Genomic DNA, 56,279 nt, shown 5'->3' on the forward strand with positions numbered 1-56,279 from the left:
GTCATATTGCGTGTGCCGGGTCTGGGGGGGGGGGGGGGGCGAGAAACATCCGAGACGGTCGATCGAAAGCGATGATGGACAATCAGTGGGAGCGACCTAACTGAGTCAAGTGTGAAGTGAATATTAGAACTGTCCAGGTCCAGGTTCCGGCTTGCTACCTTATTGGATAAGAATCTTAAAAATTAAGTTTTCAGCATTTTCGTGATTGTCGCAACTTATAGAATTCTGTAGTTACGCCGCATGTGTGACTTAAATCAGCTTTTAGTTCTATAGGCATTGGCGACAGTTTTAGTAGTGGTTGAAAATGATGAGGTTCTACTTTTTAAAGTTGATATAATATAAGGTTTTATCTATGGGTGTTGTTTGTGATGTGAATGAATTCGAGGCCCGCAAGCCCGGCAATACAAATAAATTTGCGGCCATAGAATATGGATTGATGATTTGTTCAGTTGTTGGCGCAGTCGGGGTTCTTGTATGGCTGGTGATATATAGTCGGTACGGTTTTGACTTTACCGACGAAGGCTATTATCTGGTTTGGATTGCAACGCCTAAACTCTATGATTGGTCACTTTCACAATTTGGTTATCTTTATCATCCATTCTATACGCTACTGAAAGGGAATGTCGTTCTGTTAAGAGTTTTTAACGTATGTTTGACTTTTTTATTGAGTTGGTTGTTAGTTGATTTGGTAGTAAGAGAGTCATTTTCGGACCGTGCGCGTGATAAAATAAAGCGATTTTTTGTATCGTTTTGTTTTGCAATCGGAGGTTTGGTTTTCTTTAATGTCTGGGTTCCGTCTCCAAGCTATAATAGCTTGAATTTACAAGCGCTCTTAATCATCGGTGCTGGATTATTTATTGCTCAGAAGCGTATAAGTAAAGAGTGTGTAATAGGCTGGTTATTAATTGGTGTCGGTGGATGGCTAGCTTTTATGGCCAAGCCTAGCAGCGCTGCTGCGGTCGGGTTCATTGCTTTAATTTATTTGTTTATTTCAAATAAAATTAATATTTTGATGATGGCGCTGTGCGCTATTGTAGTGGTCGTTTTATTTGCGGGCAGTGCGTTACTTATTGATGGGAGTTTGATCGGTTTTGAAAGGAGAATGCATACTGCGCTTGATTTTTTGAATTATCTCGGAGGAGGGCACACGTTTCGAGAGATTCTGAGGTTTGATTCATTTTTAGTCTCGAAAAGTGATTTTGTTATTTTTGTTTGTTTGCTTGTTGTCTGCACCCTATCTGTATGTTTTTTGCGTTCAAATAGGAACTTAACTAGATTCGCTGGGTTTTTTTTAGTAGGTGTGGCGACGATATGTGTTTTTGCGTTGCTATTTGGCCAGATAGTTTTTAAAGTAGAGTATAATAGTTTTAGCGGCTTGCTTTTATGTGTCGTCCCCGCAACAGCCTTGCTGTTGAGCGCAAGTTTTTATTGGCGAGAAACCATTTCCAGTTTGTCACGGCAGCGCTTGTCAGCCGCATTTTTATTTATGCTTCTGCCGCATGTCTATGCTTTTGGTACTAACAACAACTACTGGCAAATAGGCAGTTCCGCTGGTTTTTTTTGGCTGCTTGCGGGGTTGGTATTTATTGCCCCTGCACTGCGTGGACGTGAAGCGACCTATACTTTCCTGCCTTTGGCGATATTGACTCAGTTGGTGGTTGTGATTTTGCTGCAGCGTGGAATGGAATTGCCTTACAGGCAACCAAAGCCACTACGTCTTAATTCGCACAGCGTAGAGATCGGCGCCAATGGCTCGACTTTAGTGTTGTCCGAAGCGTATGCCAAGTATTTAGAGGATGTGATTGCCGGTACTCGATTGGCGGGGTTTAAGATGGGTACGCCGATGATCGATTTGACTGGCCAATCGCCAGGTGTTTTATATTCTATCGGAGCTGCAAGTATTGGACAGGCTTGGATGATTGGTGGGTATTCAGGTAGTTATAAACTTGCAGTTGAAGCACTGAAAAAAGTGCCATGTGAGCAGCTTGCCAATGCCTGGATCTTGATTGAGGAAAATGGCCCTCGGAGTATATCCGATGAAATTGTTGTCACTTTCGGGGCGTCTCCGTCAGACTATGAAAATATGGCGTCTTGGGACACAGCAAAGGGGGCTGGAGGGTATGAGGGGCGTCCAAGGCAGGCGTTATTAAAACCTATGAATTCTATTGCTGTTAATCAGTCCTGTATTAATATTAGACCCTAAGTCAAGGGCCACACTACAGGTGCCTTTTCAGTTGATCATTTTTCTATTTCGATTGAAAGGCACCGATGAGCATTAAGCGCTATATTATTTTAACTCTTCAATAATTTTCGTCAGCGCATTGACTATTCTTTTCTGCTGTTCATTGGTTAATCCGACCCATAGAGGTAGTCGTAACAAGCGTTCTGATTGACGCTCCGTAACCTCCATTGAACCATGTACTTTTGCATACCGTTTGCCAGCTGGTGAAGAGTGCAGTGGAACATAATGAAATACAGAGTAGATGTTTTTTTCTTTTAATCTCGTCAATACCGCCTGCCGATCAATTTGTGGGCTAAGGAGGATGTAGTACATGTGCGCGTTGTGTTTGCATTCGACAGGAATAATTGGCCGTCGAAGTAGTCCTTTGGATTCAAGGGGTGACAGCATCGAATGATAGTTGTTCCAAATTTTTAGTCTCGCTTCCGTTATCGCACTAGCTTCTTCGAGTTGGGCCCAAAGGAAAGCCGCGATTAACTCACCTGGAAGAAACGATGAACCCACTTCTTGCCAAGTATACTTGTCGATTTCTCCACGGAAAAAACGGCTACGATCGGTACCCTTTTCTCTAATCATTTCTGCACGTAAAGACATATTTGAATCGTTGACTAGCAAGGCGCCGCCTTCACCAGATATGACATTCTTTGTCTCGTGGAAGCTAAACGCACCGAAATCACCGATACTGCCAAGCGCGCGTCCTTTATAGCTAGACATCACCCCCTGGGCTGCATCCTCAACGACCTTGAGATTGTGCTTTTCAGCAATTCTCATGATGCTGTCCATTTCGCACGCAACGCCGGCATAGTGAACAGGAACGATCGCTGTGGTTCGGGGTGTGATCGCGGCCTCAATGAGGTTTTCATCTAAATTAAGCGTATCAGCACGAATGTCTACAAATACTGGAACTCCGCCTCGAAGCACAAATGCGTTTGCTGTCGATACAAAAGTATACGAAGGCATAATGATTTCGTCACCGGGGCGGATGTCGAGCAGCAATGCCGCTATTTCCAACGAAGCAGTGCATGAGTGAGTGAGCAACGCTTTATTACAGCCGGTGCTTTGCTCTATCCATTGGTGACAACGTTTAGTGAAAGGTCCATCTCCGGCCAGCATATTTCCTGTTTTGGCTTCGGTAATATAGCTGAGTTCTTTCCCTGTCATATAGGGGCGGTTGAATAGAATCCTGTCAGTGGTCACGTTAGCGCTCCTCAATAGCGACATTGCCTGGTTATTGAAAAAGTAATTATTTTCTGTTATTTTTTTTCGCAATCATAAGTAAAGAGCCTCCGAGTGGAATGCGTACTCCTAGCTTTAACAAGAAAAGTTCTAATTTCATTACTTGCTCGAGCGAATAGTTTAGCCAACTTTTTATTTGGAATTCCGCCATTGGATCGTATTTGTTCGTCCGAGCCCTTAATCGTGAAACCCACATCAGCGGTACGAGAAAGCTTACGAACGATGTTGAATATGTTACAGAGAGTCCAGCATCACGAATTTTTTTTGCCAGTTCAGAGCGTGTGTAGCGACGTACATGGCAAGCATACTCATCAACTTCCGACCATAACCAGCGGTGTTGTGGGACGGAAATTATAAGCGATCCGTTAGGCGTAAGCGCATTGCATAAATTTTTGAGTACCAATTGATCATGTTCTATATGCTCAATGACATCGAAGGCGCCGATAACATCATACCTTTCTTTCTCCGTCATTTTCGTAGCGTCAAGTTGTGAAAATGTCGCTGATGGAAGCCGTTGTCGCGCATAGCTTAAGCCTTCTTCATAGTACTCTGAACCGTGCATCTCGACATCTGGATAGGCTTTGCTGACGCCTTCGAGAACAAATCCGGTCCCGCAACCAATCTCGAGGAAGTTTTTAAAACGGCCGATACGCGTAGCCAGTGCCCATAAAAGTATTCGATTGCGAGCACGGAACCACCAGTGGCTTGCTTCCGCATTTGCAAGAATTGCGAATGTTTTCTCGGGAAAGGGCGTGCGTGCCGATGTCATTTCTGTGGGCTCCTAAATACGACCGTTTTGAACATGATGAATAGAAAAGCTGCAACAGTGAGGATGGCTATTGCTTGAATAAGCTGATGGGGGTAGCCGAGTTTATCAACGAATATTACCAAAATCCCAAGATTTAAAGTGTAACCAGCTAGATGTGTCAGCAAATATCGGCTACCAGACCCAAGCAAACTTCCAGTGTACTTAAATGTCAATTTGCGATTGCCAATGAAACCCATGGTAGCACCAAGAATATACAATAGTGTCATCGCTAAAATAGGAGAGATTCCCAGGTGGACCGTCCACAGATATAAAAGGTAACCCGCAGTGTTTGTGGTTAGACCGACTAGTCCATATTTTATTAGTTGTAAGAATGTGTGATTCATATACCTTGGCTTAAATTTTACTTATTCTTCCGCCAATACTGGTGCCACTCGAGAGGTTTTCTGAGTAGTAAGGTGAGAAACCAGCAAGCGCCATTTCTTTTTGAATTTTCTCGATGTCATAATCGACTCGGTGTAATTCGAACGAACTACCATCCCATGTTGCAAACGCCGCCTTCGAGTTCCCGTCACGAGGCTGCCCGACGGACCCCGGATTACAGTAGTGTTTATCACCGCTGCTCCACACGCATTGAACGTGAGTATGGCCTGAAGCAAAGTGATTGCCAGGTAAGCCCGAAAAGTATTCTTGGCTGGGTCTCACATATTCGTCGATAGGATCATTCCAACCGCCATGAACAATATCGAGTCCATGGATAATTGCTCGTTCTGGTAATGATGCTAGCCATACCAAATTGTCGGGAGTAATTACTGTACGCTGATAGTCTAAGCAGACATTGGCACTGTTAGAGCGAGGGCAGGGCTCACCTTTGGCGAGATACCAGTCGTGGTTTCCCATAACAGCAAATATATTTCGTTGGCGAAGCGTTTCACAGCATTGGTTAATTTGGCAGTAGTAGCCGCCTATGTCGCCTAAACAGATGATGTCAGTTGCGCCTAGGTCGTCAAGCGTTCTGAGGACTGCTGAAAGCGCGACGTGGTTACCATGGATATCAGAAATGATCCCGATCATAAATAACATGGTCCTCTATGTAACGAATTGCAAAGCCATTGCGGATTATCGGTTGTACTGGCATTTTGTTCTGTAAATAGAACTCAACGCACATCGCGGCTTCATTATACCCAAATGCTGTGCGCATAGAGCTCGTGGACGATATCCTAGGGTTTATTTCCAGTAGCTTCCATACGTCATTCTTATCAAGTCGAAATTGAAGATTGGTAGGGCCGACAGGCTTAAAATGTTTGCAAAGGCGTGAAACGGCCAGGTTCAAACTTTCCACGTGTCGGACGCGTGCTTTAGACGTTGAACCATCTGCCGCAAGATTTCGCTGGAATGTTATAGATGCGCAAATGCCCCCCTTGCCATCGCCAAAGACGGCAACCGTATATTCTTGGTCATTTGTACCAATTATAGGCTGAGCCATGAGTGGCTGGCCTAGGTTTTCCGAGCTTCTTTCGAAATCGACGTTTTTTTCCACCCAAATCAGTCCCTTGGATGCATAACTGCTCCGGGGCTTTAGGAGGAAGGGCAGTCCATATAACTTCGATAGAGAGTCGAACGTTCCTGTCAAGCTACTCGGTATTCTGCTGGTGTCGTCAATGGCTTCCAGTTCCTGATGCATAGCCCATTTGTCTCGGGACAGATCAATCAGTTTTTTATTGTTAATAACTGTTTTGCAATTGAGTGCCTCTAATTGTGATCTATGATCTGATAGCCAGTGAACATCCTGTTCGATCCCAGGTATTAGAAGATTTACTTGGTGTCTTTCAATTGTCGTTAGCAGCCATTCCTCATATTGCGGACTTGATGTGAGCGGTGCTTGTTCGAACGCGTCACACCATGCACGCCCTACGGCGTCCTCATAAATGTCCGTGCCAATCAATGTGAGGTCAGGTATAGAGGCGCGCAGTGACTTGAGTAGTCCATAACCCATTATTGCGCCGACGCCGGTTACCATTACTGTTTTCATCACGTGCTCGCTCTAAACGTTCGAATGCGTTCAAATCCCTGTTTCATATCGACTAGCGGGTAAAACCCCAGCTCTCTATAAAGAAAATGGGTGGGTAATGATGGAAGATCGAATAGGTTTGATTTTTCGTGATCAAATTGTACGGATCCTCCATTGTTAAACGCGGAAAACGCGGCTTGGGCGACTTCACTCAATCGTAGGCTTTTGGGGTGTGCACAATCAAATGTTCCCGTAGTTCTGGTATTAATTACCAAGCTACAGATGGTTGAAAGGTCGTCCAAATAGAGATAGTTTCGCAGGGGGTCACGGTTTCCGTAAAGGTTAATGTCGTGCCCTGCTTGTGCGCTGTCGGCCATGCTGTAAAGAAGAGGCTGGTGTTTACGACACTTACCCTCTGCATCATACACCTGGCTGGGACGTAGTATTGTCAATGCCAGTTCGCGCTCCGAGCAAAAAAAACGCGCCGTCTCTTCGGCATGCTTTTTGGAGAGTGCATAAATACTGTAGTAAGGATCGCCCAATTGGTAAGCCGCGGATAACGATGACAGCACGACTAAGTGTTTGGCTTGACATGCTTCGGCTAGACGGCACACTGACAACGTTCCCACGGCATTGACCATTTCACTTCGAATGTAATCATCTGTTGTCGCTCCGCCAAAATCCGCAGCAACGTGCACAATTACGTCGAAATTTTCGATAACATGTGGTTTCGCTTCCCAATCGCTCAAATCAAAAAAAAGGTCAGCTTGTTTTCGACCTGCGTATTTGACGGTTCCCGAGCTTTTAAGCTTGTCACCGATTGCGCGCCCTATGGAGGATGAACCGCCAATAATTAAAAAATTCACGGGGTATTGATCTTAGCTTCAAACAGTAGCGCACAGCTTAGCTCTGGATAATCTATGCCTATCGTGCACATTGCATCAATGATCGCGTCGTCCAAGTTTAGTGACTTTAGCTGGGGTGTTGTAAATGGTTTAAGAAATAGTCCTTCTTTACGTACAATATGATAACCGGCTTGATTCAGTTCGGTCGTGAGACTCTCCGACGAATAAAGACGATTATGTCCAAGCTCCAAGTCACCCTGCCCCAGCGCCATCATGTCATTTAGTAAGCCCGCGGAATGGCCGAGCCGCCTGTGCAAGGATTCACCGTTGGGTACCATTATGAAACAACTACCCCCCGGGCTTAAGAACTTTTTAAATCTCTTCAATACAACTTGAGGGTCCTCGACATGTTCTAATACGAAGCCCATGATAATCAGATCAAACGTTGAGTCGCATTCGAAGTGCTCGAAGTAGCTTTCCACTATTGTGGCGCGGTTATTGGGGTGCTTTCGGCGAAACTGTTCGATTACAGATGCAGAGCCGTCAACTACGACATGGTCAGAGAAGTATCTTGAGAAGCGATCAGTCGAAAATCCATGACCAATACCAAGCTCAAGTAATTTTTGATTGTTTGAGCAGATTTTCATTATCCGCTGCGGGTACCAATTCAATATTATATTGTTGTCAAATGCGTAGCTAAACTCTTCTCCATACGCTTCGATGAAGTTGTCCAGTTTATTTTTCATTTTTTTTTCCGTATGTCTCACGCACGATATATAAAGGGCGGCGCTTGGTTTCTTGAAAAATCTTTGCAATGTAAAGCCCTGTTACACCTACACCTAGTATTATCGTGCCACCGAGAAACCAAATTGAAATCATTATTGAAGTAAAGCCAGACAGTATCGTTTGCGGGAACAGTATTTTTTCAATCAGTATGCCGATCGCAAAAAGTATTGAGCCTAACCAGATTGATAAGCCGGTGAAGAATAGCAATATCAGAGGCGCTACGCTGAACGAGGCGAATGAGTCCGCAACTTGCATTAGTTTTCGTGATAAATTATAACTTGATTTTTGAATGCTGGTCCGCGGTGTTTTCGTTAAGGGGACTGCAATCTGTGTAAAACCGGCCCAAGCAAATGTTCCTGCTAGATATAAAACTCGGTCTTGAACAGTGAGCAGAGAGTCAACGTATTTACGTGTCATCAACCGACATGTCATGGGGTTGTGAGGTATGCGGACACTGGACATGAAGTTTAAGGCCGACCAGAACAATTCTCCAAAAAAATTTGAAGTGCGAGAGGCTGTTCGTTGTTGCTGTACACCGTAGATAACATCTGCCCCACTGCTATCCATTCTTTCCGAAAATAGTGAGAGCCATTCGGGGTGCTCCTCGAGGTCGCAGTCCATCAAAAAAACACGTTCGCCAATACTAAGCTCTAGCCCGGCGACTATCGCGGCATGGTGGCCGAAATTTCTCGATAGATCCACGATTTTTATGTGCTCATGGTGCTTCTGTAATTCGAGTGCTCGCTGAATCGAATCATCGGGAGAGCCATCATTGATGAGTATGAGTTCATAGTCGTCGCCAACCAGTTTTTGTGCTGCAGAAATCGCCCGTTGGCAAAATTCTTCCAAAAACATGCTGGATTTATAGAGCGTGGTGATAACTGAGAGTTTCAAGGCTTTATATGCTTCATGTGAGTTTTTGACAGCTTTCCGCAGTTGAATAGCAGGTCAAGAATGCTAGCTTCGTGCGTAAAGTCTCCCCAAAGTTGGGGGTGCTGTGAGTAGTTAGAGTAGTCAAACCAAGTTATTTTTATGCCTGTTTCGGCAAAAATTGATTCCTCTAAATAACCTTTGGCTGCGGGGCCGGATATGTATTCTTGTGCGTTTGTTTGAATGCATAAGTCGACAAGGCGTTGTGACTTTCCTGGTGTCAGTGAGTATTCCCAGGAGTATGAGATTTTTGTTCTTATATCTAGATAATTACAGATTGCGTCGATAAATTGACGATTGAGTTGGCTGAGATTGGTGTGATGCATATTTAAATACAAAGGTTTTAACCATTCAGAAATTTCATCAAAGTGCGCAGACTTGCTGTAGTTGGCGACAATCGTCTTCCAGTGTTTCAATTGCCATCTGTCGTCGCGTAATTCAACATCTCTTATACGGCGGCTGATATCTGAGCCTGCAGGGATAGTTAGCCATTCAAGCCCTTTTGGCGTTTTAATTCTGTTGCGGTTTCGCCAATCATTTTTTGTATATTGCATGTCATCGTAGAGGATGAACTCATCCACGGCGGCGATTATGTCAAAATATCCCTTCCAAGGAATATAGTTGGATTGAAGAATTGCTATTTTCTTCATTTTGCGCATGTCATCGCGTTCTTCCTGAATGTGCTCAACGTGAGCTGCAGCTGCAGCTGTCCGTGCTGGCCTATAGCCTATTTGACGATAGTTTGCGCGAAAATACTGTTGAGTGGCAAAGGAATATCGCACGCATTATCGCGCACCTCGTATTTTTTGACCTTTTTGTGCACAAAGTCCTGCTACGACGGTCCACTGAGATCCTGTTTTAGGGCTCACATCACCACTGCGTTAAGCTTTGAAAGCGAGGTTCTGAAAATCAGAAAGGCAGGTGTGGTGTGGCAGGTTTTTCACCTCACGTGGATTGATAGGTTCTCTAGAGCTGATCGGCTGCTCTTGGCCGCCGAAGGTGCCTCGCGCTCGGCGGAACTAACGAACGGCTTTCCTAGCATGATGGCAAGCGAAACCCCTTGAGCGACGCTTGAGGTAAGGTCTTTCGTATTAATTGAAGTGCAATCTATCTACCACTGATAGCGCGCGAGTTGCGGCGGCTCTCCTCCGTGCTCGATCTAGCTTCATGCAGATAGCACTTACGCCTGGCCTTGGAAGCGTTGTTTTTCTAAGGTGCGCTAGACGTGGCGAGGCTGATGCTTCATAGCAAAATGCGTAATGACGCTGCCGCATCTGCGTAACAGTGGGTGTGAGTTTCGTGCTTTTTTGTCTCAAGATGCTGTCGCCGTGCTGACGGTATAGATAGTCGGCAATCGTCTCTTCCCTTATCGGTATAACGTCATTCAAATACATTGCGGCAGGGGCCTACGATACGGAGAAACGTTCAAAGTCCCTCCGTTATTTGTGCCTTGATTGAATGTCGCTTCCTATAAATTCGCCTTCAACGCACGTTGTTTTTGCGCGCTCATAGCCCCGTCAACATCACATCCGCCGGCGCATCCGCACGGTCTTGCGCAGTCATCTGGAAGTACGCAAACCCTACCGCCATAAAGCCCAGGAAGATCAACCCGATCAGCGCGTTGAACCACGCCATTGCCACCAGGCACACCACCGCCAGTACCAGCGCAATACCCGGCACGATCGGGTAGCCCGGTGCACGAAAGGTCCGCTCCAGCAGGGGTTCGGTCTTACGCAGTTTAAACAGGCTGAGCATGCTCATGATGTACATCACGATGGCGCCGAATACTGCCATGGTGATCATCGCTGCGGTCAGTGTCATGCCGCCCAGGTTGATCAAGCCATCGCTGTAGATGGCGGCGATGCCGACCACGCCGCCTGCAATGATTGCTCGATGGGGTGTCTGGAAGCGCGACAGTTTGGCGAGGAAGGAGGGCAGGTAACCGGCGCGGGCGAGGGCGAAGAACTGGCGCGAGTAGCCGAGGATGATGCCGTGGAAACTGGCTACCAGGCCGAACAGGCCGATCCACACCAGCATGTGTAACCAGCCGGAGCTGTCGCCTACGACGGTTTTCATGGCTTGTGGCAGTGGGTCGTTGATGTTGGACAGGCTGCGCCAGTCGCCCACGCCGCCGGCGAAGAACATTACGCCCATGGCCAGGACCACCAACGTGAGGATGCCGCTGATGTAGGCTTTTGGAATGGTGCGCTTGGGATCTTTCGCTTCTTCGGCGGCCATGGCTGCGCCTTCGATGGCGAGGAAGAACCAGATGGCGAAGGGAATCGCGGCAAACATGCCGGCAATCGCTGGGGCGCCGAAGGTGTCGGAGCCGGCCCAGCCATTGAGGGCGAAATTGCTGAAGCTGAACGCCGGGGCAACCACGCCCATGAACACCAGCAGTTCGGCGACGGCCAATACGCACACCACCAGCTCAAAAGTGGCGGCAAGTTTCACACCGAGGATGTTCAGGCCCATGAACACGATGTAGGCGCCGACGGCCGCATGTTTCGGGTCCAGAGCCGGGAATTGCACATTCAGGTAAGCGCCGATGGCCAAGGCAATGGCTGGCGGTGCGAAGACGAATTCGATCAGGGTCGCAAGGCCGGCAATCAAGCCACCTTTCTCGCCAAACGCTCGACGGCTGTAGGCAAATGGCCCGCCGGCATGGGGAATGGCGGTAGTCAGCTCGGTGAAACTAAAGATAAAGCAGGTGTACATCGCGGCGACCATCAGCGAGGTCACCAGAAAGCCCAGGGTTCCGGCGACGCCCCAGCCGTAGCTCCAGCCGAAGTATTCCCCGGAGATCACCAGGCCTACGGCAATGCCCCATAGATGCAGGGTGCCTAGGGTGGGTTTGAGTTGTGTGTTCATGTGTTGCTCTCCCTGAACCGGTTGGAATGATTCAAGGTGTTGCAGTGGACATGCCATGCCAGGCATCTGTGTCGTAAAGCGGCGTAATTGTCGCCAAAGAGACGGTTTGGCGTTTGAAAGTTTCCGTCATTGCACCAGATAAGTGCGGTGCTGCTTGGGCTGCCGTCATCGCGGGCAAGCCCGCTCCCACATTGGACCGTGTATTTCCTGTTGAAACGCCGTCGAGTGTGGGCCCCTCCCAGCCACCACAAAACCCCCTGTAAACCCCGCATAAACCCACTCTTTACGCCGTCTTTACGCCCCACCCACTCCCTCGCTCTCGTTCCTTTACGCCACTCCTGCGGACAATTGCCCCACACGCGGCAATACGCCGCTAAACGGAGAGACTTCCATGAGCGTTCTGGACGGGGTGTCACTGCTATTGGCCGTGGCGCTGTTCATTTATCTGCTGGTTGCGCTGTTACGCGCGGATCGGAACTAGGAGCGGGCCATGCACAGTTATGACTATTGGCTGATCATTGCCTTCTTTGCCGTGGTGTTGGTGCCAGCACCGTTTCTGGGGCGATTCTATTACAAGGTGATGGAAGGCCAGCGCACGTGGCTGAGCCCGGTTCTGGGGCCCGTCGAAAATGCCTGTTATCGCCTGTCCGGTGTCGACGCGCATGAAGAGCAGAGCTGGCAGAAGTACACCTTGGCGCTGTTGGCATTCAACCTCGCCGGTTTCGTTTTGCTGTTCGCGATCCTGCTGTTCCAGGACTATCTCCCACTGAACCCGCAGAAATTGCCGGGGCAGGAGTGGACACTGGCCTTCAACACCGCGGTCAGTTTCATGACCAACACCAACTGGCAGTCCTACAGCGGTGAGGCATCCCTCAGCTACCTCAGCCAGATGGCGGGACTGACCGTGCAGAACTTCGTCAGTGCTGCCACTGGCCTCGCAGTCCTGGTCGCGTTGTGCCGTGGGATTGGTCGCAAATCCACCAAGACTTTGGGCAACTTCTGGGTCGATATGACCCGCGCCACGCTCTATGGCTTGCTGCCGTTGTGCCTGGTGCTGGCGTTGTTTCTGGTCTGGCAGGGCGTGCCACAGACCTTCGCGCATTACGTCGATGCAGTGACGATGCAAGGTGTGGATCAGGTGATCCCCTTGGGCCCGGCAGCCAGCCAGATTGCGATCAAGCAATTGGGCACCAACGGTGGCGGCTTCTTTGGCGTCAACTCGGCGCACCCGTTTGAAGACCCGACAGCCTGGGCCAACCTGTTTGAGTTGGCGGCGATCATCCTGATCCCGGTGGCACTGGTGTTCACCTTTGGCCACTACGTTAAAGACCTGCGTCAGAGTCGCGCGATCCTCGGCTGCATGCTGGCGCTGTTCCTGATCGGCGGTGCGACCTCGCTGTGGGCCGAGTATCAGCCCAACCCGACGCTGAATAACCCGGCCGTCGAGCAAACCGCACCGTTGGAAGGTAAGGAAGCACGCTTCGGTACCACCGGCACGGTGCTCTGGTCGGTGACCACGACGGCGGCGTCCAACGGTTCGGTCAACGGCATGCAGGACAGCCTCAACCCCCTCAGTGGCATGGTGGCGCTGGTCAACATGATGGTCGGCGAAGTGATCTTCGGCGGTGTGGGCGCCGGTATGTACGGCATGCTGCTGAACGTGTTGATCGCGGTGTTCCTCGCCGGGTTGATGATTGGCCGTACGCCGGAATACCTGGGCAAGAAACTCCAGGCCAAGGAAGTGCAATTACTGGTGGTGACCTTGCTAGTGATGCCGGTGGGCACCTTGGTGCTGGGCGCCATCGCCGCCAGCTTGCCGGGTCCGGCGGGTGCTATCAGCAACCCCGGCCCCCATGGTTTCAGCCAGTTGCTCTATGCCTACACCTCAGCCAGTGCCAACAACGGCTCTGCGTTTGGTGGTTTCAGTGCCAACACTGCGTTCCACAACCTGATGTTGGGCCTGGGCATGTTGATCGGCCGCTTCGGCTACATCCTTCCGGTACTCGCCCTGGCGGGCAGCCTGGCAATGAAGAAGACCGCGCCGATTGGCCAGAACAGCTTTCCCACCCATGGCCCACTGTTCGTGACCCTATTGACCGTGACCATTTTGCTGGTAGGCGGCCTGACTTTCCTGCCGACCCTGGCGCTGGGCCCGATTGCTGAACACCTGAGCATGGGCTTCTGAGGGATATGAAAATGAATATGCCTGCAAAAAACGCCGCTCCTGTGCAAACCCAGGAGCCTGCCAAAACCGCCATCTCTGCGCTGTGGCGCCCTGCGCTGGTCCAGGCGTTCGTCAAGCTGGACCCGCGTCAACTGCAGCGTTCCCCGGTCATGCTGGTGGTCGAATTGACCGCCATCCTCACCACCGTGCTGTGCTTTGTGCCGGAAACCACTGTACCGACCTACGTCGCCGTACAGATCGCCGTGTGGCTGTGGTTCACCGTGCTGTTCGCCAACTTCGCCGAAGCCTTGGCCGAAGGGCGTGGCAAGGCCCGCGCCGACAGCCTCAAGGCTGGCAGCGAAGGCTTGAGTGCAAGGCGTAAAGAGGCCGATGGCAGCTTCAAGGTCGTGCCGGCTACCAGCTTGCGCAAAGGTGATGTGGTGCGCGTCGCCGCCGGGGAAATGATCCCCGGTGACGGCGAGGTCATCGAAGGTATCGCGGCGGTCAACGAAGCGGCGATCACCGGTGAATCCGCGCCGGTCATCCGTGAGTCCGGTGGCGATCGTTCGGCTGTCACCGGCAACACCCGCCTGGTGTCGGACTGGTTGTTGGTGCGTATTACCGTCAACCCCGGTGAGTCCACGCTCGACCGCATGATCGCCCTGGTAGAAGGCGCCAAACGCCAGAAAACCCCCAACGAAGTGGCGCTGGATATCCTGCTGATCGGCCTGACGCTGATCTTCCTGCTGGTGGTGGTGACCCTGCAGCCGTTCGCCCACTTTGCCAATGGCAGCTTGCCGCTGGTGTTCTTGGTTGCGCTGTTGGTGACGCTGATTCCTACCACCATCGGCGGCTTGTTGTCGGCCATCGGTATCGCCGGCATGGACCGCCTGGTGCGTCTCAACGTGATCGCCAAATCCGGGCGTGCCGTGGAAGCAGCAGGTGACGTACATGTGTTGCTGTTGGATAAAACCGGCACCATCACCTTTGGAAATCGTCGCTGTGCAGCAGTCATCGCAGCGCCTGGCGTCAGTGGCCGTGACTTGGCCGAAGGCGCCCTGTTGGCTTCGCTGGCAGACGACACCGCAGAAGGCAAATCCATTGTTGAATACCTGCGTGCCTTGCACCCGCAAGCCGAGCCGTCGCTGGACCAACTGACCTCGGTGCCCTTCAGTGCCGAAACCCGTTTGTCCGGTGTCGATTACCAAGGCCGTGTATTCCGTAAAGGCGCGGTGGACTCGCTGCTCGCTTTCATCGGCCAACAACGTCGTGACTTGCAACCTGCGTTGTCGCGGGAGATCGACAAGATCGCACAAAGCGGCGGCACCCCGTTGCTGGTGTGCGCCGACGGTAAGTTGCTCGGTGCAATCCACCTCAAGGACGTGGTCAAACCCGGTATCCGTGAACGTTTCGCCGAACTGCGCAAGCTGGGCATCCGTACCGTGATGGTCACCGGCGACAATCCACTCACCGCTGCCGCAATTGCTGCTGAAGCGGGCGTGGACGACGTATTGGCCGAAGCCACCCCGGAGAAAAAACTCGCGCGCATTCGTCACGAGCAGAACGACGGTCGCCTGGTTGCCATGTGCGGCGACGGCGCCAACGATGCACCGGCCTTGGCCCAAGCTGACGTTGGCATGGCGATGAATGACGGCACCCAAGCCGCTCGCGAAGCCGCCAACATGGTCGACCTCGACAGCGACCCGACCAAGCTGCTGGACGTGGTGCAGATCGGCAAGGAATTGCTGGTGACCCGTGGCGCACTTACCACCTTCTCCATCGCCAACGACGTGGCCAAGTACTTCGCGATCCTGCCGGCGCTGTTCGCCTCGATCTACCCGCAACTGGGCGTGCTCAACGTGATGCACCTGCAGAGCCCGCAAAGCGCGATTCTCTCGGCCATCGTGTTCAACGCCCTGATCATCGTGGTGCTGATTCCCCTGGCGCTGCGCGGTGTACGGGTGCAGGCGGCGAGTGCGGCGGCGTTGCTGCGTCGCAACCTGCTGATCTACGGGCTGGGTGGGATTCTGGTGCCGTTCGTAGGCATTAAGGCCATCGACATGCTGCTGACCGCGCTCCACCTGGTGTAACCCTGTAGTGAGCGGGCTTGTCCCGCGCTGGGTGGCGAAGCCGCCCCAATCAGGACGCCGCGGTGTTTCAGGAAGACCGAGGTGTCTGGTTTTAGGGCGGCTCCGCCCCCCAGCGCGGGACAAGCCCGCTCACTACAAGTACGTATTCCACGCAATTGAGGAATTTGAAATGTCCAACATAATCCGTCCAGCGCTGAGCCTGCTGGTCCTCATGACCCTGGTCACCGGCGTCGCCTACCCCTTGGTGGTGACCGGCGTCGCTCAAGTTGCCTTTCCCGACCAGGCCAATGGCAGCCTGGTGCGCGATGACAGCGGCAAGGTGCGCGGGTCCAGCCTGATCGCCCAGGATTTTACCGGTGACAACTGGTTTCATCCGCGTCCTTCGGCGGGCGCATTTGCTACGGTTTCCAGCAGCGCCAGTAACTTTGGCCCCAGCAATCCGGCACTGGCCACGCGCATTTTCGACGACGCGAACAAACAACTTGTACCTCGCCAGGGGCCGGTGCCTTTGGTGTCGCTGACTACCTCTGGCAGCGGTCTTGATCCACACTTGCCACCACAGGCGATTGCCTATCAACTGGCGCGGGTGGCAGCAGCGCGGAATGTACCGGTGTCGACCTTGCAACGGTTGCTGGATGAGCACATAGAAAGCCCGTTGGTGGGCCCGCCGGTAGTGAACGTGCTGGCGCTGAACATGGCCCTGGAAAAACTCTGAACCCCTGTGGGAGCGGGCTTGCTCGCGAAGGCGGCATATCTGCCAGTACCTCCGTCACTGACAGACCGCTTTCGCGAGCAAGCCCGCTCCCACATTGGATCTTCAGTGAACTTTAATACCTGAAGGAACCCCCCAGCATGAGCGACTCCGGCCGCGCCGACGCCCTCCTAGCCGACCTGCCCCGGGACGGCCGCGGCCGGCTCAAGGTCTTCCTCGGCGCTGCACCCGGCGTGGGCAAGACCTACGCCATGCTGCAGGCCGCCCACACGCAGTTGCGCCAGGGCGTGCGCCTGATCGCCGGTGTGGTCGAAACCCACGGCCGCGCCGAGACCGAAGCCTTGCTCAGCGGCCTGCCGCAACAGCCGTTGCTGCGCAGTGAATACCGTGGCGTCATGCTTGAAGAAATGGACCTCGACGGCCTGCTCGCCGCCAAACCCAAGCTGGTGCTGGTGGACGAACTGGCCCACAGCAACGCCCCCGGTAGTCGTCATGAAAAGCGCTGGCAAGACATTCAGGAATTGCTCGCCGCCGGTATCAACGTGTTCACCACGGTCAACGTCCAGCACCTGGAAAGCCTCAACGACCAGGTGCGTGGCATCACCGGTGTGCTGGTCCGCGAAACCCTGCCGGACTGGGTGCTGCAGGAGGCCGACGAACTGCTGCTGATCGACCTGCCGTCTCGCGAGTTATTGGAGCGCCTGCGCGACGGCAAGGTCTACGTGCCCGAGCAGGCCCGCGCGGCCATCGATGCCTTCTTCACTCAGACCAACCTGATGGCCCTGCGCGAGCTGGCCATGCAAACCGCCGCCGCCCACGTTGATGACGATTTGGCCCAAGGCTATCGCCAACTCGGTCAGGCAGCGCCGGCGGTGCGCGGTCGCCTGCTGGTGGGCGTGGATGGCGATGCGCAGGCCGAGCGTCTGGTGCGGCATGCCAGTCGCGTCGCGCAGCGCCGGCATTTGCCGTGGAGCCTGGTGCATATCGACAACGGTCGCGCACGGGATGAGCAATCGCGCCTGCGCCTGCAAAATGCCCAGCAACTGGCTGAGCGTTTGGGTGGCGAGGTTGTTTTGTTGCGGGCGGGAGAGGTGGCCAAGACCCTGATCCAGCACGCCGCCGAGCGTCGCGCCAGCCTGCTGTTGGTGGGGCAGTCGCGGATGCGCTGGCGTCGGCGTTTGTTCGGGGGTGGGCTCGCCGCGCGCCTGTTGCGCAATGCTCGTGGCTTGGAAATCAACGTCCTCGACAGCGACGATATCCCTGCACCACCGCGCATGCCCGATGTACGCGGCTTGGTGTGGTTCGACTACGGGCTGGCGGTGGTGGCGACCGTGGTGGCTGCCGCGTTGGCCTGGGCCGTGGCCAGTGTATTGCCGTTGCCGAACATCTCCCTGGTGTTTCTCGCAGCCGTATTGCTGGTGGCCGTGCGCAGCAGCCTCGGGCCGTCTCTGGTGTGCGCTGCGCTGTCATTCCTGACTTACGATTTCCTGTTTATCCCGCCGAACTTTTCCTTCGCCATCCAGCGTGAAGAGGACGTGCTCACGCTGTTGTTCTTCCTGCTGATGGCTGCGCTCACCGGTAACCTCGCCGCGCGGCAACGCCGGCAGTTGCAGGCATTGCGTGACACGCAGGAAGAAACCAGCGAGCTGCTCGACCTGTCGCGCAAACTCACTGCCGCTACCGACCGCCAGGCCGTGATCAGTGCGGCAGCCCATCATCTGGAAGGCTGGAGCGACCTGGATTTGTGCCTCGTCAATCGCGATGGCCAAGGTGGCTGGAAGGTTGAAACCGGCGCGCCACTGACCCTCACCGAAGCCGAGCGCGCCGCCGCCGACTGGGCCTGGCAACACGACCAGCCAGCCGGCATGGGCACCGGCACGCTGCCGTTTGGACGTTGGTGGTGGTGGCCGCTGTCCGGTGAAGAGGGCCCGTTGGGCTTGCTCGGTGTCAGTCCCAAACCGGGCCTGGAGTTGAGCGGGCAGCGGCGACGTCTACTCACTGCGTTGAGCCAACCATTGGCCCAGGCGCTGGCGCGTGCGCAACTGGCGCAAGAGCTGGAGTCCGCCCGGTTGCACGGCGAAACCGAGCAACTGCGCAGCGCCTTGCTGGCCTCGGTGTCCCACGATCTGCGGACGCCGTTGACTGCCATGCGCGGCAGCATCGACAGCCTGCTGGCCTTGGGTGAAGCCATCCCGTTGGAAGATCGTCGTGAGTTGCTGGAAGGCACCCGCGATGAAGCCGAACGCCTCGATCGTTATATCCAGAACCTGCTGGACATGACCCGCCTGGGTCACGGCGCCCTGAAGCTGGCGCGGGATTGGGTGTCCCCCGGCGATATCGTTGGCAGTGCTCTTGGGCGATTGCGTGCGGTGTTGGCACTGTTGCAGGTGCGTGCCGATGTGCCGGCGGAGTTGCCGTTGCTGTACGTGCACGCGGCGTTGATCGAGCAAGCGTTGGTCAATGTGCTGGAAAACGCTGCGCGGTTCTCACCGGCCCACGGGCGTTTGCACGTGAACGCTGGCGTGTCCGACAACCAGCTGTTTTTCGCGGTGGCCGACGAAGGGCCGGGCATTCCCGAGGACGAGCGCGCGAAGATTTTCGATATGTTCTACACCGCCGCGCGTGGGGATCGAGGCGGGCAGGGCACTGGCCTGGGCCTGGCGATCTGCCAAGGCATGGTTGGCGCCCACGGTGGGCATATCAGCGTTGCCGATGGCATCGACGGGCGCGGCACCTGTATCACCCTGTTCCTGCCACTGCCGACTCAGCCTGGCCTGGAGCGCGAGGCATGAGCTACCCTGTTTTCTTCACGGATTTTGATTGGACACCATGAGCCAGACCTCGACGATTTTGGTCATTGATGACGAACCGCAGATCCGCAAATTCCTGCGCATCAGCCTGGCCTCCCAGGGCTATAAAGTGATCGAGGCCGGCACCGGCAATGAAGGCTTGGCGCAGGCGGCGCTGAGCAAACCGGACCTGCTGGTGCTCGACCTTGGCCTGCCGGACATGGACGGCCAGCAAGTGCTGCGCGAGTTTCGCGAATGGTCGACGGTGCCGGTGCTGGTGCTGTCGGTACGGGCCAGCGAAGGACAGAAAGTCGAAGCCCTCGACGGTGGTGCCAATGACTACGTGACCAAGCCGTTTGGCATCCAGGAATTTCTCGCCCGCGTGCGTGCGTTACTGCGCCAAGCGTCGGCGGGAGAGGCTCAGGAAGCGGCCTTGCGTTTTGGCCCGCTGACGGTGGACCTGGCCTACCGCCGCGTGCTGCTGGATGGCGTCGAAGTGGCGCTCACCCGTAAGGAATACGCGGTACTGGCGCAACTGGCGCGGCATCCAGGGCGGGTGATCACCCAGCAGCAATTGCTCAAGGACATCTGGGGGCCGACCCATACCGAAGACAGCCACTACTTGCGGATTGTAGTGGGGCATTTGCGTCAGAAGTTGGCGGATGATCCGACGCAGCCACGGTTTATCGTGACGGAGGCGGGGGTGGGGTATCGGTTGTTGAGTGCCTAGGGTTGTGGAGCCTGGCCGGGCCTCTTCGCGAGCAAGCCCGCTCCCACATTCGACCGCATTTCGTCAGGTAGTATGCGATCAAATGTGGGAGCGGGCTTGCTCGCGAAGAGGCCATTAGCACCACCACAACACTCAGCGCTGCTCACTCTCATACCGATCCAACGTATCACTGGCAATCTCCCGCCCTAACGCGATCAACTCCGGCGCCTTATAGAATTCGAAAAACCGACACACCCGCTTCGGCACGTTGATCAGCACATCCGGCGGGTACCCGGCGATCTTGTACTGCGCCAACGACGTCTGCATCACCTCGAAACTCTGGTTGATCAAATCCAGCAGCGACGCCGGCCCGACGTTATCAATGATGAATGAACCGGTCGCTGACTTCGGCGCGCCTGCTTTTTCCGGTGCGGCGGCAGGTTGCTGGGATTCGGGCTCGGCCGACTCCAGCCAGGGGTTTATATCCGCCGCTTCAGCTTGCAAGGCCTCCTGCTCCAGCTTCATCAACTGCTCGGCCTGTTTGCGGCGAAACGGCAGATGTGAACCCAATGACTTCGCCAGGCTGTTGAAGCGGCTCTTGAACGCCGGCGGTCGCTGGATGACCGGCAAGTGATAGTGCTTCTGGTTGGTGGCGTTGAGGTTGACCGCGATGATCAAATCGCAGTGGCTCGACACCACTGGCACGATGGGCAAAGGGTTCAATAAGCCGCCGTCGACCAGCATGCGGTTGCCCTGCATCACCGGCGTGAACAGGCTGGGGATGGCCGCCGAGGCGCGCATGGCTTGGTGCAGGCAGCCTTCCTGGAACCAGATTTCCTGTTGATTGGTGAGGTCGGTAGCGACGGCGGTGTAGGGAATGCGCAGCTCTTCGATGTTGAGTTCACCGACGATCTTGCGGATTTGCCCGAAGACTTTCTCGCCTCGAATCGCCCCCAGGCGAAAACTCACATCCACCAGACGCAGCACGTCGAGGTAGTCGAGGCTTTCGATCCAGTGTCGATACTCCTCCAACTTGCCCGCGGCATAGATCCCACCCACCACGGCGCCCATGGAACAACCGGCGACACAGGCGATGTCGTAGCCGCGTCGTTCGATCTCTTCGATCACCCCGATATGGGCGTAGCCCCGGGCTCCGCCGGAGCCCAGCACCAAGGCAACACGCTTTTTCATGGTCCATGTCCTCCCCAAGGCAGACGCCCACAATGCACCCATTGAGGGGGCGGCTTCAATCGCCGGAGGCGTCTACACTATTTTTCAGGATAGCCACGCTACTCGGGTATGCTCTGGCAATAGGCGCTTTCGATTTCAGGATACGACAAGGCACTTTTCGTTGTAGGCAACGTCTACACGAGTACGACTGTTTTTCTTTATTTGAGGTGTCATCGATGAAAGCCTGGATGTGTGTGCCTGTGATCGTATTGGCCCTGGCCGGTTGTGCCGGGAAGACCGCATACCGCGACAGCTGTGGCACACAACTGGATGCCGCCTGGCATGAGTTGGACCTGGCCAAGGCCGAAGGTTTTGCTGGGACCGTGAGCTACTCCAAGGCCTTGTCTCTGTTGACCGGTGCCAAGACCCAGCAACAATTCGAAGCGTTTGAAGGCTGTTCCAACAAGGCCGAGAAAGCGCGGTTCTACATTCGTGAGTCTCGCGCCGGGCGTTGACCTGTAGCAGCGGGTAGGATTTTTTATCAGAAGGTGAGGGCAGGATGTCAGCTTTGGTCGATCAGTTAGTCGCTCAGGTCATTGGCCTGGAAGTAGGGTTACTGAGCTGCCAAGCTCGCCTCTCAGCCGTCACCGACGATGAAGCCTTGCACGATCTGCGCACCACCGTGCGGCGTTTGCGCAGTCTGTTACGCCCTTTGCGCGGCTTGCCGGGGGTTGAACAGCTTGAGCTGGCCGCCAGCGCGGTCGGCCAACTGACCACGCCGCTGCGTGATCGCGAGGTCCTTGCGGCGTATCTACACCAGCACGGGTATCACGACGCGGCGAACCGACGCCTGCGCCTGCAACCCGAGGCCTATCGCCAAGTGGCACAAAGCCCGGAGTTGGCGCATCTGCTGCTGATCCTCGATGCGTTCCCACGGTTTATCCGCGCATCCGAACATCAAAAATTGCTCAAGGGCCTGCGCCCACGCATCGAGAAGCGTCTGGCCAAACAATGGCGGGCACTTGATGAGGCGCTGAAGGACCCCAGCCACGATCGCCACCGCCTAAGGTTGCTGATCAAGCGCGTGCGGTATGCCGCCGAAGCCTATCCCGAGCTGGACAAACTCCCCGCCAATGCCATGTCGCGCCTCAAGAAAGCCCAAGGCGCTTTGGGGGATTGGCATGACTGTTGGCAGTGGTTGGCCCAGGCCGAACAACAGCCGGACTTGCAGCCCTGCGTCGCGGTATGGCGGCGCACCATGGCCAAGGCCGAAGGGCAAGCGGATCGTGTGCTGGATAAACTCAGCGCCGATTGTTTCTAGATCGGTCCGGCTTTTGGCCGGAATAAGCGCTGCACCTGACGGTTACGATGGTTAAGATCCTCCATCTGTTTTGTTTGATGTGAGGTCGCCATGCGCTTTAGTGATTTGCTCGACGCCGCCCGTAGCAACCCGCTGGATGTCACCATTCCTGCTGAATGGGCCCAGGGGCGTGCCTCCTTTGGTGGCTTGGTTGCCGCCTTGCAATACGAAGCCCTACGGGCCCAGGTCCCGGCGGATCGGGGGTTGCGTTCGCTGGCGATCACCTTCGTCGGCCCGGTTGCGCCGGATGTACCTGCCAGTTATCAAGTCGAGGTGTTGCGCGAAGGCAAGGCGGTCAGCCAATTGCTCGGCCGGGTGGTGCAAAACGGTGAAGTGGCGACCCTGGTTCAAGCCAGCTTTGGTGCATCCCGCGAGTCCGAGATCGACGTCGCCGCGCAGCCTGCGCCCGTGTTCAAGCATTGGGATGAATGCCAGGAGCTGCCGTATATCAAGGGTGTCACTCCGGAATTCATGCGGCACCTGGCGATGCGCTGGAGCGTTGGCGGCTTGCCGTTCACCGGTAATAAATCCCGCGACATGGGCGGCTGGGTTCGCCTGCGCGGCGACGTGAAAGAGGAGCCGCTGACCGAGGCGCACATCCTCGCCCTGGTCGATGCCTGGCCACCTTCAGTGCTACCGCATCTGAAGAAGCCTGCTCCCGGCAGCACCCTGACCTGGACCATCGAGTTTATCCAACCGTTGCCGGACCTCACCACCCTCGACTGGTGCCAGTATCAAGTAAGCATCGAACACGCTCGCGATGGTTACGGCCACGCCGCCGCCGCACTGTGGAGCCCGACCGGCGAGTTGATCGCCATCAGCCGCCAGACCGTGGTGGTGTTCGGCTGAGCCTCAGTGGCGATGGCGTTGCCGCCAGGCGCGCCACCAGCCACCGCTCAATACAAACCGCGGAAAGGTCACAAATTGCTCGACCACCAGACGCTGCACTGCGTCTTTGCGATCACTGAACGGCTCGCTGGCCTGGGCTTCCAGACTGTGACCATGACGCTGCAATGCCAGGCCTGCGAGGATACCCACGGCCCCTATGGCGAAACTGGCCAGGCTCAGGCTGAACACGCCCGACACTATCAATAGAAACCCGATGATGAACAGCGGCACGGCAATCAGGTGCAGCGCCAGGTTGGTCGGGTGCTGGTGGTTTTGTGGGTAATTACGCCATTGCCAGGCGGGGAGATTGGGGTGACGTTTGCCCATGATGGTGCATCCTCTGTCCGTTGAAATGACTTGGATAGAGTTTAGGTGGGTGTGGGCTAGACGGCGAATTGGGGCTGGCTATAGATCCCATAGTTTCTGCTATGTAAGTCGTACCTCCGTCCCTCTCTATCGACCTTATTTTGACCAAGTATGATCGCCAGGTTCGGGGCAGTTTACATAAACGGATGGGCCATCCATGGATAGCCATTTTGCTCTAAATTCAATAGAGGCGTTTTTTGATTTTGCGTTAAAGATAAAATGTTCATCTTCATGCGTTATTTCTGCAATGAAAATTTCCCTGCGAGGAAGATTGGCTATTTGCAAGTTACTTATTTCATTGCAGGTCAGCCCAATTCTACATGTGTTATATCCCTTGCCCTCCCATTTAGGGGGTAAGCGATCTGGAAATTCTGGTATGTCAAATCCAATGCTGATAGAGGGTTGATCGTACTCTACCGTCAGTGAGTGTATGTAAATTTCCCCAATCTCAATGTAGTGCGTGAACAGTTTGTTGAAGAATACTGTTCCTTCAATATCGTTCCAATGTCTCATTTTTAATCCTTAAACAGATAGTGATCTTTTGTGCCTGGGACTTTGCCGGTGCGTGGTGTATCGATCGGGCGCAGATTGAAGTGAGCACCTTGATCGCCTACTCCGTTCTGAGCTCCGAATTTATGCCCGGCTGAGTGGTCTTGGATAAGTACCTGGGATCCATCGGTTCTCGTGTATTGGTAAACCCTTGTTTGAATCGTTTTTTCAGAACTATCTAAAACTGCTTTTCCATTTATATCCGTCATTTTTACCTTGCTGTATTGTTTTTTTGCGCCAGATTTCGATTCGCTAACTGCATCAGGTTGTTGAGACATTGGTATGTTGGCGTCTCTTTTTGCTTCGCGGAAAGCTCCTTTTCGAGATACATCAGGTACGTCAGGGTCAACGGGTATCGCGCAGGTTGGATTTTTCTTTACTGCGCCAGTGCAATGAGCAGTCAGTCCTAGCGGATCCACCCACCCCGTAGGATTGGGCACGTACTGGTACGTGCTGATCCCGCCTGCCAACTTCACCGGATCAGGGGTCAGGTAGCGACCAATATCCGGATTGTAGTAGCGATGGCGGTTGTAGTGCAGGCCACTTTCTTCGTCGAAGTATTGGCCCTGAAACCGTATTGGGTTGTCGATTTTTCCGATGTCGAGGCGGCTGATTTCGCCGTAGGCGCGGTAGTGGGCGGACCAGACGATTTCGCCGTTGGGAGTGGTAAGTTCCTGAGGGGTGCCGAGGTGGTCGAGTTGGTAATGGTGGGGCTTTGCTTCTTTGGGGCCGAAGCCTTCCAGCATTACCAGTGGGCGAAAGCTGTCGGGTTCGTAGAGATAGCTGCGGTGCTTGTCTTTGTGGTGTTCGGCGATGAGCTTGTCGCCTTGCCAGAAGAACTCCGTGGTGATGTCGTCGACGGTTTTGCTGATGCGACGGCCAAACGGGTCATAGCGGTAGTTGGCGGTCTGGCCGTTCGGTTGAGTAATCCCGATTAACCGGTGCTGACAGTCGTAGCGATATTCGGTGACGAGTAGATGGCCCTTGCCGCGCCGCTCGCGGATCAGATTGCCGAAGGCGTCGTAGTCGTAGTGGTTGTCGCCTTGGCTAATTAAACGATTGCCGGAGACGACATCCGGCCCTGGCCGGTCTTGCATCAGCAGATTGCCCGCTGGGTCGTGCCCGAAGCGCTCTTGTACGTCTTGGGAGTGGTCGGCCCGCGTGAGGCGGTTTAGTGGGTCGTACTGGTAGTGGTGCTCGCCTTTGCGGGTGTCGAGCAGGCGGGTGAGGTTGCCGGATTTGTCGTAGTCGTATTGGCGTTGGTAGAGGTAGTGGTCTTGTTGAGTGACGGCGTGGGCGTGCAGGCGCTGTTGGTCGTCGTAGTAGTAATGGCTGAGGAGTTGGCCTTGTTGGCGTTGGTGTTCCTGGCCGGATTTGAAGAGGTGGGATGTCAGTAGCGAGCCGTTCAGTTCAACCGTAGCGAGGTGACCACCTTTTGCATGATTAAAAACAAGACGGTTGTTGTCCGGCAGGCGCAGGTTCTTGAGTTGGCCGCAGGCGTCGTAGCCGTAGCGCAGGGTGCCCCAGCCCTGATGCTCAGCGGTGAGGCGGTTTTGCGCGTCGTATTCGTAGGCCAGAAACCAGTGGCTATCGTCGACGGTTAGGAGGTTGCCCTGGCGGTCGTAGGCATAGTCAACAACGCTGCTGTCGGGAAGGATTTTTCGTACGAGTCGCCCGGCATGATCGCGCTCGTAACAGGTGACCAACTGACTACCGTCATCACCATGTTCGGTCTTTTCCTGCAGGTTGCCGTTGAGGTCGTAGACGTAGGCGGTGCGCTGGCCGTCAAACCCAGTTTCCTGCTGGATCAGGCCATTGGGGTGGTATTGCAGCCCATAGATTTCGCCGACTTCATTTTCGATTTCTGTCAGCAATAACCGAACGTTGTCGTAGCGGTATTTGACCTGGGTGCCGTCCGCGTTGATGCGACGGCTGATCAGATGCAGCCCGTCGGCGTATTCGTAGCGGGTGACGTTCCCTAACTCGTCTCGTTCGGCGGTGATCTTTCCGTAAGGGTTGTAGCTGTATTCCCGACAAGCGCCGCCTGGAAGGATCACACGCACCAACCGCCCAACGCCATCCCACTGATACTGGGTCAGCGCGCCATGCTCATCCTCCCGAGCAATCTGCCGTCCAACGTCGTCATAGCGATAACGCTTAATACCACCATTGGGCAATTGCTCCTCAAGCAACTGCCCACGCTCATTCCACACCAGCCGTTGGCTACTGTGATCGGGATACCAAACCCCAATCAGTTGTCCGTGCTTGTTGTAGGTGTAGTCGGTGATATGGCCGTCAGGATCAATCTTGCGCGTGACATCGCCCTGATCATTACGCTCATACTTCCAGACGGCTTCGCCACGCCGCACAACCCGTACGAACCCGTTGTCGTGTTCGTAGGTCGTTGGCTCATCGTCCCCGGGAAACAGCGCCACCAAGCGTCCGGCTTCGTCGTACTGATACGCCGTCACCGCTCCCAGCGGGTTCTGTTCAACCGTTAACCGGCCTTTTTCGTCGTAGGACTTAAAGTGCTCAGCACCATCCGGATCTACCCGCTGTACTAGCCGCGCCCGCTGGTCATGCACGTAGACTTCCTGGCTACCATCGGCGTTAAACACCGTGACGCGACCGTTGTCATCCCAGGCATACCGCGTGTCCATCTGCGAAAAACTCGCCCAATGCCGGACACATCGCGCGGCCTTGCCGGACCGTTCCCACTCCCAGAAGAAACTCGCCCCACCGGCTAAGCCACGCTCAAGAATGACGTGCTGCTCGTCGTACCGGTAAGTCTCACTTTCGCCGACGGCATTGGTCGCCGAAACCAACCGTCCCAGTTCGTCGTAGGCGTAGGAAACAACACTCTGTTCAGTCACCCAGACGTAGGGCTCATAACCCTTTGCCCGCTGAATCTGGTAGTCCACCGCAACGATGCGGTCCGACGAGTACCGCAAAAACAGTGAGCGCCCCACTCCGTTAGACACTCGCTCGATACGCCCCGAATAATCCCGGGAAATACGCAATCGGTTGCCATACGCATCGCTAATGGCCGTCAGTAAACCGTTACGGAAATGGTAGAAACGCGAGGCTTGAGCCAGCACCAATTCATCTGGTAAATCACCCAGATAAATCGCCACCTCGGCCAAGCTATTGGAAATCGCAGGCCGAGCAGAGGAGGGCAAGGGCAGGGCCGTCGATCGATTCTCATGATCCGTCCACACCACCGAATCGCCCGCAACTTCCAACCGATGCGCCAGTGAATGACTCCAGCCAAACCCCAACCCGCAATCCACTTCCACCGCACTGGTGCGGTACAACCGGGTCCACTCAAACGGCAAAATCCCGTCCAGCGCACCATCGGTCAGGGTGAGCACTTCCTCCCCAGTCACCATCGACACCGGGCAGCCATTAGTGGCTGTTTTATCCGCACTCGAAGTGGCATCCCCGTTCGGGTTCTTTCCAGAAACGGGCACGTCATCCACAGGCTCGTGCGGAACCAGCGTCGTCCTCGGTTTGCCCTTGTCCCGAGCCATCGCGACCGGGTTTGAAACCAACTGATCCCCTGCCTTCAATGGCACCGCCGGAATCACTTTGATCGGAGTCGCCAGCCCCCCAAGTAACAGGGGTTTAGCCACATCCACATGCGGTTCCAAACGCGGCCCGACCAACTGATCCGCCAACCTCTCCAGCCACTTGCGCACCCGTCCGGACTTGATGTGCCCCAACACTTGAACACCCAGGCGAATCCGTACGCCCATGCCCCGCGTCGCCCATATCAGAAGTAGGTTGATCAGCACTTCGCCGGTGATCTCGCCGACCACTTCGTACATCTGTGGCGGCGGTAGCATACGCAACCAGGCGACCATGGCGGACAGGTAGATAAACATCATCGGCTCATCACTGAGCACCAACAGGCCATTGGCGATCGCGTCTTTGCCCAGTTTCAATAGCGCATCAAGTTCGGCCTGGGAGATGTACTGCAGCAATTTCTCGCTGTTGGCTTTGAGGTCCGCCAACAGGTCATACAGCTGCGTGACGTTGTCCCAGAGGTTGTAGAGCGCCTTGGCGATCCCGCTTGAAAACGCCACGCCCTGCATCGCGCTACGCGCCAAAGGCGTGGCGTGGGCAAAGTCCTTCCATAGCGGCTTGAACGTTTTGCTCCATTCATCGCGCAGATGAACGTTCAGGCCCTTGATCACCGACTGATAAGACGCATACAGCGCCTTGACGTGATCTTTGGAAACGTTGGGATAGAAAGTGATCTGGTAACGCTGGTCGCGGGTGCAGTCCTTGACTTCAAGGATGCCGCTGGGGCCTATGACGTGATGGATCGGTTCTCCGATGGGGCGGCCGTCGGGCGTAATACCTTGGAGCATTACAGGGGTATTGCCGATGGGCACGAACCGCGTGCTCTCGAACATGTGCACCAGGGTCAATGAACCCTGGGCTTTGCAAACGGCGACTGTACGACTGGGTTTTTGGGAGGAGGCTGGGGCTACAAGCGAGACTTCATCGCCGACCTTGAATACCTGCTCCACTTCAAGCGCACCAAGGCTCCAGAAACTTTCGGCCCACGCGTCGAAGTCATTCAGGCATGCGCGGAAATCGCGCAAGACGGTTTCAACGTCCGGCTTACTGGCATCCATGGGGGCCAGGACCAGCCTGGCAATCACCGGGATCAAGGCGCTGCCCTGTTGAGCTGGGCATTGGTAGAGAAGTGCATCGGCGGTCCCTCGCGCTGGTTGGTCAGGCGAGAGACTTTGGAGAGGTATGTAAGGAAAAGAAGTCGGCGTTATTCGCCAGCAACGCTAGGAAGTTTCGCCAAAACCTCGAGTAAATCGAGGTTTGGATGTGGGCGCAGGATTACATGTGGAACAGTCCTACAACTTCAACTGCCCAATCGCTTTGCTCAACTCCCCAGCCAAGGTTGCCAGTTGGTTGCTGGTCGTTGCCGAATCCACCGTTTGCTGCACGGTGTTTTCGGTCACATCACGAATGCTCACTACCGCGCGGTTCATCTCTTCGGCGACGTGGCTTTGTTGTTCTGCGGCGACGGCGATTTGGGTATTGCTCTCACGCATCTGGGCCACAGCGCCGGTAATTTCTGCCAGTGCAATGCCGGCCTCTTGGGCTTGTTGTACGCAGTCGTCAGCCTTGAACGAGCTTTCCTGCATGAAGTCCACCGCGTCGCGGGTGCCGGCTTGCAGCGCCGAGACCATGCGGGTGATTTCGTCGGTGGAGTTTTGCACGCGCTTGGCAAGGTTGCGCACCTCGTCGGCAACCACGGCGAAACCACGGCCCATTTCCCCGGCGCGGGCGGCTTCGATGGCAGCGTTAAGCGCGAGCAGGTTGGTCTGTTCGGCGATGCTGTGGATCACACTGACCACGCCGTTGATTTTCTGGCTGTCCTCGGCGAGTTTCTGGATCATCTCGGCGGTCTGCTGCACCCCGGTGGACAGGCCGGCGATTGAGCGCTGCACACGGGTCACCACTTCCTGGCCGCTGCCGGCGAGAGTGTCGGCGGTCTGGGACAGGTCACGGGTGGCACCTGCATGTTGGGCGATGTGGTAGACGGTGGCGGTCATCTCGTTGATGGCAGTGGCGGCCTGGTCGGTTTCACTCTGCTGGCCAAGCATGCCGTGCTGCACTTCGTTCATGCTGCTGGCCAGCCGCGCGGCGCCGTCGTCCAGTTGCTGGGCGGTACGCGCCACGGTGTTGACCACACGCTGGTAGCCGGCCTGCATGGCGTTGAAGGCGCTGGCCATCTGGCCTACTTCGTCCTTGCACGCCAAGGGCACGCGGGCTGAGAGGTCGCCGGTTTTCTCGACATGCAGCATCACGTCCTTGAGGGTGTTGAGTTGGCTGAGCAGGAAGCGAATCAGCAATTGTGAGGCGCCAAGCATGGCCAGCATCAGAATTGCCACAGCCACCGCGTAATTGGCAAAACGCTCGCCGAACACCTGGCTCAGGCTGGGCGCGTAGGCCAGTACGGCGACCTGCTGGCCGTCGTTCCGGGCGATCACGTCGGCGCCCATCAGTGGGTTTTCGCCGAATAACGGCATGCGATTGAGCTCGACCCAGCCATCGGCGCTGCTCAGCGCCGACAAATCCTGGTCGGCCAGTTGTGGGGCTTGACCGCGCGGGAACGTCAGCCAGTGCTCGCCTTTGGGCAATGCCTTGTCGGCGGGCCAGGCACTTAGCAAACGTGCCTGGTCCTGCGCCGAGGCCTGTGACGCATCGCTGCGCGCCTGTTGTTCAAGCTGCACGGCGTACAGCACCAGCAGCAGGGTGGTGATGAAAGCGACCGCGTTGACGGCCCAAAATTTGTACTTCAACGAGATATTGCTAAGCCAGGCACCCATGGAAGGTTTTCTCTGATAGCGGAAACAGTATTGGCAAGGTGCCATTATTGTGCCGCTATTCAGAGAAACGATTTTGACATGGGTCAATGCGCCGCATTAATGCACCGGAGGTAACCCGAAAAACGCGCGTGCGCAGGCGGTGGTGTGTTGGGCCAGGTCTTCCGCGCTTTCGTTACGATGCAAGGCCACTTCGCGCAGCACCTCCGGTAAGTACGCCGGTTCGTTACGGCCATTCTTCGGCTTGGGACGCAAAGTGCGCGGCAGCAGGTAGGGCGCATCGCTCTCCAGCATCAGACGGCCTCGGGGGATTTCTCTGACCAATGGGTGCAGATGCGTCCCACGGCGTTCGTCGCAGATCCAACCGGTGATGCCAATGTGCAAGTCGAGGTCGAGATAGCTGAACAGCGCCTGCTGCTCGCCGGTGAAGCAATGAACGACGGCTGCGGTAAGGTGGTCTCGATAGTCCTTGAGAATCTCCACCAAGCGCTGGTTGGCGTCACGCTCATGCACAAACACCGGGAGTTTCAGTTCGACGGCCAGGGCCAGGTGTTCTTCGAGTACTTTTTCCTGCTGGGGGCGTGGCGAGAAATCCCGATTGAAATCCAGTCCGCATTCACCTACCGCACGCACGCGGCGTTCATTGAGCAAACCACGCAAGCGTTGCGCGCTGTCGCCGTTCCAGTCACTCGCAGAGTGGGGGTGGATACCGGCGGTGCTGAACAGGCGCTGGCCACTTTCATCGAGTGTTATGCAGAGTTCCAGGGCCTGCTCGCTGCCCTCGACACTGGTGCCGGTGAGCACCAATTGTTGTACGCCGGCGGCATAGGCACGGTCGAGAACGGCTTGGTGCCTCTCGTCGAAACTGGGGTTGGTCAGGTTGACGCCGATATCAATGAGTTGCATGGTGCTACCTCCGCCTGCGGTCGGAAAGCATATCAGAGCTGTAGATTTATAAGAAAATCTAAGAACTACAACGAGTTATAGCTGTCTTTGAACGTCGCAAGTGACATTGTGGTTGGTCTAACCCCTTTCCCTGTGCCACCGTTGCGCGCCTTGCCAGCGCATAAAGCGCTCTGTTTCTGACACCCAGCGCCTCGTTTTTCGCGAGCGCGTTGGCCAGTATTCTTTCCGGAGAGCGGATGATCCGACCCTCGGCGTTGCTTATGTTGTGCCTGACGTTACTGCTGCCCATGGCGGCGGTTGCGCGTCTGGACGGGCCGCTGGAAGTGACCAAGCCCGGCAAGGTGCGCGACCTGGCGCAAATCCGCTCCAGTCGCACCCTGCGTGTGCTGGTCAACCAGAGCCGCAACAGTTCCGGTGAAGTGCAGGGCCAGGCCATCGGGGTCGAATACCACCGCCTGCGCGCTTTCGAGCAATACCTCAATGGCCATGCCCCGGATGGCCAGGAGATCAACCTCAAGATCATTCCCAAGGCCAAGGATCAACTGCTTGGCGCGCTGGCGCGTGGCGAAGGCGATTTGGTGGCCCCGGGTGAGTTGCTGGATGTGAAGGCGTCGCACAAGATCAGTACCAGCGACCCGATTGTCAGCGATGTGCCGTTGTGGCTGGTGGGCGTTAAAGGCGAGCGGCGGTTTACCAAGCTGGAACAACTCTCCGGGCGTACTTTGGCGCTGACCACTGGCAGTGCGGCAGCGGATGCCATCAGCCAAGTCAACCAGAAGCTGGCCCTGCACAAGCAGCCACCGGTGAAGGTTGAGTGGGTCGACCCGACCTTGGCGGTGGAGGATGTGCTGGAGATGGTCCAGGCAGGCATTTTCCACCTGACTATTGTCGAAAAGCCGATTGCCGAACGCTGGGCGAAGATCCTGCCCAAATTGCGTTTCGACAAACGGGTGGTCATCAACGAGCCCGGTGATGAATATTGGTTTGTGCGCCAGGATGCGTCGATGCTGCGGGCGAGCATTGACCGATTTCTCAAGACCTACCGAACGCCATCCGACCAGGATGTGGCGTTCCAGCGTATCTATCGACGTCTCTATCAAGTGCGCAACCCACTGGCCCGCGTCGACCGCCAACGCCTGGAAAAGCTGCGGCCGATCCTGCAGAAGCACGCTCGCGATCAGGGCATGGACTGGCTGAACTTGGCCGCGCTGGCCTTCAAGGAGTCGGTGCTTGATCCTGGCGCGCGCAATAGCGGTGGCCCTACGGGCCTGATGCAAATCACCCCCTCTGCAGCGCAGCGAGTGGGCGTCAACAATATCGAGACGCTCGACAGTAACGTGCAGGCGGGCGCGCGTTACTTGGCAATGATCCGCCGCAAGTTCTTCGCCAGTCCCAAACTCAATGAACGAGAGCGCATGGCCTTTGTGCTAGCGGCTTACAACATGGGGCCGGAGCGCGTACAGGGCATGCGCACCGAGGCCAAGCGCCGGGGGCTGAACCCCAACCAGTGGTTCTTCCAGGTTGAGCGTATTGCCATGGAGCAAGTGGGGATGGGCGGCGTCAGCTATGTTAATAGCGTAAACAAATACTATTTGGCGTTCGATCGGGAACGGGAGTCCCTGGAGCCGCCAGCGCCGAAAATTGCCTCACGAAAATAATCGATTTAATCGATGTTAATTAGGCATTTTTTCGGCTTTTATCATTCTTTAATCTGATTAATATAGCGGCCAACCAACCCCTACTTTGAAAAGGATTATCACTATGAGCCCACTGATTAAAAGCATCCTGTCTACCCGCGCCGGTTATGGCCTGACCATCCTGCGCATCGTGGTGGGCATCATCTTCGCTGCCCACGGTTCGCAAAAACTGTTTGGCTGGTTTGGCGGCTACGGCCTGGCGGGCACTGCCCAGTGGATGGAAAGCATTGGCTTGGCGCCGGGTACCCTGATGGCGTTGTTGTCCGGTGGTACCGAGTTCTTCGCCGGCCTGGCACTGATCATCGGTTTGCTGGCCCGTCCTGCGGCATTGGGCTTGACCATCCTGTCGCTGGTGGCGATTTTCTCGGTGCATATCCATAACGGGCTGTTCATGGCCAACAACGGTTATGAATTCGCACTGGCGCTGTTGGGCGGCGCGCTGGCGGTGCTGCTGGAAGGCGCAGGCAAACTCTCTGCCGACCGCGCCATCGCCAACTGATCTGCGTTTAACCCCCCAAGAGGCCCGCCATGTGCGGGCTTTTTGCTGCTCGGAATTCTTGACACCGCACTATGGGCTTCTCTAGGATGCCGCTTATGCGCCGATTTAAACAGCTAATTGCGGGGCGCCATGGGTGACCGTTTCCGGTCCCGACAGAAGCAATCTATTTGCTTCGAAATTCCGCTAAAGCGCTGGTTCGGTGTTGCCTCTCACCTGCCCGCAGACTTTTGAGGCAGAGATTCGACACGATGAATGCACTACGCCCCCTGATTCGCCTGGCTCCGATTACTGCGGACCTCACTCAACGCAATCCTAAAATCCTCCTCGGCGGCAAGCACCAACCTACGCTGTTGCGTTATCTGGATGGTTGGCCGCGACGTACCGGGCGGCCTTCGGCGTTCCTGATCCAGTTTGTTGAGGACGGCGACTCCCTCGCGCGATTTGCCAGCAACAGTTTCGACCTCGCTGTTATCCAGGCGCCCAACGCAAGTAATGCCGATGAGGTGATCCGCCAATTGACGCGCATTGCCCGGCAAGGGTTGATTGCGCGCCGTTAGCACCTCAGTAAAACGCAGAGTGCGGTATTACGCGGCGACGACGGTTCCACAGGTATAAACCCCACGCAACGAGGCCCAGCAGGGCTGGCACCGGCACGATAATCAACAATTTCAGGTTTCGCTCCAGGCGATTCACGGAGGTGTAGGCTTGGGTTTTCAGTGCATGCAGTTCCATCGGTAGGCGCAACCGTTCCTTGTTTAGCGCTTGCAATTGGGTACTGGTGTCGACAGGTTCAGTACCGAGAGCGGTGGCTGGTGGGTTCAAGCGTTGCCATTCCTTTTCAGTTTGCGCCAGCCGCCGTACCAAGTCATTGGCCTGGGTTTGGTAGGCGTTTGCAGCGGCGTTGCGCTTTGCTTCCAGCACTTGCAGTGAGCGGTTGGCGTCCGTGCGCGGGCGAATGCTTGATAGTTCATCGGGAGCGGCCAGGTTATCCAATGTATTCAGTACGAACAGGTTGTTACTGTTGTTGGCCGAACTGTCTGGGTCTTCGCTGAGCAAATCCGTGTCGGCCACGATCACCACATGAATCTGCGTCGCCTTTTGCAACCCTGGCAACTGTTCACCGACACCGTCAGGAAACGCCGAATAAGCGGGCCCCTCAATACGGGCGGCGATGACATGGCGTTCGCCGCGTAGGGGGACTTCACTGTCCGGCTCGTCGGTTCCCACAAGTACGGATTGCTCCGAGCTTTGCAGCAGTGGGGTGAAGCGAGTTTGGCTGTTAACCGTGGGTGTGAGGGCGCCACTGCTAGATACCGTCACAGAATCGAGCTTCCAAGTGCTGACATCGTTCGTGGTCATTGCCCTGCGCGGCAACGTTAACGTCGTCAGAGGGTGTTCCGGTAAAGCGTAGGTACTGTCGATGAGTATCTTGCCACCTTGTATATTGACGCCCCAACTGGTGAGCATTCCATCCAGGGGAGAGGGGGAGGGAGCGTCTTTTGAAAGCTGTTCGCTCAGCGGATCGATGAACATCAACAACTTGCCTCCTCCAAGCACGAATTGGTCGACCGCATACAGGGTTTGTTCCGACAGCCTGCGGGGATGCACAAGCATCAGGGTTTTGATTCGTGACGGAACGTGATCGGCACTCGGCTCCAGCTCCATCAGGTCGAAATGTCGGTGTAAATCCCGTCGCAGCGGCTCGATCGTTTCCTGTGTTGGCAACCCTGAGAGCAGTCCTACAGCGGGTGGACCGGGCCGCAGCAATTGGGTGATCAAGTGGCTGATTTCATACTCCAAAAGGGCCTCTCTGTCTGGGCTGAACGACTCAATACGCTGTGCAGCCAGGCCGTCTCGGGTACTGATAAGCCCCAGAAATCCATGTTTATTGTTAAGACCATACAAGCCGGCTTTGTAGGCATCTTCTGAAAAATGAGCAGGGTTGATGATGTGTAGATTGATCATGCCGTTCGCTGATTTTTCGAATGCCTTGAGTTTTTCTTCAACATGCCTTCCGTAGTGTTTCTGCTTGGGTGGCGTGCGTGAATGGAAGTAGTAAAAGTCCAGCGGCGCCTCCAGCGAGGAAAGCAGTTGCAGTACGGCGGGCGACAGCGTGTTGGCTTTTCGTTGTGAGAGATCCCAACGTAGATCGGGAAGTTTGAATACCCAGACCAGATTAAATGCCAGGAAAAGCAACAGTATGATGATGAGCGTTATGCCTGTACGCAAAGCGGATCGCATTGGGGAACGGCCTTCTCAGCTGTACTTGTAGTTGAGTAAAAGGATCGTTGCGGCAAGGAAAGCGAAAATCATGCTGATGAAATACAAACAGTCGTGGAGGATAAGTGCGCCGTGGTCGATCATGGCAAAACGTAAAGACGGGCTGAGGGACGTTAAGTTGTCGATGATCCAAAGTGGGGTTTGTTGTTCAAGGGCATCAAGAACGGTCGCTAAACTGCTGGCTGCCAGCAGCAAGCTCAACGTCAAGAGAAAAACAACCATACGGTGATGCGCAAATGCGCAAATAAAGCACCCGACAGAAAGATAACTGCCTGCCAATAGCCAACTGGCCATGAACTGTGAGGCAATGACCATGTTGTCTGGCGTGGCGAGTACATTGATAACGACCACAAGCGGGAGTGTCAGTAATAAGGCCAGACCGGATACGATCCAAGCAGCTAAAAACTTACCGATAACGAGTTCCCAAAGTGTCAGCGGTAGCGTGGCCATAAAGTCGACGAAACCAGCAGCGTGCTCATTCGCCCAGAGCTGGGTTGAGAGCGTGGGAATTAATAACAGGTATAACCACGGGTGTAGCTGAAAAAAAACCTGCAAGTCAGTGCTGCTATTTTCCAATAACTGGCTGGTGTGGAGTCCAAGTGCTGCGGACAATACCAGAAAGATGACCGCGCTCACGTAGGTGGCAGGTGCAGATAAATAACTGGAAAGTTGGCGCCTGAATACAACTAGCAGTGCGTTCAAAGGGGCGCCTCTTGACTGAGTTGGTGAACGACGTCGTTCAGGCGGCCAGGTTCCAGTTTCAATGAGTTAACCTGCCAATGCCGCTTGGCAATCAGTGCACTGATAGAGGGGAGAATGCTGTGGCCCGGCATAGCCAGTACCGTCACCGTATTTGGGTGGTGATGGTCCTCTTCGATACCCGCAACACCAGGAAGTACGGCGAGGGCCAATATATCCAGGGGGGATTGCGACGTCAGGGTGACGGCTTGGAAGTGCCTGGAACTGCGCAATAAATCGGTTATCGAGGCATCCTCCACCAGACGGCCTCCTCCTACGATAAGGCCGCGAGTGCAGGTGTGCACCAGCGCTTCGCAATCGCGCGTGGCAATAATCACCGTCATCTCTTCGGTCAATGATTGGATAAGCGCGTTGATCTTGTTGTATTGGTGTGAAGCCAGGCCCTCATAGGGTTCGTCCAGCAGCAGTACGGCGGGGTCATGCAGAATGGCCTGTGCGATCGCAACTTTGCGTTTCAAGCCAGAAGGAAGTGCACTTATCGGGTATTTGAGCAAGGGTGAAAGTTCAAGCCTTACGATAGCCTTATCTAACCGTTTGCGTTTGTCGGCGCCGCGAAATCCGCGAAGAGCAGCAACAAAACTTAACAAGCTACTGACTGATAGCGTGGGGTGGCCGAACGTAGAGGGTTGATAGCCGACGGTTTGGCAAGCTTGCCGAACATGTTTCTGAGTGTCGAAGCCGAAAATATTTACATGCCCGCTAGAGGGATGTGTTGAACCAGCGATTATCTTGAAAAGCGTGGTTTTAGCTGTTACGTCTGCGCCAAACAATCCAAGGCATTCTTGGCGTTTTGCAGAAAAAGAAAAGTCACGAATGACGTTGTTTTTACCATCTTTTTTTGTGATGTTGCTTATCTCGATCATTGTGATGTTCTTCTAGTTTAGTTTGTCAGTATGTTCGGATAAACAGGTGTCTAGGTGGCGATGTGGCGGGGTTTTGATATGAAAAATGGTACGTGCAATGTTGTTTTTTGGAAATGCTGAGGTGGCTTAATAAGATAAGTCCTACGGAGGGGTTTATAGCGCGTGAAAATGATCGATATATGATTGGTGTGTGTGGTTGTGGGTGTGTTTATGCTTGGTTTAATAGTTGTTTAATTGCCGCGAGGCCTGATTCCTATGATGCTGTTACGTACACTTGTCCTTGAACGCGCCGGTGAAGATGCTCCGCTTAACGGGGCATTGCTCTGTGGCTTTGCGGTTCCTCAAATAACCTCAAATTTTCTTGTATACAGTCTCGATGAAGAGACAGAGCCAGGAAATGCCAGAGTCTATGTCGCAGCGTTACGTAAGAAACTCGAACGTTATTTTTTGAGTGGTGTAGGGGCTCAGGAAGAACTGCAAATAGCGATGCAGGTATTCAAGCAGATACTAACGCTGGCGGCGGCTGGTGCTAAACCTTTGAGCGCCGCCGATACCCAGATTCCCTACCATTTTGTCGATTTGAAAGGCTGTAAATTGCCGCCAGCCAGACCCGAGGATCATCATTCGGTGATCATCAAAAAAGCCTTGGTGATGAAGGTGATTACCTTGGGAGCATCGGCACCTGCGTCCGCGGCTATTGAAAGCGCAACGTTGATCGTCCCGTCCATTCGGTTTTCTTCCCAGATGGTATCGCCACCCAAAGTGGTAAAGCCCGAGGCAGAAGCCCAACTGCCCTTACTGGAGCAATTGGCTGAGCCGCAGCAACTGCCCCCGGTGGCCTCGGCGCTGGAGGAGACGGGGCCTCTCGCGCCTCTCTTGCATGAGCCGCCAGTGCTGGGCACGCCGACCGAACACACTTCATTGTTTGAGGTCGACAGTACCTTGACCAGCCTTGCACGTGTCGCCCAGGAGCTGACCGCGCAGAAAACAGCTGTTCTCAAGCAGGAGGAAGCACTCGAAAAATGGTATAGCCAATTGCAGCAGAGCCAGGCTGAGCTTGATCGGGGGCGTCAGGAACTGGTCAATCGAACGCTTGAAAAGGAAGCAACCTTGCAGTTGCGTGCTCAGGTCTTGGAGAATCGTGAAGCGCAGTTGGTAGGTGCTCTCACCGCTCAACAACAAGAGCAAGAACGAATGGACGAGCTCGCCTCGGCCCTTGAAAAACGGGTTGCCCAGGCTTACAGCCAAGAGTTGATGGTGCGCCAGAGAGGCGAAAAGTTGGCCGCCATGTTGGCGCTTTTATCAGGGGGGCGCCAGAATCTGCAAGCAATGTTGCTTGAGTTTGACCAGACGCTGGAGGGGTTGGGTAAGCGTGATGAGTACGTCATCCAGGGGGCTTGATGTGAGGCAAACTGTCCGTTGCCCTGGCTACTTTCTCATGTTCATTTATGATCCTTCTATGTTCGTCAGCGCCAGGCCTTGAGGTCCTGGCGTATTGGATTCAATGGGCATTTCCTGGGGATACACGCGTTTGAGTACCAAGCTGATTACTAAAGAGGGTCATGAGGCGCTGAAGAAAGAGTTGGATTACCTGTGGCGAGATAAACGCCCGGACACCACGCGCAAGGTGACATGGGCTGCCTCCCTGGGTGATCGAAGCGAAAACGCAGACTATCAGTACAACAAGAAGCTGTTGCGTGAGATTGACCGCCGCGTGCGTTACCTGCGCAAGCGCCTTGAGGACATGCGCGTAGTCGAGTACATGCCAGAGCAGGAAGGCAAAGTGTTTTTCGGTGCCTGGGTCGATATAGAAAACGAGCAGGGCGAGACCAAGCGTTTTCGAATCGTAGGGTATGACGAGATCTATGATCGGATGGATTACATCTCCATCGACTCACCGATGGCCCGTGCGCTGTTGCGCAAGGAGGTGGACGATGAGGCTATCGTTCAGACCCCAGGTGGCGAAGTGTGTTGGTGGATCACCGGTATCGAGTATGTGAAGTAAGTAATGCGGGCCCGCACCCTGTGAAGAGTGCAGGCCCGCGTCGTTTTAGCCTTCGCGTAGTACGGTGAGCGGGCTGGCATTCAGTGCGCGGCGCGTACCGAACACTCCAGCCCCACCGATCAGTACCGCGCCGATGATCGGCAGCAGTAGCAACCACGGGTGAGGGTGCCAGGCCAAGTCAAACGCATAGCGGTAAAGCACAAACGTCACCAGCTCTGTTCCAAGTGCTGCGAGCAACCCGCTGACGGCACCCAGCAAGCCGAACTCGATGCGCCTGGCCTTGACCAGCAGTTTGCGTTCGGCACCCAGTGCACGCAGCAGTGCGCCTTGGCGGATGCGTTCATCCAAGGTGGCTTGCAGCCCCGAGAATAGCACCGCCATCCCAGCTGCCAGCACGAACAACAGCACGTATTCCACCGCCAGCGTCACTTGGGCGAGGATGCTGCGCAACTGTTCCAGCAACGCCTCGACCTGCAGGATGGTCACCGCCGGGAACGCGCGCGACAGGTCGACGATCTGCTGGTCATGGCCAGGAGCCAGGTAGAAGCTGGTCAGGTAGGTAGCCGGCAGGTCCTTCAACGTGCCCGGCTGGAAGATCATGAAGAAGTTGGGTTGGAAGTTATCCCAGTTGATGGTCCGCAGGCTGGTGACCCGCGCTTCACGGTTTTCCCCTCCCACTGTAAACACGAGGTGGTCGTTGAGCTTGAGCTTGAGGCTTTCCGCGACCTTGGCCTCTACCGAAACGCCAGGCACCTCATCGGTCGGTTGCTGCGACCACCACGAGCCCGCTGTCAGGACATTGCCTGGCGGCAGGTCGGCGGCCCAGGTCAGGCTCAGGTCACGCTGTACCGCGCGGTCGCCGCTGGAGTCCTTGCTGACAATCTCCTGCACCGGCTCGCCATTGATGCTGATCAACCGGCCCGGCACCACCGGATACAGTGGCGCGGACTGTGCCTGCAGTTCCAGTAGTCGGCTGCCAAAGGCTTCCTTGTCGGCTGGCAGGATGTTCAGGGCGAAATAGTTGGGCGCATCCTTGGGAAGCTGGTTTTGCCAAGTGTCGAGAAGTTCGCCACGCAGCAGGGCAATCAAGCCCATGGACAGCAGAATCAAGCCAAACGCCAGTGACTGTCCGGCGGCCGCCAGCGGATGGCGCAGCAATTGGCCCAGCCCCAGGCGCCAAGGCAGGGATGCGCGGGCCAGCAGGCGTCGCAAGCTTTGCAGCAACAGCAGGAGCAAGCCACCGAGGATCAGCGCAGCTACAACACCACCGCCGAGCAGGGCGAAGGTGAGCACCAGGTCGAGGCTCAGGCGCCACATGATCAGGCCCAAGGCGAACAATGCTGCACCGTAGACCATCCAGGTGCTGGAGGGGACTGGCAGGAGGTCGCGCCGCAGCACTCGCAGGGGCGGTACGCGGCCCAAGGCTGCCAATGGCGGCAAGGCGAAGCCGGCGAGGGCGACCAGGCCGGTGCCGATCCCGGCAACCGCCGGCAGCAGACCGCCGGGTGGTACGTCTGCCGGTAAAAGGTCGTGCAGGAAGTAGAACAAACCAAATTGCGCTAGCCATCCCAGTAGGGCGCCCGCCAAGCTTGCCAACAGGCCCAGTACGCTCAATTGCAGGCTAAACAGCAACATGGCTTCGCGCCGTGACAGCCCTAGGCAGCGCAGCAGTGCACTGGCATCGAAACGGCGGGTCGCGAAGCGGTTGGCGGACAATGCCACGGCCACGCCAGCCAGCAGCACCGCCACGAGGCTGGCCATGTTCAGGTAGCGCTCGGCCTTGCCCAGGGCACCGCCGATCTGCTGGTTGCCGTCCCGGGAATCCTGCAGGCGCTGGTTGGCGGCGAGCCCGGGTTTGACCAGGTCTCGGTAGGTTTGCAGCACCGTACTGCCTTGGGGGCCACGCCACAGTTCGCGGTAGCTGACGCGGCTACCGGGCTGGACTACGCCCGTGGCGTCCAGGTCCGCCAGGTTGATCATCACCCGGGGCGTAAGGCTGTAAAAGTTGCCGGCGCGGTCCGGCTCATAAGTGAGGATGCGGGCCAGGCGCAGGGTTTTCATGCCCACGTCGATGCTGTCGCCTACCTTGAGATCCAGTGCCGTCAGCAGCCTTGCCTCTACCCAGGCTTCGCCGGTTTTTGGGCCGCCCCCTGGCGTTTCATCTCCAAAAGGTGTGGCAGCGCTTTTCAGCTCGCCGCGAAGCGGATACTGCTCGTTGACCGCCTTGATGCTGGAGAGCTGGATACCGTTATCGGTGGCAATGACGCTGGAGAACTCCACCACGCGGGCGTGATCCAGGCCCAATTCGATGCCGGATTTGATTTGGTCGGGCCGGGCAGGCGAGCTGCCTTCGAGCACCAGGTCGGCGCCCAGGAACTCGGTGGCGCGCAACAGCATGGCGCCGTTGAGGCGTGCCCCGAAGTAGCCAATGGCGGTGCTGGCGGCCACGGCCACCAGCAGGGCAAAGAACAGCACACGCAATTCACCGGCGCGGGCATCGCGCAACAATTGGCGCATGGCAAGACTGAACAGGCGCAACAGCGGCAAACGTGCCATCAAGGCTCCAGGGGCGCGACCATCAGGCCGGCTTCAAGGCGGATCAGGCGTCGGCAACGATGGGCCAGGCGCTCGTCATGGGTGACCAGTACCAGGGTCGTGCCGCTCTCTTTATTGAGTTCGAACAGCAGGTCGCTGATGCGCTCGCCGGTATGGCTGTCCAGGTTGCCGGTAGGTTCATCGGCAAACAGCACGTCCGGCTCGGCAGCGAAGGCGCGGGCAATGGCCACCCGTTGTTGTTCGCCCCCCGACAGCTGACGCGGCGAATGGGTGAGACGCTTGCCCAGGCCCACGCGTTCCAGCAGGTGCCGGGCGCGTTCGCGGGCGTCTTTGCGACCGTCCAGTTCCAACGGCAGCATGACGTTTTCCAATGCATTGAGGCTGTCGAGCAGTTGGAATGATTGGAACACGAAGCCTATGTGCTCGGCCCGGATGCGGGCGCGCTGGTCTTCGTCGAGGCTGCTCAAGGCTTGCCCGGCGAGGGTGACTTCGCCGCTGCTGGGCAGGTCGAGGCCAGCCAGCAGACCGAGGAGGGTGGATTTGCCGGAACCGGAGCTGCCGACGATAGCCAAGCTATCGCCCTTGTTCAGTTCCAGGCTTAGTTCGTGCAGGATAGTCAGTTCACCTTCCGCGCTGGGAACCACTTTGCTAAGGTTCCGCGCGGTGAGAATGCTTGCGCCCATGGAGAATCCGATGCGAATGTGGTTTTTGAGTGCTGGCCTGGCCTTGATGTGCATGGCCCAGAACGCAGCGGCGGGTACAGTCCTGATCGTTGGCGATAGTATCAGTGCCGGTTTCGGCCTGGATACCAGCAAAGGATGGGTCGCGCTGCTGGAGCAACGGCTCAAGAGCGAAGGTTTCGACGATAAAGTGGTCAATGCTTCCATCAGCGGCGACACCAGTGCTGGAGGCCTGGCGCGGCTACCGGCGGCGCTTGCAGAGCATAAGCCGCAGTTGGTGATCATCGAGCTGGGCGGCAACGATGGCCTGCGTGGACAACCACCGGCGCAATTGCAACAAAATCTTGCTTCGATGATTGACAGCTCCAAGGCGGTTGGCGCCAAGGTGCTGTTGCTGGGTATGCAATTGCCGCCCAACTACGGTCCGCGCTATACCAACGCATTTGCCGCGGTCTATGGTTCGCTGGCAGAGGAGAAACAAGTGCCGCTGGTGCCGTTTTTCCTTGAGGGTATTGGTGGTCATCCCGAACTGATGCAAGCGGATGGGCTGCACCCGGCGGTCGGCGCCCAGGGCAAGTTGCTGGAAAATGTCTGGCCGACGCTAAAACCGCTGCTATGACGCTTTTCTACCGGCAGGCTTTCGGCTAAGGTGGCGCCCCCCCGATTTGGAGCCCCTGATGTCGCGTCCTGCCTGGTCCCTGTTTAACTACCAACTGATCGAGCCGGACGAGCAGCTGGATCTGTTCGCCTGCCAGGAAGTGCGGGTGCATCTGGTGGCGCGTCAATTGGAACTGGGTGGCTCCATCGATCGCACGTTGTGTGGCACCTTATTGCCTGCACAGCCGCGGTGGTCGCGGGTCGACCGTTCGATTTTTCAGGACCAACGCCTGTGCCCCTTGTGCCGGGCGATTCTCGAGTCCCAGAAGCGTGGCACCCCGCCGATCTGGCCAGAGCTGCGGTTCGAGCTGTAGTGACCGCTACAAGCTTGCAGCTAGAAGCTTGCTTGACGTATACAATCGTTTTTTACCTACACGTCGTTCTGCGAAGGATTTTCCGGATGTTGTCGCGCCTTTCCGTCGTCACCTGCTGCCTGTCTCTCGCTGCACTCTGTGCGGCCGGTACTGCATCAGCCTTGCAGTTGCCCTTGCCACCACCAGGTGAAGACATCGTTGGTCAGGTCCAGGTGATCAAGGCCAAGTACGAAGATACCTTTGCCGACCTGGGTACCACCTATGACCTGGGTTACTCCGAGATGGTCGCGGCCAACCCGGGCGTCGATGCCTGGTTGCCGGGGGCGGGTACTGAAATCGTGTTGCCGACGCGGTTTATCCTGCCGCCTGGCCCGCGCGAAGGCATTGTGATCAACCTTGCGGAATACCGGCTGTACTATTACCCCAAGGGCCAGAATGTGGTCTACACCTTCCCGCTGGGGATTGGTCGTGAAGGCTGGGGTTCGCCCATCGCGCATACCAGCATTATCGCGAAGACGCCGAATCCGACCTGGACTCCGCCCGCCTCGATCAAGGCCGAGCACGCCGCCAACGGCGATCCGCTGCCCAACGTGGTGCCCGCAGGCCCGGACAACCCATTGGGCCCGTTCAAGTTCACCCTGGGCACGCCGGGTTACTTGATCCACGGCTCCAACATGAAGTTCGGCATTGGTACGCGCACCAGCCATGGATGCTTCCGCATGTTCAACAACAACGTGCTGGAAATGGCCAGCATGGTGCCGGTGGGCACTTCGGTGCGCATCATCAACGATGCCTACAAGTTCGGCAGCAGCGGCGGCAAGGTCTACCTTGAAGCGCATACGCCATTGAATGACGATGGCACACCGTCGGTGGTCGACAAGCACACAGCGGTGATCAACGCTTTGCTTAAACGTGAAGACCTGGCCAATAACCTGCGGGTGAACTGGGACCAGGTGCGTGATGTGGTGGCGGCGGAGGATGGCTTGCCGACCGAAATCGGCGTGCCCGGCGGTGCACCTGTCGCCAGCAGCGCGCCGATCGATCCCCTGTAGGAGCGAGCTTGCTCGCGAAGAACTAACAGGCGCCACGCACATTCAGGGCGCCCGCGTTATCGTTGACGATTTTCGCGGGCGAGCCCGCTCCTACAGAAATCGCAGGCAAAAAAAAGCCGACCCATAAATGGATCGGCTTGATAACAATCCCGAGGGATTATTACTTGCGGCTAGCTTTTTCAAGCATACGCAGAGCGCGTTCGTTAGCTTCATCAGCAGTCTGTTGTGCTTTTTGAGCAGCAGCCAGAGCTTCATCAGCTTTACGGTAGGCTTCGTCTGCACGAGCCTGGGAGCGAGCTGCTGCGTCTTCAGTTGCAGTCAGACGAGCTTCGGTTTCTTTGGAGACGCTGCTGCAACCGGTAGCCAGAACTGCGGCCAGAGCCAGAGCAGAGAATTTCAGAACGTTGTTCATCGTGTTCCCCTTCAAGGACTTTCTATTAAATGGCTACTTTCTCAGAGTGAGCTGATAGCCGGCGTACATACTACTCATTACTTGTAGTAAGTAAACTGACGTAGCGCAAGAAGCAAAAAAAATTCTCGTGCCGTATCTATTTTGGCTAATCTTCTGAAGGTTTGTATAAAAACTGTCCAATTTTTTTCAAACAGGCGAAAAATGGATTGAGGCTGAAAGGGCCAGCCTGCATGTGTCGAGCCCTGCAAGTAGATGAAAAATTATATATCCACGCCGACACTTACGCGCAGCTTGGGTTGGCCACACCCTGCATCTTTTGCGCATGTAGAGGTGACTTTAAGAGCGCCTGTTCGTCTCAAGCTTCAACTGCCGGCAATGTTCAGGCTTTCGATCATCGGTTGATCGAGGCCCTTTCTATATCTACCTGCGGCGGGGATGACGAGCGCGCCTTGAGCAATTGCAGGATTGGTGCCTACTATTCCGTACGTGCAGGTATGAGCGCTAAAGGTTTTCTCGTTGTCGAAACCGGCACGGGGTGGCGTAGATGTTCCTTCGCCGGAAAAACATCGGTAAGGTAGGGGTCAGAAACCAAGACCCGCGAGGAGTAGTGATGAGCGAGGCGTTGTCCATCCACCATGACCAGGCTGGTCATCAGTTCGAGACCAATGTGGACGGTCATCGTGCCTATCTGACCTATATGGACCTCGGTAAACAGACCCTGGATATCTATCGGACTTTCGTGCCAAACGCACTGCGGGGTCGTGGTATTGCGGCGGCATTGACCGAGGAAGCCTTGAAGTTTGCCGAAGAGGCGGGCTACACGGTGATTCCGTCCTGCTCCTATGTCGAACGCTACATGGAGCGCCATCAGCGCCATGCGGCGAAGTTGTAACGCGTCAAACCGCATCATGAAAAACGCCGGGCTTAGCCCGGCGTTTTTGTGTGCGCAATATGGCAGGCTCAGCTGCGTTTGCGCTTGGGCAACACGTCCTTGAGCTTGGCATGCATGCTGCGCAACGTGTTTTCGGTTGCAGACCAATCGATGCAGGCATCGGTGATCGACACGCCGTACTGCAAGTCAGCCAAGTCTTTAGGAATCGCCTGGCAACCCCAGTTCAAATGGCTCTCGACCATCAAGCCGATGATCGACTGGTTGCCTTCCAGAATCTGGTTGGCGACGTTTTCCATCACCAGCGGTTGCAGGGCCGGGTCCTTGTTGGAGTTGGCGTGGCTGCAGTCAACCATGATGTTCGGCTTGATCTTGGCCTTGGTCAGCGCCTGCTCGCACAGCGCAACGCTGACCGAATCGTAGTTGGGCTTGCCGTTGCCGCCACGCAGCACCACATGGCCGTAGGCATTGCCCTTGGTGGTGACGATGGAAACGCCACCTTCCTGGTTGATACCCAGGAAGCGGTGCGGGCTGGAGACCGATTGCAGCGCATTGATCGCTACGGTCAGGCCGCCGTCGGTGCCGTTCTTGAAGCCCACGGCCGACGACAGGCCCGATGCCATTTCGCGGTGAGTCTGGGATTCGGTGGTACGCGCGCCGATGGCCGACCAACTGATCAGGTCTTGCAGGTATTGCGGAGAGATCGGGTCCAGCGCTTCGGTGGCGGTGGGCAAGCCCATTTCAGCCAGGTCCAGCAGCAGTTGGCGACCGATGTGCAAGCCGTCCTGGATCTTGAACGAGTCGTCCAGGTACGGGTCGTTGATCAAGCCTTTCCAGCCGACGGTGGTGCGCGGTTTTTCGAAATAGACGCGCATTACCAGGTACAGGGTGTCCGACACTTCTGCCGCCAGCACCTTGAGGCGCTCGGCATATTCGTGGGCAGCCTTGAGGTCGTGGATCGAGCAAGGCCCGATAACGACGAAGAGGCGGTGATCGGTGCCGTCGAGAATGTCACGGATGACTTCGCGGCCTTTGGTGACGGTCTGCAGGGCAGCGTCGCTCAAAGGGATTTCGCGCTTCAGCTGATCGGGCGTGATCAGGGTCTCGTTGGATTCGACGTTTAGGTCATTGATCGGTAAATCAGCCATCGTGTTACTCGTCAGGGTCACGGGTGCCGGCCGCCAGCGATCCCCGTGCGGCGGAGCACAGCATGATTTGAATGCCGGGGGGGAGGAACCTTAGCGCGTAACACGGGCCCGCGACAATGGGCAAAGCCCGCTTTAATCCAGTGCTGGCGCCACAAAGGCCTCATGGGAGAACTCGACCGCATGGCGCGACACCCACTCGCGGGCCAGGGCTTCGAATTGCTCGGGTGTCGGCTCAGCGTCTTCGTGCTGGCGGCAATAGCGCTCTATCCGGCATGCTTGCTCACCCATTCGCGCGCCGAACAGTGCATGTTCGTCGGTAAACGAGACGCCAATTCGGTAGCCGTGTTCCACCTTGCGGCACCAAGCCACATAACCCGGATAACGGGCGCTGGCACCCAGCGAGGGAATGTTCAGGTCAACCGCCGTACCCTGGCGCCAGGCGCGCGGCCAATGGCAGGCGATACCGCCCAGGCCGACAGTGAGCAGGCGTTGGCGGGGGATGGCAGGGGCGGGACGTTGGATTAACTCGACAGCGACATCATCAGGGTGAGGTAAAAAACGACCCATGTACACGGACTCCGAGCACCGTCCTGTTGACGGCGGTGGCAGCAGTATAGTGAAGGAACTGGAATTGACCGACCTGGATATTGACCAGCAATTGCTGGGATTGCCAGGTATTTCGCTGGTGGTGTTCACCAGTGTCGGCTGTTCCAGTTGCCGCTGGGCACGCCAACAGGTACCCGGCTGGACATTGCCGGTGGACCGAGTGTGCTGGGTGGATGCCGGGCACAATGGCGGCGCGGTCGAACGCTACCAGATCTTTCATTTGCCGGCGTTGTTCGTGGTGTGCGAGGGTCAATTCCTTGGACAATTACAGACGCGCCTTACACCTACCGACCTTGCCGAGGCCGTGAAACACGCACTCGCCCGTACACCAGAGGAATTGCCATGACCGCAGTTGCACCCCAGTCGCCACGCATTGGCATCATCGGCACCGGTGCCATCGGTGGTTTCTACGGCTTGATGCTGGCGCGTGCCGGCTTCGACGTACATTTCCTGTTGCGCAGCGAGTACGCAGCGGTTAGCGAGCACGGCTTGCGCGTGAATAGCACGGTGTTCGGGCCCTTGCACCTGCACCCGGTACAAGCCTATTCCCGCGCTGCCGATATGCCACCGTGCGATTGGTTGCTGGTGGGCACCAAGTCCACGGGCAACCTGGAGCTGGCCCCAACCATTGCCCAAGTCGCCGCGCCGGACGCCAAAGTGGTGTTGCTGCAAAACGGTCTGGATGTAGAAGACAGCCTGCGTGAACACCTGCCGCCATCGCTGCACCTGCTCGGCGGCCTTTGCTACATCGGCGTGCACCGCTCGGGGCCTGGCGTGGTCGAGCATCAGGCCCTGGGTCGGGTCAACCTGGGGTACCACAGCGGCACGGCGGCCAATGATGAAGGCCTACAGAGGGTGATTGTAGAGGCTGGCGCGGCGCTGTTTCATGAGGCCGGTATCGAGTCCCAGGCCATGGCCAACGTGCATCAGGCGCGCTGGCACAAATTGGTGTGGAACGTGCCCTACAACGGCCTTTCCGTGCTATTGGGCACCGGCACCACGGCGATGATGGCGGATGAGTCCAGCCGTGAGTTGATCCAGGCGTTGATGGCCGAAGTGGTGCAGGGCGCTCACGCCTGTGGCCATGAAATTCCCGCCAGCTACGCCGAACAGATGTTCGCCATGACCGAAACCATGGACGACTATCTGCCTAGCATGTACCACGATCATATTCACAAACGTCCGCTGGAACTGGCGGCGATTTACGCGCGGCCTTTAGCTGCCGCCAGAGCTGCCGGTTGTGAATTGCCGCGAATACAGGCGTTGTACCAGGCCTTGAGTTTTATTGATCGGCATAACCGCTGAGTCGGGGGAGTACACCATGGCAAAGGGATTGGGCGACAAGCTGGTGCTGGCGATTTCTTCGCGCGCGCTGTTCGACCTGAGCGACAGCCACAAGGTTTATCTGGCTCAAGGCGTCGAGGCCTATCGCAAATATCAGATCGAGCATGAGGAAGAATTCCTTGAGCCCGGCGATGCTTTCCCGTTGGTCAAGAAGCTGCTGAGCCTCAACGCCAGCCTGGGTCGGGCGCGGGTCGAAGTGGTGTTGGTGTCGCGCAACAGCGCTGACACGGGCCTGCGGGTGTTCAATTCGATCCAGCATTACGGCCTGGATATTTCCCGCGCCGCTTTTGTAGGAGGGCGTAGTCCCTATCCTTATTTGGCGGCCTTTGGTTGTCATCTGTTTCTTTCCACCCATGCCGAGGATGTACGCAGTGCCCTCGATGCCGGCTTTGCTGCCGCGACGATTTTGTCGGGCGGCGCACGGCGGGCATCCAGCGAGGAACTGCGGATTGCCTTTGATGGTGATGCGGTGTTGTTCTCCGATGAATCGGAGCGTGTGTACCAGGCCGGCGGGTTGGAAGCGTTCCAGGCCAGCGAGCGCGAGTCGGCACGCCAACCTTTGCACGGTGGTCCTTTCAAAGGGTTCCTGGCGGCGCTCAACTTGTTGCAACGCGAGTTTCCGGACGAGGCCTGCCCGATCCGCACCGCGCTGGTCACCGCTCGTTCGGCGCCGTCCCACGAGCGAGTGATTCGTACCTTGCGTGAGTGGGACATTCGCCTGGATGAGTCGTTGTTCCTCGGCGGTCTGGAGAAGTCAGCGTTCCTTGAAGCCTTCGCCGCCGATGTATTTTTCGATGACCAGGCCGGTCATTGTGAGAAAGCCAGGGAGGTGGTGGCCACCGGGCATGTGCCTCACGGCATCAGTAATGAGGTTAGGGTTCAGTCCGAAAGCTAAGTCGCTGCTAAGCTCATTTCATCTCCGCCATCCTGGCAGTCCAGGAGGTTCTATGATTCGTTCGATGTTGTACGCCACGGATCTCGGTCTGTATGCGCCTTATGTGATGCAGCACGCATTGGCGCTGGCGCGAACGTTCAAGGCAGACTTGTATGTGATCCACGTGGTCGAGCCCATTGGGCTGTTCGCCGAATCGGTGTTACAGAGCTACCTTGATGAGAAGGCGTTAAGCGAATGGCAAACCCAGGGCCTGACCACGGTCATGGCGACGATCGAGCAACGGGTGCTGGACAGCTTTCGCGAGGAATTGGAGGACGGGGAGCAAGACCTGAAATTGATTCGCTCGGTACGGGTGATCCAGGGGGACCCGTGCGAGGTGATACTCGACCAATTGCGCAAACTTTCCGTAGACCTGTTGATCGTAGGCAGTCATAGCCATGCGACTTCGGCGGCCACACCGCTGGGTCGCACCGCTGCGCGGGTGTTGCAACTGTCTACGGTGCCGGTTTACCTGGTGCCCTCGCTACAGCGCCGACGCAGTGATGACGTGTGATGGATAAAAAACGATAAAAAGTTCTAGATTTATCCGTCGAACCTTTAATATAGTTATATACCGTCGCTGATACCCGTGGCGTCTATCTGCTTTGAGGGACACATATGAAGCTTCAACAACTGCGCTACATCTGGGAAGTGGCGCACCACGACCTCAACGTTTCCGCTACCGCTCAAAGCCTTTACACCTCGCAACCCGGTATCAGCAAGCAGATCCGCCTGCTCGAAGACGAGCTGGGTGTTGAAGTGTTCGCGCGCAGCGGCAAGCACCTGACCCGTGTGACCCCGGCCGGTGAGCGCATCATTACCACCGCTGGCGAAATCCTGCGCAAAGTCGAAAGCATCAAGCAGATCGCCCAGGAATTCTCCAACGAGAAGAAGGGCACCCTGTCGATCGCCACGACCCACACCCAGGCCCGTTATGCATTGCCTCCGGTGATTCGCGATTTCATCAAGCAATACCCGGACGTGGCGCTGCACATGCACCAGGGTTCGCCGATGCAGATCGCCGAGATGGCCGCAGACGGCACCGTGGATTTCGCCATTGCCACTGAGGCCCTGGAGCTGTTCGGCGACCTGGTGATGATGCCGTGCTACCGCTGGAACCGCTGCGTGGTTGTGCCGCAAGGTCACCCATTGGCCAAGCTGCCGAAGCTGACCCTGGAAGCCCTGGCCGAATACCCGATCGTGACTTACGTGTTTGGTTTTACTGGCCGTTCCAAGCTCGACGAAGCGTTCAGCCATCGCGGCCTTACACCGAAAGTGGTGTTTACCGCCGCCGACGCCGACGTGATCAAGACTTACGTGCGCCTGGGCCTGGGCGTAGGGATCGTCGCCAAGATGGCGGTGGACACCAACCTTGATAAAGACCTGGTGGTGCTCGACGCCAGCGAGCTGTTCGAGTCCAGCGTGACCAAGATCGGTTTCCGTCGCGGCACGTTCCTGCGTGGCTTCATGTGCGACTTCATCGAGAAGTTCGCGCCGCACCTGACCCGTGAAGTCATGGCCAAGGCGATCCAGTGCCACAACAAACAGGAACTGGAAGAGCTGTTCGACGGCGTAGAATTGCCCGTCCACTGAGGCCCGCTCACTACAATTGCGTCAGCAGTGGCTTACTTGGCCTCGGTAACCGTAAACAGTTGCCGAGCGCCTGCCACCAGAATCTCCACCTCATCCCCTTCGAACTTGCCCAGCAAGCCTTTGCCCAAAGGTGAGCGCGGGGTGATGACGGTCACTGGCTGCCCGACCACATCCACTTTCAAACCCGCTGCATCCGGTGCCAGGAACAGCCACTGCTGGCGACCGTTTTCATCCTCCAGGCCCAGTAGCGCGCCGACCTCTATCCCTCGCTGATCATCGTATGCACGCAGTTGCAGGTTCTGGCACAGCGCTAGCGCTTGCTTGATTTCCTCGACGCGCTTGGCTTGGCCGGCGGCGAGGTACGAAGCCTCCAGCCCCAGCGTGTCGTATTTGTTTTCCGCGATGTTTTCTTCGTGGGTCGCGGTTTCGTAGGCGGTCTGCGCAGCGCGTTGGGCGATGTCGAGGTCGACAGTGAGCTTTTCCAGAATCAACTGGTGGACGGCGTGTTTATTCATGGTCATCAATCGCAGAATTGCAGGACATTGGCCCGGGTCTTTTCGTTGGGGGCGTTCTGGTCCTGTTGCAGCCAGAACTGGCATTTTGGGTTGGACAGGTTGCGCGCGTTGCTGCGGGCCTGGTCCAGGGTTTGCTGCTGTTCCTGTTTACGCAGGTTCTCTTGGTATTGCTCGAACAAGCGGTTGGGTGGTTCAGGCGCAACCACCGCAGGCTTGCCCAGTTGCTCAACCGCTTGGGCGACCGGTGCCAGGCTTTGCGGGAACAGATAGCGCGACGCCAGCCAAGTGGTCAGCGCGATGGCGATAAACCCCAGCCACACGCCCAACGCGATGGCGATACAGAGCTTGAGCAGCGACAACGGACGATCAGACATGGCGGCCTCCTGGCAGGCATTTGCGGCGTGGCGGCGATTGTCGCACAGCCACCGTGCAGAATAATCGCGATCAAGCCTTCTGCATCGGCGCATTTATGCGGACAATCGAGCCTTTGAGTGATGGAGCCCGGAATGAAAGCCCGCTGGGATATTTTTTGCAGCGTCGTCGACAATTACGGCGACATCGGCGTGACCTGGCGTTTGGCTCGCCAATTGGTGGCGGAGCATGGATGTGAAGTGCGCTTGTGGGTCGATGACCTGCGCGCCTTCGAGCGTATGTGTCCCGACATCGATGTGCAGATGCACCTGCAATGGCAGGAAGGTGTCGAAGTGCGGCACTGGCCGGCCGACTGGGTGAGCGCGCCGGCGGCGGATGTGGTGATCGCCGCCTTTGCGTGCCAACTGCCGCCCGATTATATGGAAGCCATGGCCGAGCGCGAACGCGTGCCGCTGTGGATGAACCTGGATTACCTCAGTGCCGAAGACTGGGTGGTGGGCTGCCACCGCCTGCCATCGGTTAAGTTCAAGGGCGTACAGAAGTACTTCTTCTTTCCCGGTTTCCGGCCCGGCACGGGCGGCCTGTTGCGGGAGGCGGGGTTGTTGGAACAGCGCAGGGCGTTTCAACAGGATGGGGCTGCGCAGCGACAGTTCCTGCAAACCCTGGGCGTGTTTCCTGACGACGGCGCGCGCTTGATCTCGCTATTTGCCTACGAAAATGCCGGGCTCGCCGGTTGGTTGGACGTGTTATCGACGGACGGGCGTGCCACTCATCTATTGGTGCCGGAGGGGCGCGTCCTCGGTGATGTGGCGCGTTGGCTCGGGCTCGAGGGGTTGGTGGCGGGGGATATCCATCAGCGCGACGCCCTGACCGTGCAAGTGCTGCCATTTGTGCGCCAGGAACAATACGACCGCGTGTTGTGGTGCTGCGACTTCAACGCGGTGCGCGGCGAAGACTCGTTCGTGCGTGCCCAATGGGCCGGGCGGCCGCTGTTGTGGCACATCTATCGTCAGGACGAGGATATCCACCTCGACAAGCTGGATGCATTCCTTGAGTTGTACACGGCGGCCTTGTCGCCAGCCGCCAGAGCAGCGCTGGTCGCGCTTTGGCAAGCCTGGAATACGGACGGCGATATGGCACAAGGGTGGAAAATGCTCCTGGAACACTGGCCAGAGGTGAGCCAGCACGCTGAAAACTGGTGTCTGGAACAGGCCTTGCAGGCCGATCTTGCGACGGCGCTGGTACAGTTTTATGAAAGTTGGATATGATACGCCACCTTGAATTTTGTAAATCCCATCCAAATTTCGGATATATGCAATGAAAACTGGTAAAGAACTGAAACCCGGTACAGTGATCCGTCTCGAAAACGACCCTTGGCTGGTTCAGAAAGCTGAGTTCACCAAGTCTGGTCGTAACAGCGCAATCATGAAGACCAAGCTGAAGAACCTGCTGACCGGTTACAAGACCGAGATCGTTTACAGCGCCGACGACAAACTGGACGACGTGATCCTCGACCGCAAAGAAGCGACCCTGTCCTTCATCAGCGGCGACACCTACACGTTCATGGACACCACCGACTACACCATGTACGAGCTGAACGCTGAAGATATCGAAGCCGTTCTGCCGTTCGTTGAAGAAGGCATGGAAGACGTCTGCGAAGCTATCTTCTTTGAAGATCGCCTGGTTTCCGTAGAGCTGCCGACCACTATCGTGCGTCAGGTTGACTACACCGAAGGTTCGGCTCGTGGCGACACTTCTGGCAAGGTGATGAAGCCTGCCAAGCTGAAAAACGGTACCGAACTGGCCGTTGCAGATTTCATCGAAATCGGCGACCTGATCGAGATCGACACCCGTGAAGGTGGTTCGTACAAAGGCCGCGCCAAGAAGTAATTCTGGCCCCGCCGATACGAAAAAAAACCCGACTCTGAGTCGGGTTTTTTTATGCGCGTCTGTTTGATCAGACGGTTACGTGCAGGCGTACATCGACGTTGCCACGGGTGGCGTTGGAGTACGGGCACACCTGGTGAGCGGCGTCGACCAGGCTTTGTGCGTCGTCCTGATCGAGGCCCGGCAGGCTGATGTGCAGGTCGATGTCCAGGCCGAAACCGCCGGGGATTTGACCGATGCCAACGTGGGCAGTGATCGAAGCGTCATCCGGGATCTTGCGTTTGGTCTGGCTTGCCACGAATTTCAGCGCGCCGATAAAGCAGGCCGAGTAGCCGGCGGCGAACAGTTGCTCCGGGTTGGTGGCTTGGCCACCAGCGCCACCCAGTTCCTTGGGGGTAGAGAGTTTGACGTCGAGGATGTTGTCGCTGGAAACAGCGCGACCATCACGGCCGCCGGTTGCGGTAGCTACTGCTGTGTAGAGAGTTTGCATGGTGTGGTCCTCTTGGGTGTGTAGTGCTAAATGTTTGCGCGCTAAGTAGTTGGTGAGATGAATGTATAGCGCTAATGTTTAGTGCGCAAGATAAATTTACAAATTATTTTCCGTGCATCGCCACAAACCAATGTGGGAGCGGGCTTGCTCGCGAATGGGGAGTAGCAGTCAACTCATTAGGCGACTGATACACCGTATTCGCGAGCAAGCCCGCTCCCACATTTTAGCTATTTGATGGCAGATCTCAGTGTCAGACGCTGGCTTGCAGATTGCCCCGCAACGCAATCAAATCAGCCTGCAGCTTGCGCAGTTGCTCCAGCTCCAAACCGCTGGCCCCCAGAATGCACTGCGGAATCCCCATGGCCTTATCCTGCAAAGCACGCCCGGCACCCGTCAATTCCACCACTACCACCCGCTCATCCTCGCGGCTGCGGGTGCGGCTCAATAGCCCTTCAGCTTCCAAGCGCTTGAGCAGCGGGGTCAGTGAGCCCGGATCCGTCAGCAGGCGGCTGCTGATTTCACCGACGGTCAACCCGTCCTCCTCCCACAGCACCATCATGGCCAGGTACTGCGGATAGGTCAGGCCGAGGGCTTGCAGCAGCGGTTTGTAGACCTTGGTCATCAACAACGACGTGGAGTGCAGGGCGAAACACAACTGGTTGTCCAGCATCAGGGATTCGCAGGGGGCAGGATTCTTGCTCATGGCGGTACCTCGGGAAAGCATGTCTGGGCTGGAATCTAGCGGGCAAATGTTTAATGCGCCAGACAATTCTGCCGGGCCAGTCAGGCCAGGCCGCTTTGCAGTGCCAGATCCCAGGGTGGTATCGGGCTGAAACGGGATTTCAGGTACTCCAGTAATAACCGACTACGGGCGTTCGGCTGTTGCTCCAGGCGCAGCGCATAGATGCCGGTGGTCTCCGGACTGGGCAGGCCGTCTTCGCAAAACAGTGGCAGCAGTTCGCCGCGCACCAGGTATTCACTGGC

The 56,279-nt window shown here is 56.3% G+C and carries 55 protein-coding genes (1 of these 55 running past the window's edge); 26 read left to right on the forward strand and 29 right to left on the reverse strand.

Going from position 1 to position 56,279, the window contains the following annotated elements; all coding sequences use genetic code 11:
* Positions 1-352: 352 nt before the first annotated feature.
* Positions 353-2,203: a hypothetical protein gene (locus HF257_RS28415; RefSeq protein ID WP_185708754.1), complete on the forward strand. Its 1,851-nt coding sequence runs from the start codon at positions 353-355 to the stop codon at positions 2,201-2,203.
* Between the two features lie 84 nt (positions 2,204-2,287).
* Here the strand turns inward: HF257_RS28415 and rffA are convergent, their stop codons facing one another.
* The 10 genes from rffA to eat form a co-directional block, all read right to left on the reverse strand.
* Complete coding sequence (gene rffA, locus HF257_RS28420) at positions 2,288-3,436, reverse strand: dTDP-4-amino-4,6-dideoxygalactose transaminase (RefSeq protein ID WP_332872227.1); 1,149 nt, start codon at positions 3,434-3,436, stop codon at positions 2,288-2,290.
* A gap of 46 nt (positions 3,437-3,482) precedes the next feature.
* The gene (locus HF257_RS28425; protein WP_185708755.1) at positions 3,483-4,244 is read right to left on the reverse strand and encodes a class I SAM-dependent methyltransferase; all 762 of its coding nucleotides are present in this window, start codon (positions 4,242-4,244) and stop codon (positions 3,483-3,485) included.
* Positions 4,241-4,627, reverse strand: a complete 387-nt coding sequence (locus tag HF257_RS28430; protein ID WP_185708756.1) for a GtrA family protein — start codon at positions 4,625-4,627, stop codon at positions 4,241-4,243. The genes HF257_RS28425 and HF257_RS28430 overlap by 4 nt, the downstream gene beginning before the upstream one ends.
* Before the next feature lie 10 nt (positions 4,628-4,637).
* The gene (locus HF257_RS28435; RefSeq protein WP_185708757.1) at positions 4,638-5,315 is read right to left on the reverse strand and encodes a metallophosphoesterase family protein; all 678 of its coding nucleotides are present in this window, start codon (positions 5,313-5,315) and stop codon (positions 4,638-4,640) included.
* A complete protein-coding gene (locus HF257_RS28440) occupies positions 5,296-6,273 on the reverse strand; it encodes an ATP-grasp domain-containing protein (RefSeq protein WP_185708758.1) in 978 nt (325 codons plus the stop codon). The genes HF257_RS28435 and HF257_RS28440 overlap by 20 nt, the downstream gene beginning before the upstream one ends.
* The gene (locus HF257_RS28445) at positions 6,273-7,118 is read right to left on the reverse strand and encodes an NAD-dependent epimerase/dehydratase family protein (protein WP_185708759.1); all 846 of its coding nucleotides are present in this window, start codon (positions 7,116-7,118) and stop codon (positions 6,273-6,275) included. The genes HF257_RS28440 and HF257_RS28445 overlap by 1 nt, the downstream gene beginning before the upstream one ends.
* The gene (locus tag HF257_RS28450) at positions 7,115-7,843 is read right to left on the reverse strand and encodes a class I SAM-dependent methyltransferase (protein WP_185708760.1); all 729 of its coding nucleotides are present in this window, start codon (positions 7,841-7,843) and stop codon (positions 7,115-7,117) included. The genes HF257_RS28445 and HF257_RS28450 overlap by 4 nt, the downstream gene beginning before the upstream one ends.
* Positions 7,833-8,777 (reverse strand): glycosyltransferase family 2 protein, encoded by a 945-nt coding sequence (locus tag HF257_RS28455; RefSeq protein ID WP_185708761.1) that lies wholly within the window; start codon positions 8,775-8,777, stop codon positions 7,833-7,835. Before HF257_RS28455 ends, HF257_RS28450 begins: the two co-directional genes overlap by 11 nt.
* The gene (locus tag HF257_RS28460) at positions 8,774-9,595 is read right to left on the reverse strand and encodes a WbqC family protein (protein WP_332872228.1); all 822 of its coding nucleotides are present in this window, start codon (positions 9,593-9,595) and stop codon (positions 8,774-8,776) included. Before HF257_RS28460 ends, HF257_RS28455 begins: the two co-directional genes overlap by 4 nt.
* A gap of 724 nt (positions 9,596-10,319) precedes the next feature.
* Positions 10,320-11,684 (reverse strand): ethanolamine permease, encoded by a 1,365-nt coding sequence (eat, locus tag HF257_RS28465; RefSeq protein ID WP_185708762.1) that lies wholly within the window; start codon positions 11,682-11,684, stop codon positions 10,320-10,322.
* Positions 11,685-12,075: 391 nt separating this feature from the next.
* On the opposite strand from eat, the gene kdpF reads away from it, so the two are divergent.
* The 6 genes from kdpF to HF257_RS28495 all read left to right on the forward strand — a co-directional run bounded on the left by kdpF (position 12,076) and on the right by HF257_RS28495 (position 20,169).
* Positions 12,076-12,165: a K(+)-transporting ATPase subunit F gene (kdpF, locus tag HF257_RS28470; RefSeq protein ID WP_003218754.1), complete on the forward strand. Its 90-nt coding sequence runs from the start codon at positions 12,076-12,078 to the stop codon at positions 12,163-12,165.
* Positions 12,166-12,174: 9 nt separating this feature from the next.
* Positions 12,175-13,869 (forward strand): potassium-transporting ATPase subunit KdpA, encoded by a 1,695-nt coding sequence (gene kdpA, locus HF257_RS28475; RefSeq protein WP_185708763.1) that lies wholly within the window; start codon positions 12,175-12,177, stop codon positions 13,867-13,869.
* Between the two features lie 11 nt (positions 13,870-13,880).
* Complete coding sequence (kdpB, locus tag HF257_RS28480; RefSeq protein WP_185708764.1) at positions 13,881-15,938, forward strand: potassium-transporting ATPase subunit KdpB; 2,058 nt, start codon at positions 13,881-13,883, stop codon at positions 15,936-15,938.
* Positions 15,939-16,107: 169 nt separating this feature from the next.
* Positions 16,108-16,653, forward strand: coding sequence for a potassium-transporting ATPase subunit KdpC (gene kdpC / locus HF257_RS28485; protein ID WP_185708765.1), 546 nt, complete (start codon positions 16,108-16,110; stop codon positions 16,651-16,653).
* A 137-nt stretch (positions 16,654-16,790) separates the two neighbouring features.
* Entirely contained in the window at positions 16,791-19,442 is a 2,652-nt protein-coding gene (locus tag HF257_RS28490) for a DUF4118 domain-containing protein (RefSeq protein WP_185708766.1), read from the forward strand.
* Between the two features lie 37 nt (positions 19,443-19,479).
* Positions 19,480-20,169 (forward strand): response regulator, encoded by a 690-nt coding sequence (locus tag HF257_RS28495; protein WP_185708767.1) that lies wholly within the window; start codon positions 19,480-19,482, stop codon positions 20,167-20,169.
* Positions 20,170-20,301: 132 nt separating this feature from the next.
* On the opposite strand, the gene HF257_RS28500 is transcribed toward HF257_RS28495, so the two are convergent.
* Complete coding sequence (locus HF257_RS28500) at positions 20,302-21,339, reverse strand: patatin-like phospholipase family protein (RefSeq protein ID WP_185708768.1); 1,038 nt, start codon at positions 21,337-21,339, stop codon at positions 20,302-20,304.
* Between the two features lie 215 nt (positions 21,340-21,554).
* Between HF257_RS28500 and HF257_RS28505 the strand changes: the two genes are divergently transcribed.
* The 3 genes from HF257_RS28505 to HF257_RS28515 all read left to right on the forward strand — a co-directional run bounded on the left by HF257_RS28505 (position 21,555) and on the right by HF257_RS28515 (position 23,527).
* Complete coding sequence (locus HF257_RS28505) at positions 21,555-21,833, forward strand: hypothetical protein (protein ID WP_010176194.1); 279 nt, start codon at positions 21,555-21,557, stop codon at positions 21,831-21,833.
* Between the two features lie 44 nt (positions 21,834-21,877).
* Positions 21,878-22,639, forward strand: coding sequence for a CHAD domain-containing protein (locus tag HF257_RS28510; RefSeq protein ID WP_185708769.1), 762 nt, complete (start codon positions 21,878-21,880; stop codon positions 22,637-22,639).
* Positions 22,640-22,729: 90 nt separating this feature from the next.
* Positions 22,730-23,527, forward strand: a complete 798-nt coding sequence (locus tag HF257_RS28515; RefSeq protein ID WP_185708770.1) for an acyl-CoA thioesterase — start codon at positions 22,730-22,732, stop codon at positions 23,525-23,527.
* Between the two features lie 3 nt (positions 23,528-23,530).
* On the opposite strand, the gene HF257_RS28520 is transcribed toward HF257_RS28515, so the two are convergent.
* The 5 genes from HF257_RS28520 to HF257_RS28540 form a co-directional block, all read right to left on the reverse strand.
* Positions 23,531-23,893: a DUF962 domain-containing protein gene (locus HF257_RS28520; protein WP_185708771.1), complete on the reverse strand. Its 363-nt coding sequence runs from the start codon at positions 23,891-23,893 to the stop codon at positions 23,531-23,533.
* 135 nt (positions 23,894-24,028) lie between these two features.
* Positions 24,029-24,445 carry an Imm50 family immunity protein gene (locus HF257_RS28525; RefSeq protein ID WP_185708772.1) on the reverse strand — a complete coding sequence of 139 codons (417 nt, stop codon included), beginning with the start codon at positions 24,443-24,445 and terminating at the stop codon, positions 24,029-24,031.
* Positions 24,446-24,447: 2 nt separating this feature from the next.
* The gene (locus tag HF257_RS28530; protein ID WP_185708773.1) at positions 24,448-29,160 is read right to left on the reverse strand and encodes an RHS repeat-associated core domain-containing protein; all 4,713 of its coding nucleotides are present in this window, start codon (positions 29,158-29,160) and stop codon (positions 24,448-24,450) included.
* A 198-nt stretch (positions 29,161-29,358) separates the two neighbouring features.
* Positions 29,359-30,840 carry a methyl-accepting chemotaxis protein gene (locus HF257_RS28535; RefSeq protein WP_185708774.1) on the reverse strand — a complete coding sequence of 494 codons (1,482 nt, stop codon included), beginning with the start codon at positions 30,838-30,840 and terminating at the stop codon, positions 29,359-29,361.
* A gap of 96 nt (positions 30,841-30,936) precedes the next feature.
* Positions 30,937-31,743 carry a TatD family hydrolase gene (locus tag HF257_RS28540; RefSeq protein ID WP_185708775.1) on the reverse strand — a complete coding sequence of 269 codons (807 nt, stop codon included), beginning with the start codon at positions 31,741-31,743 and terminating at the stop codon, positions 30,937-30,939.
* Positions 31,744-31,979: 236 nt separating this feature from the next.
* Between HF257_RS28540 and HF257_RS28545 the strand changes: the two genes are divergently transcribed.
* The 3 genes from HF257_RS28545 to HF257_RS28555 all read left to right on the forward strand — a co-directional run bounded on the left by HF257_RS28545 (position 31,980) and on the right by HF257_RS28555 (position 34,496).
* Positions 31,980-33,401 (forward strand): MltF family protein, encoded by a 1,422-nt coding sequence (locus HF257_RS28545; protein ID WP_185712131.1) that lies wholly within the window; start codon positions 31,980-31,982, stop codon positions 33,399-33,401.
* Between the two features lie 103 nt (positions 33,402-33,504).
* Positions 33,505-33,939, forward strand: a complete 435-nt coding sequence (locus HF257_RS28550; RefSeq protein ID WP_185708777.1) for a DoxX family protein — start codon at positions 33,505-33,507, stop codon at positions 33,937-33,939.
* A gap of 248 nt (positions 33,940-34,187) precedes the next feature.
* Positions 34,188-34,496, forward strand: a complete 309-nt coding sequence (locus HF257_RS28555) for a class I SAM-dependent methyltransferase (RefSeq protein ID WP_185708778.1) — start codon at positions 34,188-34,190, stop codon at positions 34,494-34,496.
* A gap of 4 nt (positions 34,497-34,500) precedes the next feature.
* On the opposite strand, the gene HF257_RS28560 is transcribed toward HF257_RS28555, so the two are convergent.
* Genes HF257_RS28560 through HF257_RS28570 form a run of 3 tightly spaced genes read right to left on the reverse strand, consistent with a single transcriptional unit; the run spans position 34,501 to position 37,841 of the window.
* Positions 34,501-36,180, reverse strand: coding sequence for a Gldg family protein (locus HF257_RS28560; RefSeq protein ID WP_185708779.1), 1,680 nt, complete (start codon positions 36,178-36,180; stop codon positions 34,501-34,503).
* A gap of 15 nt (positions 36,181-36,195) precedes the next feature.
* Positions 36,196-36,921, reverse strand: a complete 726-nt coding sequence (locus HF257_RS28565; protein ID WP_185708780.1) for an ABC-2 transporter permease — start codon at positions 36,919-36,921, stop codon at positions 36,196-36,198.
* The gene (locus HF257_RS28570) at positions 36,918-37,841 is read right to left on the reverse strand and encodes an ATP-binding cassette domain-containing protein (protein WP_185708781.1); all 924 of its coding nucleotides are present in this window, start codon (positions 37,839-37,841) and stop codon (positions 36,918-36,920) included. The genes HF257_RS28565 and HF257_RS28570 overlap by 4 nt, the downstream gene beginning before the upstream one ends.
* 255 nt (positions 37,842-38,096) lie before the next feature.
* On the opposite strand from HF257_RS28570, the gene HF257_RS28575 reads away from it, so the two are divergent.
* On the forward strand, positions 38,097-39,242 hold the full coding sequence (locus tag HF257_RS28575; protein ID WP_185708782.1) for a hypothetical protein: 1,146 nt from the start codon (positions 38,097-38,099) through the stop codon (positions 39,240-39,242).
* Between the two features lie 130 nt (positions 39,243-39,372).
* Positions 39,373-39,846, forward strand: coding sequence for a transcription elongation factor GreB (greB, locus tag HF257_RS28580; RefSeq protein ID WP_185708783.1), 474 nt, complete (start codon positions 39,373-39,375; stop codon positions 39,844-39,846).
* 45 nt (positions 39,847-39,891) lie between these two features.
* Here the strand turns inward: greB and HF257_RS28585 are convergent, their stop codons facing one another.
* Both HF257_RS28585 and HF257_RS28590 read right to left on the reverse strand, forming a co-directional pair.
* On the reverse strand, positions 39,892-42,402 hold the full coding sequence (locus HF257_RS28585; protein WP_185708784.1) for an ABC transporter permease: 2,511 nt from the start codon (positions 42,400-42,402) through the stop codon (positions 39,892-39,894).
* Entirely contained in the window at positions 42,402-43,085 is a 684-nt protein-coding gene (locus tag HF257_RS28590) for an ABC transporter ATP-binding protein (RefSeq protein WP_185708785.1), read from the reverse strand. Before HF257_RS28590 ends, HF257_RS28585 begins: the two co-directional genes overlap by 1 nt.
* Before the next feature lie 10 nt (positions 43,086-43,095).
* Between HF257_RS28590 and HF257_RS28595 the strand changes: the two genes are divergently transcribed.
* From HF257_RS28595 to HF257_RS28605, 3 genes are all read left to right on the forward strand, one after another.
* Positions 43,096-43,701, forward strand: a complete 606-nt coding sequence (locus tag HF257_RS28595; RefSeq protein WP_185708786.1) for an arylesterase — start codon at positions 43,096-43,098, stop codon at positions 43,699-43,701.
* A gap of 58 nt (positions 43,702-43,759) precedes the next feature.
* Complete coding sequence (locus HF257_RS28600; RefSeq protein ID WP_010211879.1) at positions 43,760-44,053, forward strand: hypothetical protein; 294 nt, start codon at positions 43,760-43,762, stop codon at positions 44,051-44,053.
* Positions 44,054-44,139: 86 nt separating this feature from the next.
* Positions 44,140-45,105, forward strand: coding sequence for a L,D-transpeptidase family protein (locus tag HF257_RS28605; protein ID WP_185708787.1), 966 nt, complete (start codon positions 44,140-44,142; stop codon positions 45,103-45,105).
* Between the two features lie 160 nt (positions 45,106-45,265).
* Here HF257_RS28605 and oprI read toward each other — a convergent pair whose 3' ends face one another.
* A complete protein-coding gene (gene oprI, locus HF257_RS28610) occupies positions 45,266-45,517 on the reverse strand; it encodes an outer membrane lipoprotei OprI (protein WP_003172710.1) in 252 nt (83 codons plus the stop codon).
* Between the two features lie 610 nt (positions 45,518-46,127).
* Here oprI and HF257_RS28615 point away from each other — a divergent pair.
* Complete coding sequence (locus HF257_RS28615; protein ID WP_003189869.1) at positions 46,128-46,409, forward strand: GNAT family N-acetyltransferase; 282 nt, start codon at positions 46,128-46,130, stop codon at positions 46,407-46,409.
* A 68-nt stretch (positions 46,410-46,477) separates the two neighbouring features.
* Here HF257_RS28615 and HF257_RS28620 read toward each other — a convergent pair whose 3' ends face one another.
* Positions 46,478-47,554: a 3-deoxy-7-phosphoheptulonate synthase gene (locus tag HF257_RS28620; protein ID WP_185708788.1), complete on the reverse strand. Its 1,077-nt coding sequence runs from the start codon at positions 47,552-47,554 to the stop codon at positions 46,478-46,480.
* Positions 47,555-47,686: 132 nt separating this feature from the next.
* The gene (locus tag HF257_RS28625) at positions 47,687-48,121 is read right to left on the reverse strand and encodes a PilZ domain-containing protein (protein WP_185708789.1); all 435 of its coding nucleotides are present in this window, start codon (positions 48,119-48,121) and stop codon (positions 47,687-47,689) included.
* On the opposite strand from HF257_RS28625, the gene HF257_RS28630 reads away from it, so the two are divergent.
* The 5 genes from HF257_RS28630 (at position 48,120) to cysB (ending at position 52,031) form a co-directional block, all read left to right on the forward strand.
* Positions 48,120-48,506 (forward strand): YbbN family protein, encoded by a 387-nt coding sequence (locus HF257_RS28630; RefSeq protein WP_185708790.1) that lies wholly within the window; start codon positions 48,120-48,122, stop codon positions 48,504-48,506. The two genes, HF257_RS28625 and HF257_RS28630, sit on opposite strands and share 2 nt — an antisense overlap.
* Positions 48,503-49,465 carry a putative 2-dehydropantoate 2-reductase gene (locus HF257_RS28635; RefSeq protein ID WP_185708791.1) on the forward strand — a complete coding sequence of 321 codons (963 nt, stop codon included), beginning with the start codon at positions 48,503-48,505 and terminating at the stop codon, positions 49,463-49,465. The genes HF257_RS28630 and HF257_RS28635 overlap by 4 nt, the downstream gene beginning before the upstream one ends.
* 16 nt (positions 49,466-49,481) lie before the next feature.
* Positions 49,482-50,399 carry a 5'-nucleotidase gene (locus HF257_RS28640; RefSeq protein WP_185708792.1) on the forward strand — a complete coding sequence of 306 codons (918 nt, stop codon included), beginning with the start codon at positions 49,482-49,484 and terminating at the stop codon, positions 50,397-50,399.
* Between the two features lie 52 nt (positions 50,400-50,451).
* Complete coding sequence (locus tag HF257_RS28645; RefSeq protein WP_185708793.1) at positions 50,452-50,952, forward strand: universal stress protein; 501 nt, start codon at positions 50,452-50,454, stop codon at positions 50,950-50,952.
* A gap of 104 nt (positions 50,953-51,056) precedes the next feature.
* Complete coding sequence (gene cysB / locus HF257_RS28650; protein WP_003189876.1) at positions 51,057-52,031, forward strand: HTH-type transcriptional regulator CysB; 975 nt, start codon at positions 51,057-51,059, stop codon at positions 52,029-52,031.
* Between the two features lie 32 nt (positions 52,032-52,063).
* On the opposite strand, the gene HF257_RS28655 is transcribed toward cysB, so the two are convergent.
* Positions 52,064-52,546, reverse strand: a complete 483-nt coding sequence (locus HF257_RS28655; protein ID WP_185708794.1) for a GreA/GreB family elongation factor — start codon at positions 52,544-52,546, stop codon at positions 52,064-52,066.
* 5 nt (positions 52,547-52,551) lie between these two features.
* Positions 52,552-52,920: an alpha-amylase family protein gene (locus HF257_RS28660; protein ID WP_185708795.1), complete on the reverse strand. Its 369-nt coding sequence runs from the start codon at positions 52,918-52,920 to the stop codon at positions 52,552-52,554.
* 132 nt (positions 52,921-53,052) lie between these two features.
* On the opposite strand from HF257_RS28660, the gene earP reads away from it, so the two are divergent.
* A complete protein-coding gene (gene earP, locus HF257_RS28665) occupies positions 53,053-54,186 on the forward strand; it encodes an elongation factor P maturation arginine rhamnosyltransferase EarP (RefSeq protein ID WP_185708796.1) in 1,134 nt (377 codons plus the stop codon).
* A 49-nt stretch (positions 54,187-54,235) separates the two neighbouring features.
* Positions 54,236-54,808 carry an elongation factor P gene (locus HF257_RS28670; protein WP_122485907.1) on the forward strand — a complete coding sequence of 191 codons (573 nt, stop codon included), beginning with the start codon at positions 54,236-54,238 and terminating at the stop codon, positions 54,806-54,808.
* Positions 54,809-54,875: 67 nt separating this feature from the next.
* Here the strand turns inward: HF257_RS28670 and HF257_RS28675 are convergent, their stop codons facing one another.
* From HF257_RS28675 to HF257_RS28685, 3 genes are all read right to left on the reverse strand, one after another.
* Complete coding sequence (locus HF257_RS28675) at positions 54,876-55,295, reverse strand: organic hydroperoxide resistance protein (protein WP_017734413.1); 420 nt, start codon at positions 55,293-55,295, stop codon at positions 54,876-54,878.
* 250 nt (positions 55,296-55,545) lie between these two features.
* On the reverse strand, positions 55,546-55,998 hold the full coding sequence (locus HF257_RS28680; protein WP_185708797.1) for a MarR family winged helix-turn-helix transcriptional regulator: 453 nt from the start codon (positions 55,996-55,998) through the stop codon (positions 55,546-55,548).
* An 80-nt stretch (positions 55,999-56,078) separates the two neighbouring features.
* Positions 56,079-56,279, reverse strand: the 3' portion of a protein-coding gene (locus HF257_RS28685; protein ID WP_185708798.1) for a LysR family transcriptional regulator. 750 nt of this gene lie beyond the right edge of the window; the window shows 201 of its 951 coding nt (coding positions 751-951); its start codon lies off the right edge, out of view; the stop codon is at positions 56,079-56,081.

It is taken from the genome of Pseudomonas cremoris (genome assembly GCF_014230465.1).

What these genes read in the sequence shown, in the direction of transcription:
- HF257_RS28425 (WP_185708755.1), bottom strand. Translation starts at nt 4,244, where the DNA reads ATGACATCGGCACGCACGCCCTTTCCCGAGAAAACATTCGCAATTCTT.
- HF257_RS28570 (WP_185708781.1), bottom strand. Translation starts at nt 37,841, where the DNA reads ATGATCGAGATAAGCAACATCACAAAAAAAGATGGTAAAAACAACGTC.
- HF257_RS28620 (WP_185708788.1), bottom strand. Translation starts at nt 47,554, where the DNA reads ATGGCTGATTTACCGATCAATGACCTAAACGTCGAATCCAACGAGACC.
- HF257_RS28640 (WP_185708792.1), top strand. Translation starts at nt 49,482, where the DNA reads ATGGCAAAGGGATTGGGCGACAAGCTGGTGCTGGCGATTTCTTCGCGC.
- HF257_RS28535 (WP_185708774.1), bottom strand. Translation starts at nt 30,840, where the DNA reads ATGGGTGCCTGGCTTAGCAATATCTCGTTGAAGTACAAATTTTGGGCC.
- HF257_RS28495 (WP_185708767.1), top strand. Translation starts at nt 19,480, where the DNA reads ATGAGCCAGACCTCGACGATTTTGGTCATTGATGACGAACCGCAGATC.
- HF257_RS28505 (WP_010176194.1), top strand. Translation starts at nt 21,555, where the DNA reads ATGAAAGCCTGGATGTGTGTGCCTGTGATCGTATTGGCCCTGGCCGGT.
- HF257_RS28605 (WP_185708787.1), top strand. Translation starts at nt 44,140, where the DNA reads ATGTTGTCGCGCCTTTCCGTCGTCACCTGCTGCCTGTCTCTCGCTGCA.
- earP (WP_185708796.1), top strand. Translation starts at nt 53,053, where the DNA reads ATGAAAGCCCGCTGGGATATTTTTTGCAGCGTCGTCGACAATTACGGC.
- HF257_RS28655 (WP_185708794.1), bottom strand. Translation starts at nt 52,546, where the DNA reads ATGAATAAACACGCCGTCCACCAGTTGATTCTGGAAAAGCTCACTGTC.
- HF257_RS28510 (WP_185708769.1), top strand. Translation starts at nt 21,878, where the DNA reads ATGTCAGCTTTGGTCGATCAGTTAGTCGCTCAGGTCATTGGCCTGGAA.
- HF257_RS28600 (WP_010211879.1), top strand. Translation starts at nt 43,760, where the DNA reads ATGTCGCGTCCTGCCTGGTCCCTGTTTAACTACCAACTGATCGAGCCG.
- HF257_RS28575 (WP_185708782.1), top strand. Translation starts at nt 38,097, where the DNA reads ATGATGCTGTTACGTACACTTGTCCTTGAACGCGCCGGTGAAGATGCT.
- HF257_RS28490 (WP_185708766.1), top strand. Translation starts at nt 16,791, where the DNA reads ATGAGCGACTCCGGCCGCGCCGACGCCCTCCTAGCCGACCTGCCCCGG.
- HF257_RS28660 (WP_185708795.1), bottom strand. Translation starts at nt 52,920, where the DNA reads ATGTCTGATCGTCCGTTGTCGCTGCTCAAGCTCTGTATCGCCATCGCG.
- HF257_RS28680 (WP_185708797.1), bottom strand. Translation starts at nt 55,998, where the DNA reads ATGAGCAAGAATCCTGCCCCCTGCGAATCCCTGATGCTGGACAACCAG.
- HF257_RS28500 (WP_185708768.1), bottom strand. Translation starts at nt 21,339, where the DNA reads ATGAAAAAGCGTGTTGCCTTGGTGCTGGGCTCCGGCGGAGCCCGGGGC.
- HF257_RS28670 (WP_122485907.1), top strand. Translation starts at nt 54,236, where the DNA reads ATGAAAACTGGTAAAGAACTGAAACCCGGTACAGTGATCCGTCTCGAA.
- HF257_RS28590 (WP_185708785.1), bottom strand. Translation starts at nt 43,085, where the DNA reads ATGGGCGCAAGCATTCTCACCGCGCGGAACCTTAGCAAAGTGGTTCCC.
- HF257_RS28560 (WP_185708779.1), bottom strand. Translation starts at nt 36,180, where the DNA reads ATGCGATCCGCTTTGCGTACAGGCATAACGCTCATCATCATACTGTTG.
- cysB (WP_003189876.1), top strand. Translation starts at nt 51,057, where the DNA reads ATGAAGCTTCAACAACTGCGCTACATCTGGGAAGTGGCGCACCACGAC.
- kdpF (WP_003218754.1), top strand. Translation starts at nt 12,076, where the DNA reads ATGAGCGTTCTGGACGGGGTGTCACTGCTATTGGCCGTGGCGCTGTTC.
- eat (WP_185708762.1), bottom strand. Translation starts at nt 11,684, where the DNA reads ATGAACACACAACTCAAACCCACCCTAGGCACCCTGCATCTATGGGGC.
- HF257_RS28615 (WP_003189869.1), top strand. Translation starts at nt 46,128, where the DNA reads ATGAGCGAGGCGTTGTCCATCCACCATGACCAGGCTGGTCATCAGTTC.
- HF257_RS28430 (WP_185708756.1), bottom strand. Translation starts at nt 4,627, where the DNA reads ATGAATCACACATTCTTACAACTAATAAAATATGGACTAGTCGGTCTA.
- HF257_RS28525 (WP_185708772.1), bottom strand. Translation starts at nt 24,445, where the DNA reads ATGAGACATTGGAACGATATTGAAGGAACAGTATTCTTCAACAAACTG.
- HF257_RS28635 (WP_185708791.1), top strand. Translation starts at nt 48,503, where the DNA reads ATGACCGCAGTTGCACCCCAGTCGCCACGCATTGGCATCATCGGCACC.
- HF257_RS28540 (WP_185708775.1), bottom strand. Translation starts at nt 31,743, where the DNA reads ATGCAACTCATTGATATCGGCGTCAACCTGACCAACCCCAGTTTCGAC.
- HF257_RS28585 (WP_185708784.1), bottom strand. Translation starts at nt 42,402, where the DNA reads ATGGCACGTTTGCCGCTGTTGCGCCTGTTCAGTCTTGCCATGCGCCAA.
- kdpA (WP_185708763.1), top strand. Translation starts at nt 12,175, where the DNA reads ATGCACAGTTATGACTATTGGCTGATCATTGCCTTCTTTGCCGTGGTG.
- HF257_RS28415 (WP_185708754.1), top strand. Translation starts at nt 353, where the DNA reads ATGGGTGTTGTTTGTGATGTGAATGAATTCGAGGCCCGCAAGCCCGGC.
- HF257_RS28595 (WP_185708786.1), top strand. Translation starts at nt 43,096, where the DNA reads ATGCGAATGTGGTTTTTGAGTGCTGGCCTGGCCTTGATGTGCATGGCC.
- HF257_RS28550 (WP_185708777.1), top strand. Translation starts at nt 33,505, where the DNA reads ATGAGCCCACTGATTAAAAGCATCCTGTCTACCCGCGCCGGTTATGGC.
- kdpB (WP_185708764.1), top strand. Translation starts at nt 13,881, where the DNA reads ATGAATATGCCTGCAAAAAACGCCGCTCCTGTGCAAACCCAGGAGCCT.
- HF257_RS28630 (WP_185708790.1), top strand. Translation starts at nt 48,120, where the DNA reads ATGTACACGGACTCCGAGCACCGTCCTGTTGACGGCGGTGGCAGCAGT.
- HF257_RS28440 (WP_185708758.1), bottom strand. Translation starts at nt 6,273, where the DNA reads ATGAAAACAGTAATGGTAACCGGCGTCGGCGCAATAATGGGTTATGGA.
- HF257_RS28435 (WP_185708757.1), bottom strand. Translation starts at nt 5,315, where the DNA reads ATGATCGGGATCATTTCTGATATCCATGGTAACCACGTCGCGCTTTCA.
- HF257_RS28450 (WP_185708760.1), bottom strand. Translation starts at nt 7,843, where the DNA reads ATGAAAAATAAACTGGACAACTTCATCGAAGCGTATGGAGAAGAGTTT.
- HF257_RS28625 (WP_185708789.1), bottom strand. Translation starts at nt 48,121, where the DNA reads ATGGGTCGTTTTTTACCTCACCCTGATGATGTCGCTGTCGAGTTAATC.
- kdpC (WP_185708765.1), top strand. Translation starts at nt 16,108, where the DNA reads ATGTCCAACATAATCCGTCCAGCGCTGAGCCTGCTGGTCCTCATGACC.
- HF257_RS28645 (WP_185708793.1), top strand. Translation starts at nt 50,452, where the DNA reads ATGATTCGTTCGATGTTGTACGCCACGGATCTCGGTCTGTATGCGCCT.
- HF257_RS28675 (WP_017734413.1), bottom strand. Translation starts at nt 55,295, where the DNA reads ATGCAAACTCTCTACACAGCAGTAGCTACCGCAACCGGCGGCCGTGAT.
- HF257_RS28520 (WP_185708771.1), bottom strand. Translation starts at nt 23,893, where the DNA reads ATGGGCAAACGTCACCCCAATCTCCCCGCCTGGCAATGGCGTAATTAC.
- HF257_RS28515 (WP_185708770.1), top strand. Translation starts at nt 22,730, where the DNA reads ATGCGCTTTAGTGATTTGCTCGACGCCGCCCGTAGCAACCCGCTGGAT.
- HF257_RS28545 (WP_185712131.1), top strand. Translation starts at nt 31,980, where the DNA reads ATGATCCGACCCTCGGCGTTGCTTATGTTGTGCCTGACGTTACTGCTG.
- HF257_RS28555 (WP_185708778.1), top strand. Translation starts at nt 34,188, where the DNA reads ATGAATGCACTACGCCCCCTGATTCGCCTGGCTCCGATTACTGCGGAC.
- oprI (WP_003172710.1), bottom strand. Translation starts at nt 45,517, where the DNA reads ATGAACAACGTTCTGAAATTCTCTGCTCTGGCTCTGGCCGCAGTTCTG.